Here is a 57,671-nt window from a genome sequence, read left to right as displayed (position 1 = left end):
CGCAGCGCGTCCCGACCGCGGACCACGACCACGCCGCTGGCGTTGCCCACCGCGGCGACCGTGCCGGACGTGGAGAGCGAGAACGACTCCGGGTCGAGGGAGGCGATCGTCGTGCTCGCGTCGCCGCCGAGGGCCGCGATCCGACCGCTGCCCGTCGCGTACCCGACCTCGTCGTCGCGGTCGACGAGCGGTCGCGGGTCGACGTCGGGGTTGAGACGCGCCGTCGCGTCCTGCTGCTCCGGCTCGGCGAAGGTCGCCCCCTCGATGGTGATCGAGACGGACGACACCGAGGCGACCGACGCGAGCGAGCGGGTCAGCTGCTCGCGCATGCGCGCCTTGTCCTCGCCGCTCGAACCGAGGGCGTCGCGCGACAGGTCGACGAGCGCGGAGCCGTTCTCGATCGTGACCGCGTTGAGCGAGAGCTGCGTCCCCTCCGGGAAGGCCGACACGACGGCGCCCTTGAGCCAGTCGGACGGCCCGGCCAGCAGCGCACTGGCGATGCGGGTGCTCGTGGACGACCGGGCGAGGAACCACCGTTCGTCGGGCACCAGGTAGCGGTACGTCGGGTCGAAGAAGTAGAGCGCGTGCTGCTGGAACTGCGACTCGAAGCTCACCGGCGTGAGGATGATCCCGTCCGGGGCGTAGGCGATCCGCCACTCCCCGTCCTCGCGGACGAACTGGAACGTCAGGGTCGACGTCGTCGGCCGGACCGCCTGGGTGTACTCGCCGTCGGCGTCGACGGTCGCACTGGCGGTCAGCGTGTAGGTGAGCTCACGGTCGGCGACCCGCTCGACCGCGCCGCTGCCCTGCAGGACGGTGACGCCGCGGCGCGGGTTCCACTTCTCGGCGAACCCCGTGGCGAGGAACTCGCGGGCGGTGCCGTAGTCGTCCTGCGCGCCGGTGCCGGCGGCGACGAAGCCGCGCAGGATCGCGGTCTGGTCCATGCCGGCGACCGGTCGGTCCGGGCGGAGCTCGAAGCCGGAGATCGCCTCGTCCTTCACCGACTGCCCGGTGCGCACGCCGCCACCCGTCGGGATCGCCGCGCACGCCGAGAGGGCGACCACGGAGAGCGCCGCGAGCGTCACCACCACCAGGGTCCGGAGTCGTGCGCGCATCAGTCCTCCCCCCGGACGGCGCGGGGGCCGTCGTAGGTCTCGTCGAGTTCGGGCAGCGGGATGGCGGAGGTCGCGGTGCCGAGCGACTCGCCACGCGGCAGGGTCAGCACGAACGTCGAGCCCTCGGCGGGGCGCGACCACACGTCGATCCGACCGCCGTGCAGGTTCGCGTCCCCGAGGGAGATCGCGAGACCGAGGCCGGTGCCGCCGATGGTGCGCTTGCGGCTCGGGTCGGCGCGCCAGAAGCGGTCGAACACCCGCGCTGCGTCCTCCGGTGGCATCCCGACGCCCTGGTCACGGACCGCGATCGCCACGGACCGGGAGTCGCTGTCGACGACGACCTGGACGGGCTTCGCGTCACCGTGCTCGACCGCGTTGCCGACCAGGTTCCGCAGGATCCGCCGGATGCGCTTCGCGTCGAGCTGCATCGTGGTGTGGCCGCCGGGGGTGACGAGCTGCAGGTCGACGCCGGCGCGGTCGGCGAGCGGGCGGAACTCCTCGACGATGTCGGCGGCGAGCGCGGCGGGCACGACGGGTTCGGTGTCGAGCTGCACCGCCTGGGCGTCGTACCGGGAGATCTCGAGCAGGTCGGCCAGCAGCAGTTCGAAGCGCTCGACCTGTGCGTGCAGGAGCTCGGCGGACCGGCTCACCGACGGCTCGAAGGCGTGCCGCGAGTCGTAGAGCATGTCGCCCGCGAGCCGGATCGTGGTCAACGGCGTGCGGAGCTCGTGGGACACGTCGGACACGAAGCGCTGCTGCACGCGGGAGAGCTCGGCGAGCTGGGTGATCTGCCGGCTGACCGCGTCGGCCATGTCGTTGAAGCTGCGCGCGAGGATCGCGATGTCGTCGTGGCCCCGGACCGGGATGCGCTCGTCGAGCCGGCCGGCGGCGATCTTGCGACTCGTCTCGGCGGCACCGCGGATCGGCACGACGACGAGCCGCACCACGAGCGAGGTGACGAGCGCGATGAGGACGATCAGTGCGACGCCGCCGACCGACAGCGTCTGTGACACGAAGTCGAGGGTCTGCTGCGCGTCGGACAGGTCGTACACGATGTAGAGCTCGTACTGTCCGGCGCTCGGGACCTGCAGGACGGACCCGACGGCCAAGCCCGGCTCGCGCCGTCCGTCGTCGTCGAGCTGCACGGGCTGCAGGCTCAGTCGCCCGGTGTCCTTCCCGACCTCGCGCCGGAGCTCGTCGGTGATGACGGCGTCCGGGAAGCCCGGGCTCGCCAAGGTCTGCAACGTCTGCGGCGTCGACTGCCCCGGCGTCCGCTCGATGGCGATGCTCGTGCCGCCCGGGCTCGTCGTGTTCGACAGGATCGCCTGCTGCGCCTCGCTCTGCAGGGTCTCCAGCTCGGTCTGGTTGTTGTCCTCGGCCGCGGTCGCCGCGTCGAAGATGCCCTGCGCGACGATCGTCGCCCGGGCCGACTCGGACTCGATCTGGTCGCGGCGCTGCGCGTAGACGTTGTTCGAGATGCTGATCATGACCGCGGTGCCGATGACGGCGACCGCGAGGCCGGTCGTCGCGACGGTGATCGCGACGCTGCGCACCATGAGCGACCGGCGCCACAGCCAGGCGACCGCGTACCACCCGCGACGGAGCCAGCGGCGGAGCCGACGCCGCACACGGGCGGCGCGACCGGGGAACCCGCGGCCGGCCCGCGGTGCGCCCCCGCCCGCCGCGGTCCCGGACGACGCCGACGGCACGGTGCTCAGGCTCCTCCGGCCCGGTAGCCGACACCGCGGACGGTGGTGACGATCTTCGGGTTGTCCGGGTCGTGCTCGATCTTCGCGCGGAGCCGCTGCACGTGGACGTTCACGAGCCGGGTGTCCGCCTTGTAGTGGTAGCCCCAGACCTGGTCGAGGAGCATCTCGCGGGTGAAGACCTGGTTCGGCTTCTCGGCGAGCGCGCGGAGCAGGTCGAACTCGAGCGGGGTGAGCGCGATCACCGTGTCGCCGCGACGGACCTCGTGCGCGGCGACGTCGACGGTCAGGTCGCCCGCGTGCAGCACCGACGCGTCCCCCGCCGTCGGCCGCAGCCGCGTCTTGATGCGCGCGACGAGCTCCTTCGGGTTGAACGGCTTGACGACGTAGTCGTCGGCACCGTTCTCGAGGCCGGCGACGACGTCGGCGGTGTCGCCCTTCGCCGTCAGCATGATGATCGGGGTGCCGCTGTCCGCGCGGATCCGCTTGCAGACCTCGATGCCGTCGATCCCCGGCAGCATGACGTCGAGCAGCACGAGGTCGGGCTTCGTGCTGTGGAACGTCTCGACGGCGTCGTTGCCGTCGGCGCTGAACTCCGGGTCGTACCCCTCGGAACGGAGGACGATGCCGATCATCTCGGCGAGGGCCTGGTCGTCGTCGACGACGAGGATGCGCGGTGTCATGTGCATGGACTCCGTGGGACGGGCGGCGGTGCCGAGAGCCGGCACCCACAGTCACGATAGCCGAGCACCCGTCGCACCGGGATCTTGCGACAGTATGGGTGCACGGTCGTGCGTTCCGCTGCGCGACACGAGCACGACGAGGGGGCGGCGATGGCCGACTGGCAGGTTCCGGGATCCGGTGGGGGCGAGGACCGGACGGGAGGCCCGTCCCACCCCGCAGGGCAGCCGTCGTCCGCCGGGTGGTCGGGGCAGCAGCCGTGGCCGGCCCAGCAGGGCTGGCAGCAGCACGCCGGCCCCGGGCGTCCCGGTCCCGGTCCGCAGCGACCGCCGGCGCAGCGCCCGGTCGTCCCGCTCCGTCCGCTCGGCCTGGGCGACGTGCTCGCGGGGGCGTTCACGGTGTTCCGGCGGAACGCGCGCGTCCTGCTCCTCTGGAGCCTGCTGCTCAGCGGTGTGCTCGGGCTCCTCGCGACGCTGGCGAGCACCTTCGGGCAGCAGTCGCTGCAGGCGCGCATGTCGTCGGCGGTCGAGGCCGGCGGGAGCGGCGCGGGGGACGTCGTCGCCGGGTCCGTGACCCTCTTCCTCGTGCTCTCGGTCGGGCTGCCCTTCCTGGCCTACCTGGGCCGGGCCTTCCTCGTCGCGCCGGTCGCGGCGGACACCGGGCAGCGCGTGCTCGGGCGCCGCGCGAGCTTCCGCGGCCTCTGGGCGCTCCTCGCCGGTCGGCGGTGGCCGGTCCTCGCGTGGATCCTGCTGCAGCTCGCCGCGGGCCTGGTCCTCGGCGCGGTGTTCGGCGGACTCGTGGTCGGCATCGCGGCCGGTCTGGTCGCGGGTCGCTCCGGCATCGGCGGCTTCATCGGCGCGTTCTTCCTGCTCGCCCTCGGCGCACTCGTCGTGGTCGCCTGGCTGGCGACGAGGTTCGCGTTCACCGTCCCCACGATCGCCCTCGAGGGCCGGGGCGTCTTCTCGGCAGCGGCGCAGTCGTGGCGACTCACCCGCGGGGCGTTCTGGCGCACCTTCGGCATCGTCCTGCTCGTCCAGGTCGCATTCGGGATCGCGGGGTCGATCGCGTCGATCCCGCTCACGTTCGGCACGGTCTTGGCCATCGGCGCCTTCGACCCGCTCGGGCAGACGGGCGCGGCCGCCGGTGTGGGCGTCGGGGCCGTCGTGGCCATCGTGCTCGGTGCGCTGCTGTCCATCGCCGTGCAGTGCGTCACCGACGTGCTCAGCGCCTCGGTCCTGACCTTCCTCGCCCTCGACCGCCGCATCCGCACCGAGGCGCTCGACCAGCGGATCGCCGCGCACCTGGACACCGGGGAGCCGTCGGACCCGTTCGCACCGGCGCCCGCCGTCGCCCGCCCGCCGTGGCCCGGTCAGCAGGGGCCCGGACAGCAGGGCCCCGGACAGCCCTGGCCCGGACAGCAGGGCCCCGGACAGCCCTGGCCGGGTCAGCCGTCGACGCAGCAGTGGCCCGGCCCGCAGCAGCCCACGCAGCAGTGGCCCGGCCCACAGCAGCCGTCGCAGCAGTGGCCGGGGCAACCGTGGCCGGGCGGCTCGTGACGCTCGGTCCGGACGAGGCACGTCGACTGCTCGAACGCGAGCTCGAGCGAGCCGACTACGACGGTGCACGCGCGACCTGGTGGGACCGGGCCTCGCGCCACGTGCTCGAGTGGCTCGGGTCCTTCCGCCCGGGCGGCGGGCTGGACTCCCCCGTCCTCGGGCAGTCCGTGCTCTGGATCGCGGTCGTCGTGCTCGTGGCGGTCGTCGTGCTCGTGGTCGTCGCCCGCGGTCTCCCCCGTCGCCGGGCCCGCACCGCGCGGTCCGACGACGGGAGCGTCTTCGACGCCGACGACGTCCGGTCCGCCCGCGAGCTCGGCGACGCCGCCCGCTCCGCCCTGCGCGCGGGCGACTGGTCCGCCGCGGTCCTCGACGGGTACCGCGCCGTCGCGCGCGGACTCGCCGAACGCGACCTCGTGCGCGAGGTCCCCGGCGCCACGGCACGGGCCGTCGCCGGCCGCGCGGCACCGTGGTTCCCCGACCACGCGGACCGGATCGACCGGGCAGCGCGCGCGTTCGACGACGTCCGGTACCTCGGCACCGAGGCCGACGAGGCCACGGCACGCTCGGTCATCGACACCGAGGCGACGGTCCGCGGTGCCCGACCCGCGGTCGCACCGGCGGTGTCGACGTGAGCGCCGCCGCGACCGCGATTCGCGTCTCCCGCGCCCCGGGCAGGCTCGGTCGTGTCGCCTTCTGGGTCGTCATCGTGCTCGTCGGCCTGCTGCTCGCCGGGCTCACCGCGGCGGTGCAGTCCTCCACCGACCCGTCCCGCGAGCCGCTCGACCCGACCTCGACGACGGCGAGCGGTGCGCGGGCGCTCGTCCGGGTGCTCGAACAGCAGGGCACCCGGGTCGACGTGGTCGACCGCGTGGACGGCCTCGACGGCGACGCACTCCGCGGTGCGACGATCCTGGTCGACGACTCCGCCGGCGCCCTCGACGCCGGGGTCGCCCGCCGACTCGGTCGCTCGGCCGAGCACGTCGTCCTGGTCACCACGGACCAGGCCGCACTCGACGCCCTGGGCCTCGACGTGGTCGCCGCCGGCCCCGTGCTCGGGGACGACACCGTCGCGACCACCGGGTGCGCCGTCCCGGCCGTCGCCGCCGCCGAGCGCATCACCACGAGCGGCCAGGGCTACCGCCCGCCGTCGGACGGCCCCGTCCCGTCCGGCACCGACCTCTGCGCCACGACCGGCAGCGGGGACGACCGCGTCGCCGGCATCGTCCGGACCGCCACGCCCGGCGGCGACGTCACCCTGGTCGGCACGACGGGGGCGCTGCGGAACGACACGATCACGACCGCGGGCAACGCCGCCTTCGCACTCGACCTGCTCGGTTCCGGTGACCGGCTCGTCTGGTACACGCCGACCCGGACGTCGGCCGACGCCGCGCCGACGATCGGCTCGCTCGCACCGTCGTGGGTGCCCGGCGCCCTGCTGCTGCTCGGCCTCGTCGCGGTCGCGGCCGGTGTCTGGCGCGGTCGCCGGCTCGGGCCGCTCGTCGTGGAACGGATGCCCGTGGTCGTCCGCGCCTCCGAGACCACCGAGGGGCGCGCACGCCTCTACGCCAGGACCCGGGACCGCACGCACGCGCTGGACACCCTGCGGCTCGCAGCGCTCCGACGGGTCGGGCACCGCCTCGGGCTCCCCCGCGGTGCGCACGTCGACGAGGTCGTCCGTGCCGCGGCCCGCGCGACCGGTCGTCCCGACCCCGCCGTCGGCGCCGTCCTGGTGGGCGGCCCGACGACCGACGACCGTGCGCTCCGCGACGGCGCAGCGGCCCTCGACGAGCTCGAGCGTGCCGTCCGCGCGGCGACCGGCGCCCCCGTCCCGCAGACCTCCACCCCCCGAACGCCCCACCGCAACCGACGAGGAGCACGACCGTGACCGATCCGTCACCCGCCCAGGAACCGAACGGCACGACCCGGAACGACGCTGCGTCCACCACCAGGACGCGGCCCGCCACGGAACCGGACGCCACGGCACGCCCGACCGGCGGCACCGACGCGCTCCGGGACGCCTTCGGCCGGCTCCGCGCCGAGGTGGGCAAGGCCGTCGTCGGCCAGGAGGGCGCCGTGTCCGGGATGATCGTCGGCATCCTCGCGCAGGGCCACGTCCTGCTCGAGGGCGTCCCCGGCGTCGCGAAGACGCTGCTGGTGCGCAGCCTCGCAGCGGCCATGTCGCTCGACACGAAGCGCATCCAGTTCACCCCGGACCTGATGCCCGGGGACGTCACGGGCTCGCTCGTGTTCGACGCGTCGACCGGCACCTTCCCGTTCCGCGAGGGCCCGGTCTTCACGAACGTGCTGCTCGCCGACGAGGTGAACCGCACGCCGCCGAAGACGCAGTCCGCACTGCTCGAGGCGATGGAGGAACGCCAGGTCAGCGTGGACGGCGCCGCGCGGCCGCTGCCCGACCCGTTCTTCGTCGCCGCGACGATGAACCCCATCGAGTTCGAGGGGACCTACACGCTGCCGGAGGCGCAGCTCGACCGCTTCCTGATGAAGCTCACGCTCGACGTGCCGCCCCGGGACGTCGAGTGGCAGGTGCTCCGTCGGCACGCGGACGGCTTCGTCCCGCGGGACGTCCGGTCCGCCGGGGTCCGGCCGGTGCTCGGCGTCGACGAGGTCCTCGCGGCGCAGCGGGCCGTCCGCGCGGTGGGGGCGCGCGACGACGTCCTGGCGTACGTGGTCGACCTCGCCCGCGCCACCCGGCAGGCGCCGTCCGTCCGCATCGGCGTGAGCCCCCGCGGTGCGACGGCGCTCCTCGCCGCCGCGAAGGCGTGGGCGTGGCTCACCGGCTACGACGCGATCACGCCGGACCACGTGCAGGCGATGCTCCTGCCGGTCTGGCGGCACCGTCTGCGCGTGGCCGCGGACGCCGAGCTCGAGGGCGTCGGGGCGGACGGGGTGCTGCAGCAGGTCGTCGAGCAGGTCCGGGTGCCCTTCTAGTGGCCGTCTCCGGTCGCTTCGTCGCGCTCCTGGCGGTCGCGATCGTCCCCACGGTGCTGCTCGGCAGCGCCTGGGGCGGCGTGGCGTGGGCGGCCGTCGTGGTGCTCGCCGCCGGGCTCGACGTCCTGCTCGCCGCCGATCCGGGCTCGGTCCGCGTCGAGCGACGGATGCCGCAGCTGGTCCGACGCGGCAGCACCGCCGACGGCACGCTCGTCCTGGCGAACGACGGACGTCGGCCGCTGCGCGCGGTCGTCCGGGACATGTGGGAGCCCTCCGCCGGCCACGGGCCGCACCGGATCCGCTCGACGGTGCCCGCCGGGGAACGCCGGACCGCCCGGGTGCGCTTCACGCCCTTCCGTCGCGGCCGTCGCACCAGCGCCGGGGTCGCCGTCCGGTCCTTCGGCCCGCTCGGCCTCGCCGCCCGGCAGGCCGTCCTGGACGCGCCCGGTTCGCTGGTGGTCACGCCGCCCTTCCGATCGCGTCGGCACCTGCCCTCCCGGCTCGCCCGGCTCCGCGAACTCGACGGTGAGACCACCCTGCAACTGCGGGGTCACGGGACGGAGTTCGACTCCCTGCGCGACTACGTGCGCGGCGACGACGTGCGGTCGATCGACTGGCGCGCGACCGCCCGGCGGCAGGACCTGGTCGTCCGGACGTGGCGACCGGAGCGTGACCGCCGCGTCGTCATCGTCGTCGATGCCGGTCGTGCCGGCGCCGGACGCGTCGACGACGAGCCGCGGCTCGACACGTTCATCGAGTCCGCGCTGCTGCTCGGCGCGCTCGCGACGGCTGCCGGCGACCGGGTCGAGCTGGTCGTGCTCGACGACACCGTCCGCGACCGGGTCCACGGTGCGACGCGGACCGACGTGGTGAGACGCTTCGGCGAACGGCTCGCACTCGCCGAGCCGGGCCTCGCGGCGACGGCCTGGTCGGCGGTCCCGGCAGCCGTCGACGCCGTGACGACCTCACGTTCGTTCGTCGTGCTCCTGTCGAGCCTGGACTCCGTCGGCGCCTCGGCCGACCTGCTCGCGGTGCTCCCCCGGCTCGCGCGACGGCACGCCGTCGTCGTCACGAGCATCGCGGACCCGGCCGTCGAGCGGATGGCGAGCGGGGTCGCCGAAGCCGGTCACGGGACACCGGAGCAGCGGGACGGACGGATGTCGCGCCTCCTGGCCGGGTCCGGTGCCGAGCGCGACGTCTACCGACGAGCGGCCGCGGAACGGACCCTGCTCGACGCGGACGGCGTCGGGGACGTCGCACGCCGGGCCGGCGCCGAGGTCGTGCGCGGTGGGCCCGGGGCCGTGCCACCGGCCGTCGCCGACGCGTACATCCGCGCGAAGGCGGCCGGCCGGCTCTGAGCCGCGGGCGGCGGGCGCACGACCCACGGCGCAGCCCTCGGCTCAGCCCGCGGTGAGCGCCGTCGCGCCGCGCTCGAACTCCTCGACGTCACCGCGCTCACCCGCGCGGAACGCACGGCCGCCGACCACCCACTGGTACCAGAGCACCGCGGCCAGTGCGACCGTGCCGATCCCGATCTTCACCGGCCACGGCCAGTCCTGGCGGGTCACCACGCCCTCGACCAGCCCGGAGAGGAGCAGGGTGAGCGCGAGACCGACCGCGACCGTGAGGAGGGCTCGACCGTCCTCCGCCAGGGCCTGCGCCCGCGTGCGCGCACCGGGGGCGATCCACGACCAGCAGATCATCAGGCCGGCGGCACCGGCGAGGAAGACCGAGTACAGCTCGAGCTGACCGTGCGGAGCGATCCAGAGGAAGAAGTCGCCGAGCCGCCCCTGCGAGTGCATGATCGCCGCGGAGACGCCGAGGCTCACCGCGTTCTGCACGATCGACACCGGGACGTAGAGCCCCGTGATGCCGAAGGCCACCATGCGTGCCGCGATGAAGGCGTTGTTCGACCACACCTGCGCGGTGAACGCCCCCAGGCCGTGGTCGGAGTAGTACGCCTGGAAGTCCTCCGTCGCGTACTGCCGCAGGGCCTCCGGCGTGCCGAACGTCGTGACCGCTCCCGGGGTCGACGCGATCCACACGGCCACGATCGCCGTGATCGCGACCGTTGCCGCCGCGACCCAGACCGTGACCCAGCGGATGCGGTACAGCGCCGCCGGGAGGTGCCGCGCGAAGAACGTCGTGACGGCGGTCAGGGGGTCGACCGGCGTGCCCGTGAAGCGCAGCCGTGCGCGGAACACGGTGCGGGACAGGCGGTCCCCCACCGCGGAGCCGGGCGCGACGCCGCGGACCCGCGCGAGGTCGGTCGCGACCTCCTGGTAGCCGCTGACCAGCCGGTCCGCGTCCGCGCCCGACCCGTGTCGGGCGCGGGCGAGCCGGTCGACCTCGTCCCAGCGGTCGCCGTGCACCGCGCTGTAGGCCTCCAGGTCCACGTGCCTCCCCCGATCGCGCACACCGGGCCCCCGAGGGGACCCGCTCACGACAGAATGATCCCATGGGGAAGACGCGCGTGCCACGCGACCTGTCCGACGCCCGCTTCGGCGGGACGCTCGACGAGACCGCCGACGAGCTCGTCGTCGGCGAGGCCGTCGCGCTCGACGTGCAGCCGGCCGGCATCGTGCTGCGACTCGCGGCGGCGCTGCTCGACGGGGTCTGCCTCGTGGCGCTGCTCGCCATGCTGCTGTTCGGGCTCGCGAGGGTGTGGCCGCCCGGCGCCGACACCGTGTGGCTGTTCCCCCTCGGCATCGGGGCCGCGGTGACGGTGCTCGTGCTCGTCCCGGCCGGGGTCGAGACCGTCACGCGGGGCAAGAGCGTCGGACGGTACGCCGCCGGGACCCGGGTGGTGCGGGTCGACGGAGGCGCGATCGGGTTCCGGCACGCCTTCACCCGCGCACTGGTCGGGCTGCTCGAGCTCTGGTCCACCCTGGGCTCCGTCGCGTTCGTCGTGGCGCTGTTCGGCTCGCGCCCCAGACGCCTCGGCGACCTGCTCGCCGGCACCTTCGTGCAGCACGAACGCGGCGCACGTCGGCGTGACGTGGAGGTCCTGCTGCCGGTCGAACTCGTGCCGTGGGCAGCGGTGGCGGACGTGTCGGCGCTGCCGCAGCGGCTCGAGGACCGCCTCGGGGCCTTCTTCCGGTCGGCCGGCGACCTGCGGCCGGAAGCGCGCGAGACCGCCGCGCGGATGCTCGCGGCGGCGGTCGCGGAGCACGCCTCCCCGGTGCCGGACGTCCACCCCGAGGTGTTCCTCGCGGGCGTGGTCGCGGTGCGGCGGGAGCGCGACGTGCGGGCGCTGCGGGCGCGGGCGGCACTGCTCGACGGTGCGGCGGCCGTCGCCGGGGCGCGGCCGCCGGGCTTCCCGCGCTGAGGCGCTGGCGCCGCCCCGCGCGGCGACGGGAGCCGCGCAGCAGCGCGGTGCCGGCGCGGTCAGTACCGGTAGTGGTCCGGCTTGTAGGGGCCCTCGACGGGCACACCGATGTAGGCGGCCTGCTCCGGCCGGAGCTCGGTGAGCCGGACCCCGAGGGCGTCCAGGTGCAGGCGCGCGACCTTCTCGTCCAGGTGCTTCGGCAGCACGGAGACCCCCGTCGGGTACTCCTCGCGCCTCGTGTGCAGTTCGATCTGCGCCAGGACCTGGTTCGTGAACGAGTTGCTCATCACGAACGAGGGGTGCCCCGTCGCGTTGCCGAGGTTCATCAGCCGTCCCTCGCTCAGCACCAGGACCGAGCGGCCGTTCGGCAGCCGCCACTCGTGCACCTGCGGCTTGATCTGGACCTTCTCGACCCCCGGCAGCGCCTCGAGCCCCGCCATGTCGATCTCGTTGTCGAAGTGTCCGACGTTCGCGACGACCGCCAGGTGCTTCAGCGCGAGCACCTCGTCGACCCCGACGACGCCGAGGTTGCCGGTGCAGGTCACCACGATGTCGACCTCGCCGGCGACGTCCGCCAGCCGGGCGACCTGGTAGCCGTCCATCGCCGCCTGCAGTGCGCAGATCGGGTCGACCTCGGACACGACGACCCGGGCGCCCTGGCCGCGGAGCGCCTCGGCGGCGCCCTTGCCGACGTCCCCGTAGCCCACGACGAAGGCGACCTTGCCGCCGATGAGCACGTCGGTGGCTCGGTTGAGCCCGTCGGGCAGCGAGTGCCGGATGCCGTACTTGTTGTCGAACTTGGACTTCGTCACCGAGTCGTTGACGTTGATCGCCGGGAAGCGCAGCTCGCCCTTCCGAGCGAGCTCGTACAACCGGTGCACGCCCGTGGTGGTCTCCTCGGTGACGCCCTGCACCTCGGCCGCGATGCGGGTCCAGCGGTCGGTGGAGCGCTCGAGCGACGCGGCGACGGTCGCGAGCACGATCCGCCACTCGGCGCTCGCGTCGGCCCCCGGCTCCGGAGCACGTCCGGCGGCCTCGGCGTCCGCACCGGTGTGCAGGAGCATCGTCGCGTCCCCGCCGTCGTCGAGGATGAGGTTCGGCCCCGTCCACGACTCCCCCGCGGCAGCGGCCTCGACGCTCCAGTCGAAGATGCGGTCGGTGCACCACTAGTACTCGTCGAGCGTCTCGCCCTTCCACGCGAACCCCGGGACGCCCGCGGGTGACGCCGGGGTCCCCGTCGGCCCCACAGCGACCGCCGCGGCGGCCTCGTCCTGCGTGGAGAAGATGTTGCAGCTCGCCCAACGGACCTGCGCGCCGAGGGCCACGAGGGTCTCGATGAGGACCGCGGTCTGCACGGTCATGTGCAGGGACCCGGCGATCCGCGCACCGGCGAGCGGCTGCGACGGCCCGAACTCCTGACGCAGGGCCATCAGGCCCGGCATCTCGTTCTCGGCCAGGCGGATCTGGTGGCGACCCGCCTCGGCGAGGGCGAGGTCGGCGACGCGGAACGGGGCGGCGGTGCGGGTCTCGGTCGACATGGCGTCAGTCTGGCACGCCGGGAGGCGCGGACCGTCAGACGACGTCACGGACGTCGGGCGGGCCTCCAGGCCGCACCGGGAGACGCTGGACGGACCGACTCACCTCCGGCGGGCGGGCCACCGGAACCGACGCACGCGGCGGCCGTCGGTCGGCGGCGTGGGCCACCGGGACCGCGGTGCGCGGCCTCAGTCGGCGGGCGCTGCGTCCCGCCGGATCGGTTCGCGCCGCACGACGTCCCAGCCGCGGGGGACGCGCAGGCGGGCCGCGTGGCGGGCGCAGAGGTCGTACCCGTGCGGCTCGACACGGGTGGAGAGGGGCCCGACGACGACCATGGAGTCGCCGTAGTCGTACGTCAGGGTCGCCGAGGCGCTCGCGCCACAGGCGACCTTGCTGCAGATCCGTACGTCCATACCGGCACCGACCCTACCGGGCGGACCACCGCGACGGCCTGCCGAGGGCCGTCGCCGGGGTCGGCCACGCCCTCGCCGCGTACGATGGCGGGATGCGTCGGAAGCACCCCACCGTCACCCCCGTCGACCGCGCCCGTGGTCGGTCACGGCACGGACGCGGTGGCCGGTCGAGTGTCACCGGACCGGAGCTCGCGCCCGTCATCACGCGCGCCGAGACGTTCGACCGCATCGTCGGCGACACCGCCCACTACCTGGTGGGGCTCTGGCCGGACGAGCTCGCCGGGGTGGTGTTCCAGGTGGCCGACATGCCGACCGACCAGACGCTGCCGGACCGCCTCCCCCGCTGGCGGGTCGACCGCGGCGACCGGCGCGTGACGCTGTTCCGGATCCCCGTCGAGCGGGTCACCCGGAGTCCGGAGAAGGACGACACGGACCGCCGCGTGATCATCGAGACCGCGGTGTTCCGTGCGGTCGGCGAGCTCATCGACAAGGACCCGTGGGACCTGGCGCCCGACCGGTACCGCCACTGGTGACCGACAGGGACCAGCGCCCACGGCCGGACCCGGCGCCCGACCGGTACCGCCACCGGTGACCGACAGGGAACAGCACCCACGGCCGGACCCGGCACCCGACCGCTACCGCCACTGGTGACCGACACGGACGACGCGCCGGACGGGCACCGCCACCGGTGACCGACGGGCCTCGGCGTCAGGGGTAGACGGCGTCAGGGGTAGACGCGCACCGGGGTCGAGACCTCCGTCGCCGGCCGAACCGGGAAGCCGGCGATGCCGTCGTCCGCGTCGTAGCTGACGCCCGCGACGAGCCCCTCGGCGCCGGTGAGCTCGAGCTGCGTCGACACGGGGACCTGCACGGTGGCCGTGCTGCCCGAGGCGACGTCCACCTCCTGCTCACGGTCCCCCGAGGTGATCGTCACCGTCGCGTCCGACCGCGTCGGGTTGACGAGGTTCATCCGCGACCCGCCGCCGGCCGCGACCGCGGTCACGACACGGTCGCCGAGGGGCTCCGCGGACGCGAACCAGCCGAGGTCGGTCCGACCGTCGTCGGTCGGCTTCGTGGTGCGGGCCCCCGCGACGAGCGGCTCCGTCGACGTCACCGTGAGCGAGTACCGCCCGTCCGGGAAGTCGTCGAGGGCGACGTCGGTGACGACCCCCGGCTCTGCGGTCGCGTTCACCGTCGAACCGCCGCCGTCCGCCGTCGTGATGCCGACGGTCACGCGTGCAGCGCGGTCGCCGGGGACGAACAGGCGGAGCACCGGGGTGGCGTCCTCGGTGTCGTCCCCGCGCTGCGCCTCCTCGGCGCCGCTCAGCACGACCGCGGGGATCACCTGCGTCCGCGCCGGTGCGGCGCCGCCGGAGACGACATCGTAGCCGCCCGGGGTCAGCGTCCGCACGATGCTCTCCTGCATGTGCGCGACGATCTGCCCGCCGGACGAGGTCACGTGCACGACCGTCGACCCCTGGTCGGCGACGAAACCGGACAGCGGCACGACCTTCTGCGTGTTCGGTGCGACCACGATGCCGGTGGTCCCGGGCGCCTGCACGGTACCGGAGGCGTCGAACACGTCGAGGTCCACGGTGGCGTTGACGTCCGTCGGGTTCGACAGCGTGATGAGGCTGGTCCGGCCGGTCTCGGTGGAGCCGCCGACCAGCCAGGTCGACTGGCCGGGGTCGTCGCAGGACGCCGCGCCGAAGCCGACGAGGTCCCCCGACGACACGCTCTGCGAGGTGCTGCCGGCGACCTGCGGCGTGCTGTCACCGGCGGGCGCGGTGAGGAGCTGGGGGTCGCTGCCGCCGGTGGTCGACGAGCCGAGGGTCGACCGGTCGACGGTGCTGCCGGTGGTGCCGGTCGCGACCTCCGACGACCCGACGGTGCTGGCCGTCGTCGCGTCGTTCCCGGACTCGTCCGAGAGCCGCAGCGCGCTGCCGGCGCACACACGCTCGGCGTCGGCGGGCACCGGTGTGACGAGTCGACCGGCCGGGCGGAGCGCGGTGCTCTCGGTGCCGATCGCGTGCGCGGCCGTCACGGCGCCGGCGGCGACGACCACGGCGACCGCGGTCGCGGTGCCGCGGACGACCCACCGTCGGACGGACCGGTGCTCGGTGCTCATTCGTCGCGCTCCTCGTCGAAGGTGGTGGCTGGTTCCTCGGCCTCGATGACGTTCGAGGTGGCACGGCGGCGACGCGGTGCGGTCGGGACGGCGAGCAGGGCCGCTGCGCCGAAGACCACGCCGAGCACGATCAGGTACAGCACGTGCGTCGCCTGGGTCGCGGCCGAACCGGTGGACACCCGGTCGACGTCGCCCTCGTAGTGGAAGAGCCGGCCGGAGGTGGTCTCGCCGATGCTCGTGAACCGGGCGTCCTGGCCGATCGCTCCGGCCGCACGGTCGTGCACCTGCTGCGCCGCGTCGGCGTCCGGTGCGTCGTCGAGCAGCACGAACGAGATGCCGAGCTCGCGGAGCGCGGGTTCGGGGTCGTACCCGCTGCGGCTGGCGAGGTTCCCGGCGAGTGTGGCCAGCTGCGCGCCCGACCTGCTGAGGCGGAGCGCGGTGGAGTCGAGCGTCGTCTGGTCGTCGAGCGTCGAGCCCTGGCCGCGTTCGAGCGACACCGCGAGGGAGCCGTCGGTCTGCGGGTCGACCACGAGCGTGCCGACGTCCGGGTTGGCCTGGGCCTCGGCGTTCACGTAGGCGCTCAGGACCCGTCCGGTGGTCGGCTGCAGGAGCGTGTCACCGAGGGTGGACGCGGCGAAGGCGGGGGTGACCGCGACCCCGGCGAACACCGCCGCGACGAGTGCGGTGACCGGAGCGGTCCGCGGCAGCACGTCGATGCCGATCGACGCCGCGAGCACGATGCCGAGCGCCGTCACGGACAGGGCGCTGCCGGGCCACACGATCGTCGTGGTCGAACCGACCCCGGTGACGGTGAGGTGGGTCGCACCGAAGGCCGTCGCGTAGCCGAGGAGCGCCAGGACGAGCGCTGCGCCGGCGACGGCCCAGCGGTGTCCGAGGAGCGCCCCGACCGCGAGCATGACGACCGGCAGCGCGAGGACGGCCATCGCGACGGGCAGGACCGCCGCCGCGAGCCCGAGGGGCGTCGTCGCGGGGAGCCACCCGCTCCAGTCCGGCAGCGGCTGCCCGACCGCGAGCTGGAGCGCCGAGGGGGCGCGCGTGGCGGAGGGGACGCCCGGGTCCGCGAACACGGCGAGCGGGTTGCCGCGGGCGACCTGCGCCAGGACGAGCGGCAGGAAGAGCACGGCGGCGGGGACCGGGATGAAGACCCGACGGTGCGCACGCCGCCAGCCGACGACGAGGGACACGACCCACCCGACCAGCAGGACCGGCAGCAGCGACGGCGCCGAGGCCGCGACGACCGCGAAGAGCAGCGACGCCCCGGACGCCCATGCCCACGAGCGGTGCGCCTCGAGCACCGCCAGCAGCAGCCACGGGAGCAGCACGTGCGCGATGACGGCCCCGAGGTGTCCGGTCGTGACGGCGCCGACGAGCGTCGGGGTGATCGTGTAGAGCGCGGCACCGACGACGGGAACCCAGGTGCGGGTGGTGACCTTGCGGACCACGAACCAGGCGCCGAGCGCGGCGAGCGGGAACGAGAGCAGGAGCACGACCACGACCGAGGTCGACGGCGACCAGGCGGTGATCGAGCCGAGGACGGCGAGCACGGCGGCGAACGGGTCGCTCGGTCCGGTGGAGCCGGTCCCGACCGAGTGCCAGCCGTAGCCGACGTTCTGCCACAGCCGCCCGACCGAGGTGCTGAGCGGCAGGAGTCCGCCGCCCGTGACCGCGGGGGTGCCGAGCAGCGGGTACAGCGTCACCACGCTGAGCGCGGCCGCCGCGAGCACGACCCAAACGCCGCCGTCGCTGAGGAACGATGCCCGCGCGATCGGGGCGTCCTCGACCCGGGCGAGTTCGACGTCGCGCGAGGTGGTCCGTCGCTCGTGCACCCGGCGCCAGCTGACACGGAGGGGCTCGATGGCAGCCCACCCGACCCGACGGGTCCGCGCGGCGTTCGCCCGCGCCCGTCGGACGCCGCCACCGAAGGCCACGGCGAGGGCGGCGGCGAGTTCGCCGGAGACCGCGGCGGGGTGCTTCGCGACGAGGTGGCCGACGGCCCGGACGAGCGCGGTCGGCACGAGCAGCAGCCAGTGCAACCAGAGCAGCCCGGCGGGGGCGTACGTCAGTCGGCGGTGCAGTTGCGCCTGGCGGTGCAGGCGCACGCGCCGCCCCTCGGAGACGCGCTTGCGGCCGAACTCCTCGATCGGTCCGGCACTCGTCACGCGGGCCTCGGGCACCACGGCGACGCGGTGTCCGGCGAGGCGCGCACGGATGCAGAGGTCGAGCGCGGCGTCGACGTCCGGCAGCGCCGGGTCGAAGCCGCGGAGTTCGCGCCAGACCGAGCGGCGCACGAGCATGCCGGCGGCGGACACGCCCATCACGTCGGTGTGCCGGTCGTGCTGGCCCTGGTCGAGCTCGTCCTGCACGAGGGCCAGCGATCGGCCGGCGCGCGTCGTGCTCTCCCCGAACGCACGGATCCGTGCGGGGTCGTCCGTGTCGACGAGCTTCGGCCCGGCGACCACGACGGACGGCGCGATCTCGACCGCGGAGAGCATCTCGGCGAGTGCGGTCGGTGCCGGAGCGTTGTCGTGTCCGAGCAGCCACAGCCACTCGTCGGGCGCTGCGTCGGTCCCGACGTCGCCGTCCGCGGTCGGCGCTTCGCGCTCCCCCGCCGCGACGGCCTCGCCGAAGGGGCGACCGGCGGGCAGGCGCACGAGCCCGGCGGACCCGCCCAGGGCGAGCTCGGCCGTCGACCCGTCGGTGGAACCGACGTCGACGACGACCAGGTTGTCGGGGTGCCGGGTCTGGGCGACGAGGGCGTCCAGGGTCCGGTCGAGGTGCTCGCCGCCGTTCGCGGTCACGAGGACCGCGGTGACGCGGGGCTGGGCGGACCGGGGCTGCGCGGGACTGGGCTGCATGACGCGCGTCACTCTACGGTCTGGAGGCGCGGGACCGGTCTGCGGGAACGGCGCGCCGTCAACCTGTGCGCACCATCAACGGACGGTGGGTGGCGGAGGCGGGAGGCGCCTCCAGGCCGACCGACGCCCGTCGCGCTGCGCGCGGTGGGTGCGTCAGGCGCGGCGGCGGAGCTTCCGGCGCTCGCGTTCGGAGAGGCCGCCCCAGATGCCGAAGCGCTCGTCGTTCTCGAGCGCGTACTCGAGGCACTGCGACCGGACCTCGCACGACCCGCAGATCTTCTTCGCCTCGCGGGTGGAGCCGCCCTTCTCGGGGAAGAACGCCTCGGGGTCGGTCTGGGCGCAGAGCGAGTCGACCTGCCACGACAGCGGGTTCTCCTCGTCGCCCTCGGCACGGCGGACACCGGGGACACCGAGCGACACCGGGTCGACGTGCCAGTCCTCCGGCACGCCGGCGTGGAAGTCGGAACCGTTCACCCTGATCACCCCTGACATGTCGACGACGGCCTGCAACGACCGAAGCCGCTGCCTGTAATTACAGCGGTGTGATTCCGTTCCGTCAAGTCGCGGATCATAGAAGGTGCTGACCGCTGCGGCGTGTCATGTCCCCCGTACGGGCGTGTCGCAGGCCGTCTGTCCGGCGATCGGGGGACACACTGCGCACTCCGACCGCCGTGCCCGGACCTCAGCCGACGCGGCGACGGGCCTCCCAGGCGCTGGACACCATCTCGTCGAGCGAGTGCCGCATCGCCCAGTCGAGGTCGCGCGCGGCGGCCTCGCCGGTCGCGACGATCCGGGCGGGGTCACCCGGACGCCGGGGCGCGACCTCGGGCTCGAACGCGATCCCGGTGCCCGACGCCATGGCGTCCATGATCTGCCGGACGCTCACGCCGTCCCCGCTGCCGAGGTTGTAGGCGCGCTCGAGCTGCTCGCCCGCCTCGAGCTTCTGCGCCGCGACGGCGTGCGAGTGCGCGAGGTCGGCGACGTGGATGTAGTCGCGGACGCAGGTGCCGTCCGGGGTGTCGTAGTCGTCGCCGTTGATGCGCGGCACCCGGCCGGCGAGCAGCGCCTCGAACACGAGCGGGAACAGGTTGTGGGGGCTGGCGTCGTACAGGTCCGGCTCCCCCGACCCGACGACGTTGAAGTAGCGGAGCGAGGTGGTGGCGAACCCGGCGGCGACCTCCATGTCCCGGAGCAGCCACTCGCCGATGAGCTTGGACTCGCCGTACGGCGACTCCGGTGCCTTCGGGGTGTCCTCGACGACGACGTCGACGTCGGGTGTGCCGTAGACCGCGGCGCTCGACGAGAACACGGCCTTGGTGACGCCGTTCTCCGCCATCGCCCGGAGCAGGGTCGCGGTACCGGTGACGTTCTGCTCGTAGGTGTGCAGCGGCCGCTCGACCGAGACGCCGGCGTACTTGAAGCCGGCGACGTGCACGACGCCGGTCACCGCGTGCGCACGGAGGGTGCTGGCCAGCAGGTCGCCGTCGAGGATCGTCCCCTCGACGAACGGCACGTCCTCCGGCACGAAGGCACGGAACCCGCTCGACAGGTCGTCGAACGCGACGGTGTCGATCCCTGCGGCGCGCAGCGCGCGGACGACGTGGGACCCGATGTACCCGGCACCGCCGGTGACCAGCCAACTCATGCTCGTCACGCTAGCGGACGACTCCGTCCCCCCGGGTCGCAGGCCGCTGCGTGTTCACGCACCGGTCGCGATGAAGTGTTCACGCACCGGTCGCGATGAAGACCGTGGACGTCAGACCGGTCGCGGCGTCCGCCTCGACCGTCACGTCGCCCTCGTCCGGCGTGACGTAGCAGGACTCCCCCTGGCGGAGCAGGGTCGCGGACCGCGCGCCGACGAGGGTCACGGCACCCGTGGTGCAGACCGCGATGCTCGGGCCGGAGAGCGGTGCCACACCGCCGGTGCCGAGGCCGACCGGACGACCGTCGCCGGTGACGCGGACCAGCGCGAAGCCGACCCCGTCCGGAGCGAACCGGTCGACGCCCTGGTCGAGGCGTTCCGGGGTCAGCACCGGTGCCGGGTACGCGGTGAAGTCGAGCACCCGCAGGAGTTCCGGGACGTCGACGTGCTTCGCCGTCAGGCCACCACGGAGCACGTTGTCCGACGGCGCCATGAGCTCGATGCCGAGCCCGTCGAGGTAGGCGTGCACGTTGCCCGCGGGCAGGTACATCGCCTCGCCGGTCCGGAGCGTGACGCGGTGCATGAGCATCGACACGACCACGCCGGGATCGCCCGGGTACGCGGCGGCCAGGTCGACCACCGTCTGCACGTTCGGGGTGCGGTCGTCCTCCGGCAGGGCGGTGGCGAGGTCGGACGCCGCCTGCACCACGGCGAGCGCCGACGCATCGGCGGTCTCGAGCCAGCGCACGGTGTCCTCGAGCCCCTGCGCGAGGTGCGCGAGCAGCGGTCCGAGCCGTCCGCTCCCGCCGTCGAGCGACTCGACCTCGGCCACGGTGTCACCGACCGGGCGGAAGCCGCTGAGCGCCTCGAACCGGTCACTGAGGGCGACGACGAGCTCGGGCTTGGGGAACGGGTCCTTGTAGTTGCGCGCCGGGTCGTCCAGCGGGATCCCCGCGGCCTCCTCGCGCGCGAAGCCCTCGCGGGCCTGCTCGGGCGTGGGGTGCGCCTGGAGCGACAGGGGTGCCGCCGCCGCGAGGAGCTTCAGCAGGAACGGCAGGCCGCTGCGGTCCGGGCCGAGCGCGGCCTCGGGCTCGGCGTCGATCCAGTCGCGCAGGGTGTCGGCACCGCCCACCATCGCCGGGTTCACGACGACGCTGGGGCTCCCCGCGTGCGCGCCGAGCCAGAGCTCCGCCTGCGGTGCACCGGTGACGGTGCGGCCGAGGAGTTCGGGGATCGCGCTGGTGGAACCCCAGGCGTAGTCGCGTGGCGTGTTGGTGATGCCGAGGAACATGCCGCGAGCGTACCGGGCGGGGACCGGCGTCCGCTCGGCGCCGCCCGTGGTGCCGGAGCCGACCGGGGCATCGACGATCCGCTCTCGCATAGACTCCCCGCGATGTCCGAGCCGCGCCGCCCCGAGTCGACCCGATGGGACGTGCAGGCCCTGCGCGCCTTCGCCGTGCTGGCCGTCGTGCTGTACCACCTGTGGCCGAACCGGCTGCCCGGCGGCTTCGTCGGGGTCGACGTCTTCTTCGTCGTCTCCGGCTTCCTCATCACCGGCCACCTCGTGCGCGAACAGGCCGCGACGGGGCGCATCCGCCTCGGCGCCTTCTGGGCGCGACGTGCCGGGCGGTTGCTGCCCGGCGCGTTCCTGACGCTCCTGGCCACGGGCGCCGCGGTGCTGCTGCTCGTCCCGAGCTCGCTGTGGGGGCAGTACGGGCGCGAGCTGATCGCGTCGACGGTGTACCTGCAGAACTGGCAGCTCGCCTCCGACGCGGTCGACTACCTGGCGAGCGACAACCGGCCGTCGCCGTTCCAGCACTTCTGGTCGCTCTCGGTCGAGGAGCAGTTCTACATCGCACTCCCGGTGCTCCTCGTGCTGCTCGGCGCCGTGCTCGCCCGCGCGCGGCGTCGGGACCCCGTCCTCACGGCACGCCTCCTGCTCGGCACGGTCGCGGTCCTCTCCCTCGCGTGGTCGATAGTGCAGACGCAGACCGCGCCCGGCATCGCCTACTTCTCGACCGCCACGCGCGCGTGGGAGTTCGCGCTCGGCGGGTTGGTCGCGACGGTCCCGCTCGCCGTCGCCCGTTCGCGTCGGTCGCGTGCGGTCCGGACGGGAGGCACGTGGCTGGGCGTCGCGGGCCTGGTCGCGTCGGTCCTCGTGATCACGCCGACGACCCCCTACCCCGGCACCGCGGCGCTCCTGCCCGTCGTGTCGGCCGCGCTCGTGGTCGCCCTCGGTGCCCGCAGCGGCCTCGACGTCGTCGGCCGGACCCCGCCGGTCGCGTTCGTCGGCCGGACGTCGTACGCGGTCTACCTGTGGCACTGGCCCGCCGTCGTCCTGCTGCCGATCGTGCTCGGCCACCCGCTCGGCACCACGAGCAAGGTGGCGGTCCTGGTCGGGGCACTGGTCCTCGCCGCGGCGTCCACGCTGCTCGTCGAGGAGCCGCTGCGCGCTCGGGTCCGTTCCGCACGTGTCCGTCCGCGACGCGTCGCCGTGCTCGGCGTGGTCGCGTCGGTGGCGGTCGTCGCGCTCGGCGTCGGCACGCTGGCCGCGGTGCAGGTCCAGCAGGTGCAGGCGGCCGCGTTCGCCGAGCGCCTGACGCGCGGGGACGTCGACTGCTTCGGCGCGGCCGCGCGCATCGGCTCGGACGACCCGTGCGTCAACCCGCGCCTCGCCGACGTCCGGGTGCCCGCCCCGGCCGCCACCCAGCACGACGACGCGAACTCGGGCGACTGCTGGTCGAACACGACGGCCGACTTCAACGTCTGCGCGCTGGGACCGAGGACCGGGTACCGGAAGCACCTGCTCGCCGTCGGTGACTCGCACAACAACGCCCTGATGACGGCCTACCGCGCGATCGCCGAGCGGGAACACTGGCGCATCGACGTCGCCGGGCACATCGGCTGCTACTTCACGACGGCCGTGCAGCAGGCCCCCACGCAGGGCTACACCGACAGCTGCCAGGGCTGGAAGCAGAACGCCGTGGACTGGGTCCGGCAGCACGACGACGAGCTCGACGCCGTCGTGGTGACGCACGCGGCGACCAAGAGCCCGGTCATCGTCCCCGACGGCAGCAGCAACGACGCGACCGTGGTCGACGGTCTCGTCGGCGCGTGGCGGGCGGCGACGGACGCGGGCGTCCCGGTGATCGCGATCCGCGACAACCCGACCGCGCGCGACGACGTCATCGCGTGCCTCGCGCAGATGCAGGGCCCGACCACCGGGGCCTGCGACCTCCCGCGCGACCAGGCCCTGGCGGCCTTCGACGGCAGCGAGCAGGCCGTTGCGGCGATCGGGGACCGTGCCCGGTACGTCGACATGACGGACTGGTACTGCGACCGGACCACGTGCCCCGCGGTGATCGGCGGGGTCGTGACGCACCGCGACCCGACGCACCTGACGGCGACGTTCGCGACGACGCTCGCCCCGGCACTCGGCGACCGGCTCAGCTCGACGCTCGCGTCGCTCGAGCGCTGAACCGGGGGCGCTAGCCTGTCTCCCGTGACGAACACCTGGCCGATCGCCCGCGGGACCGTGTCCGAGCGTGAGGCGTTCGCCCTCGCCGTGACCGTCCTGTTGACGATGTTCGCCGGTGACGCGGTCCCGAACACGACGACGTGGTACGGCGCCGCGACGATCTGGGCGATCGAGGCCGCCTGGGGCATCAGCGTCGTGGTGCGTGCGCGACCGCCGCTGACCCGGACGCCCCGCGCGCTCTGGTTCTTCCTCGCCTGGTGCCTGGTGTCGGTCGCGTGGTCGCACTGGCGACCGGCGACGCTCGCGAGCATCGTGGCGCAGGTGGTCTGCGCGCTGGTCGCCTTCGCGATCGCGTCGACGCTCTCCTGGCGCCGGATCCTCGACGCCGCGAGCACCGCGTTCCGCTGGGTCGTCGGCCTCTCCCTGGTCTTCGAGGCCGTGGTGGCCGTCGTCGTGCGGCACCCCATCGCGCCGATCTGGACCGACTACGGCGACCGGGACATCCCGGACGCCTTCTACTTCTCGCGCGCCGAGCTGTTCACCGGCGGACGCATCCAGGGTCTGCCGGGCAACGCCAACCTGCTGGCGATGGTCGCCCTGCTCGCGGCGATCGCCGTCGCGGTGCAGCTCGTCGACGGCCGGATGCGCCGGGGCCGGGCGGTCGCGTGGCTGGTCGTGGCGGCCGCCACCCTGCTGCTCACCCGGTCCTCGACGGTGTTCCTGGCCGTGGTCGCGGTGGTCGTTGCCCTCCTGGTCGCCCTGTGGATCCGACGCGTCCCGAGCGGGCGCCGGGGACCGCGTGTGCTCGCGGTGGTCGCCGGCCTGGTCGTCCTGGTTGTCGCCGCCGTCGCCGCGCGCGTTCCGTTGCTGGCGCTGCTCGGCCGTTCGTCCGACCTGACGGGCCGGGGCACGATCTGGACCGCGGTCGTGGGTCTGGCGGAGCAGCACCCGGTGCTCGGCTGGGGGTGGATCGGCTACTGGTGGCCGAACATCCCGATGCTCGCCGAACTCGCGCCGCGGAACGGCGTCCAGTACCTCCAGGCGCACGATGCGGCGCTCGACGTGTGGATGCAGACCGGCCTGGTCGGTCTGGCGCTCTTCCTCGTGTACGTCCTGACCACCTTCGGCAGGTCGTGGTCGGGGGCCGTGCGGGAGTCCTACGGTCCCGGGCTCGTGCAGCGGCCGTTCGATCCGGTCTCGCTCTTCCCGCTGCTCGTCGTGGTCGCACTGCTCGTGCAGGCGCTCGCGGAGTCGCGCCTGCTCTACCAGGGGAACTGGGTGCTGTTCGCCCTCGTCGCGATCAAGACGCGGATCGTGCTCGTGAACGAGGAACCGCCGTCGACCGGGGACGGGCCGCGCACTCCCCTCGCGCAACGCGCCTTCCGCGCCACGTCGGGCTGAGGGGCGGCGTCACCGCCCGGTGGCACCGGTGCCGAGCACCAGCACGCAGGGCACCCGTGCCTCCCACGGCAGCGCCCCGATCATCACCGTCCCGGCAGGGTCCTGTCGGCACCGTGCCTCGGCGGCGACCACCTGCGGGTACCACTCCGGCCCCGTCGCGCGCTGCGCCGTACCGGGGAAGGCGGCGACCCAGGTGGCCACGAGGACCGCGACGACCGTCCACCCGAGGACGCGGCGGACCACCCGGACCGACCGGTGCCCACCGACGACCGTCGCGTCCGTGCCCGTGCTCGCGTCCGTGCCCGCGTCCGTGCCCGTGGTGTGCACGGCGCCCGACCGCAGCACGTGTCCGACGAGCACCGACGCCGACACCACCAGCGCTGCGCTCAGCAGCATGCCGGCCGCGGCCGCGTAGCGCGAGGGTGTCGCGTCGAGCAGCGCGCCGGGGTCGGACCGGGACCACCGTCCGTTCGCCGAGGCGTTGGCCAGCAGTGCCGCCGACCACACCACGACCGACCCCACGGCGAGGGCAGACGCCAGCAGCACCGCACGACGGCGTCGCTCCCGCAGTCCGACGACGACCGCCGTGACGACGATCGCGACGAGCACCGCAGCGGGGACCCCGACCACCCACCAGCCCGAGGCCACGACCGCGCGGCCGACCGCTGCCAGGTCCGCTCGCCACAGGCCGCCGACGGTCTGCAGCAGGTACCCCGAGGCGACGTCGCGGCCCGAGGGGTCGCCCCGCGGCGAGTCCCGGTCGGTGGTGAGGGCCGTCACGACCTGCGCGGCCCCAGCGCCGAGGGCCGCGACGGTGACGGGCAGCGCGCGGAGGACGCGCGCACGGCGGGAGGGCACCGCGGACGATGCGGGGGGCACCGCAGCGGACGCCGCGTCGGCGCGTCCGGCGGACGCTCCGGTCGCCCGGGCTCGGTCGCGTCCCGGCACCCAGGCGAGCAGGAGCAGCGGCAGGAAGAGCAGCGCCTGGACCTCGGTGGTGAGGACGAGCACGGCGACCAGGGCGAGCGTCACCGCCCCGGTCCGGGTCCGGGCACGGTGGGCGAACACCCACGGCGCGAGCAGGAGGGCGGTGGTGTGCAGGTTCGCAGCGTTCCCCAGCACCTCCCACGGCGCCGTGGGCAGCAGGACCGGCACCGCGGCCAGCACGACGCGGAGCACCGGCGACGGCACGGCGTCCGCGGCGAGGACGAAGACGCCGGCGCACGCAGCTCCGGTCAGGACGCAGCAGAGCGTCGTCACCGTGAGGGCGTACCAGGCGATCGGCAGCGCGAACCCGACGTCGACGACGAGTCGCGGGACGACGTGCAGGTACCCCGCGTACGGCTCGACGACGCTCGCGGCCGACCCGAGGGCGAGGTGCTCGCGGAAGAACAGCCCTGCGTCCTCGGCCCAGGCAGTACCGCGCGCGACGGGTCCGAGTCGGACCCACGCCGCGAGCGCCGCCAGCAGCCCCACCCCGACGGCCGCGCCCGAGCGTCGGAGCCGGTCCCTCGTCGATGTCATCGGGGTCCGACGCTAGCGAGCGATCGACGATCCGCGATATCGACGCTCCGGTACGGCGCAGGTCCCGTGCGGCCGAGTACGTCAGACTGGACGGATGACGGACGGCAGGACGACGCGACGCATCCGCGCGCGCCGCTACCTGTCCGCCTGGATCGGATTCTCCGCCGGCGGTCGGTTCAGCCAGGCACTCGCGACGACCATCGTGCTCTTCGCGTTCGGCGAGCCGACCGTCCGCGTCCTGGTGGGTCCTGCCGGCACCTGGTCGGTGCTCGTGACCCTCGCCGTGCTCGCCGGGCTCAGCCTGCTCGGGCAGCGCTACCGGATCGAGTGGCACGGCGTCCTGCCGCTGTCACTGCTCGTCTTCGTCGGGTACTGCGCGCTGAGCGTGCTGTGGAGTGAGTACTCCTGGGTCGCCCTGCGCGGGCTCACCGCCACCGTCGGGTTCGTCGGACTCGGACTGTACCTCGCGCTCGGTCGCGACCTCGTCCAGGTCATCCGGGCGTGCGGCGACGCCTTCCGCATCCTGCTGGTCGTGTCGCTCGGGCTCGAGGTGCTGTCGGGGCTCGTGCTCGACCTGCCGATCCCGGCGTTGGGCATCCGCGGTGACATCGCCTTCGGGGGTCCGATCCAGGGCATCGGCGGGACGCGCAACTTCATGGGCTTCATCGCGGTGACCGCCCTGGTGACGTTCGTGGTCGAGTTCCTCACCCGCTCGGTGGCCCGGTGGCGTGCCGTCGCGTCCATGGGCGGCGCGGTCGTGACGCTCATGCTCGTGCAGTCGCCGATCACCGGGCTCGCGACGATCGCCCTCGCCGGGACCGCGCTCGCCCTCTGGACCCTGCGGCACGCACGGCCCTCGGTCCGGCCGCTGCTCGACGGCGTCCTCGCCACCCTGGTCGTGGCGGCGGGAGTGGTGCTCGTCGTGACCCGCGCACGGGTGCTCCCCCGCATCGGAGCTGCCGGTGGGACGACGACCCGGCTCGAGCTCTGGGAGCAGATCCGCACGTTCATCGAGCAGAAGCCGATCCAGGGCTGGGGCTGGGTGGGCACGTGGCCGAGCGAGCCCGTCGTCCCGTTCGTCACCTTCATCGATCCGTCCGGCGCCCGGTTCACGTCCGGGTTGGACGCCGCCGTCGACGCCTGGCTGCAGGTCGGCCTCGCCGGCATGCTGCTGCTCCTCGGAGCGGGACTCCTCGCCTTCGCCCGGTCGTGGGTGACGGCGACGACCTTCCCCGGCGTGGCCTACGTCTGGCCCGCGGCGGTCCTCGTGCTCCTGGGCGTGACGAGCCTGGCCGAGAGCTACCTGCTGCACGGCGCGGGCCTGATGCTCTTCGTCACGGTGCTCGTGGTCGCCGCGCGCCGACGCTCGTGGCGCGTGCGGCTCCCCCGGCTCGAGGAACGCCCGCACCCCTGAGCGTGCGCGGCTGCCGACCGCGTTGCCGTCGCAGCCGACCGCGTTGCCCTCGCAGGCGAGCCCGCGGCCGCTGGCCGGTGGCCGTGGCCGTGGCCGTGGTCCCTAGCGTCGGGAACGCGGTCGGAACCGGCGCTGGAGCCCCCACTGCGTCGTCCGCACCATCGCCTCGACGATGATGTCCTTGCTCATCTTGGAGACGCCGTGGATGCGGTCACGGAACCGGATCGGCACCTCGACGATCCGCCCGCCGAGGTCGTGGGTCCGGATGGTCATGTCGATCTGGAAGCAGTAGCCCTTCGAGTCGATCGACCCGAGGTCCATGCGCGCGATCGCGTCCGCCCGGTAGACGCGGAACCCGGCGGTGATGTCGTGCACGTCGATGCCGAGCATGATGCGCGCGTAGGTGTTGGCCCCACGGCTCAGGAACTCGCGGCGCTTGGGCCAGTCCACGACCGAGCCACCGCGCATCCAGCGCGAACCGATGGCGAGCAGGACGTCGTCCGACGGGTCCGCGTCGGCGACCGCGGCGATGAGCGCCGGCAGGCGGTCGGCCGGGTGCGAGCCGTCGGCGTCCATCTCGACGAGCAGGTCGTAGCCGTGCTCGAGACCCCAGCGGAACCCGGCGACGTAGGCCGTCCCGAGGCCGAGCTTGCCGGAGCGACGGAGCAGGTGGACCCGCTCGTCGGTCCGGGCCATCTCCTCGACGAGGTCGCCGGTGCCGTCCGGGCTGCCGTCGTCCACCACGAGGAGCCCTGCCGAGGGCACAGTCTCGAGGATCCGTGCCGCGATGTCCTTGATGTTCTCGGCCTCGTTGTAGGTCGGCACGATCACGAGGGGCTTGGCTTCGGTGTTGCGGGTCATGTCCTGCTCACGGTCGGGGTGGTCCGGCGCGGTCAGCGCTCGGCGTCCTGGTCGATGACGGCGCACGGCACCGTCACGGCCCACTGCGGGCCGGGGGCGATCTGCAGTGCGGCGTCGCGGTCCGGGTCGAGCTCGCACTCGGTCTCCGAGGTCTGGACCTGCTGGTCCCAGAACGGGCCGCCCTGCCGGCTCGACGCGTGCATCTCGAAGTTCGCGACGAAGGAGCTGACGACGGCCAGCACGAGGAGCGCACCAGCGGTCGTCGCGACCCACGCGAGGGCGCGCCGGGGCGCATCCTGCGGGTGCGGGTGCACGACGCCGGGCACGCGGACGCCACGGCTCAGCGCCACGTCCGCGATGACGGCGAACGCAGCGATGACGTACATGGATCCGGCCGCCGAGTACCGGAAGGTCCAGTTGCCCAGCCACTGCGCCGTGTCGAAGTGCGCGAAGGCGAGCATCGCGTTCGGGTTCAGCGCGACGGCACCGAACCAGACGGCGGCCGAGCCCCAGAGCATCGAACCGAGCGCCCAGCGCTGCGCGGATCCCCCGGCCCAGAACGCGAGCGCGGCGAGGAGCGCGGCGAACACGAGCGGGGCGACGACGATCCAGGTGCCGTGGTGCGCGATGACCTCACCGACACGCGACATGCTCCACGTGGCAGAGCCCGCGAAGGGCTGCACCGCGTACCCGAGCAGCATGTCCCCGACGGAGTTGTGCTCGACGTTCGGGGCTGCGCGCGGGTGGGCGAGGGTGGTCGCGACCTGCGCGAGACCGCCGACGAGCGTGCCCGCGATCACCGGCCAACGACGGCGGTTGCGGATGCCCAGGAAGAAGAGCGGGAAGAAGACGACGACCTGGATCTCGGTGAGCCCGGCGAGCAGCGTCGCCACGCCGAGGACGATGCCCCGCGTCCACGAGCGCACCGGGGCGAGCAGGGCGAAGGGCACGAGGTACATGAGGAACCAGTGCAGGTTCGCGGCGTTCGCCTGGATCTCGACCGGCCCGAGCGGCACGAGCACCGGGACGAGGGCGAGCAGGAGCCGGGCGACGACGGACCGGAGCACGCCCGCGGTCAGGACCCAGACCGCGGCACCGACCGCTGCCGTGACGGCGACGCAGAGCGCGGAGACGGTCACCGCGAACCGGTCGATCGGGGCGATCTCGCTGGCGATCGCGATCACGATCCGCGGGACGACGTGGAGGTAGCCCGCGTAGTCGTGGAAGAGCGCTCCCGCGAAGCCGAGTCGGTACTGCTCCTGGAGGAAGACCTTGCCGTCCTCGGCCCACAGCGTGTTCCGGACCTCGGGTGTCAGGCGCAGCCAGCCGAGGGCTGCGATGACCAGGAAGAGGACGACCGGCACCACCGCGGCACCCACGGACCGGCGGCGGGTGGCCGGCACTGCTGGCGCATCGTTCGAGGTGCGTCCTCCGACTGAGCTGGTTCCGACCACCGGACGATCCTCTCACAGCGGTCGCGCCGCGCTGACACGGCGCGACGACCGATCGTCCGACGTGCTGCGTCCGGGTGGGTCAGGGCACGGTCACGGTCCGGCAGCCGTACTCGGTGTTGCCCTGGCCCGCCGTGTCGAGGCCGTAGGCGCAGATCGTGTGCCGTCCGGCAGCGGCGGTCAACGTCACCGACCACCCGTGCGCCGCGCCCGCCTCCGGGTAGGCCCTGGCGACGTCCGGCCGGCTGTTCGAGGCCGTCGTGCGGACGCCCTTCGACCCGTCGTAGACGTCGACGGAGATCGTCGCGGCGGCGTCGTCGGGGTCGAACGCCCATCCGCCGACCCGGATGCCGCCCTTCACCGCGGTGACCTCGTCGAGGCTGCCGACGGGTGCCTGGCTGGTGACCGTGACCGTCCTGCACCCGAGGACCGGGTCCTTCTTGCCCGACTTCACGTGCAGCGCCCGGACGCACACCTCGTGGGTGCCCTTCGTCGCTGCGACGGTGGCCGAGAACCCGTGGGCGGAACCGTAGGAGGGGTACACCCGCTCCACGTCGGTCCGTGTGCGGTCCGCGACGAACTCCTGACGGTCACCGTCGACGTAGACGCGGACCTTGATCGAGTCCTTCGTGTCGCCGTCGAGCGCCCATCCCCCGACGGAGACCGACGACGCACCGACGGTGACGGAGTCGAGGGAGCCGATCGGGACGGACCCCGGCACGTTCACGGTCGTGCACGACCCCACCGTCGCGTTCGACCCCGCGCCGACGTTGAGTCCCGTCGCGCAGATGCGGTGGTTGCCGGCACCGACGGGCACCGTCGCGGCGAAGCCGTGCGCGGATCCGTACCCCGGGTACGCGCGACCGACGTCGGTCCGCTCCTTCGCGCCGGACAGCTGCTTCACGGTCTTGCCGTCGGCCTGGATCGTGACGCCGATGGACGACTTCGTCTCCGGGTCGATCGCCCACCCCGCCACGGAGACCCCGCCGGGCGCCGCCGACGCCCGGTCGAGCGAGCCGAACGGGGAACCGTCGGCGACGGTCACCGTCTTGCACCCGAGCGAGGCACGAGCCCGGGTGTCGGCGTTGACCGCCCAGACGCAGACCTGCTGCGAGCCCGGGGGCGCCGCGGTCGTGTGCTTGAACCCGTGGTTCGGCCCCTGCTTCGGGTACGCGGCACCGACGTCGTTGCGGACGCGGTTCGCGGTGGTCGACGTCTCGGTGCCGCCCACGGTGACGTCGACCCGGGTGCTCGCGCTGGTGTTCCGGTCGAGCGCCCAGCCCTCGACGGTCACCGAGTTGTAGCCGGCCGTGAGGACGTCGAAGCTGCCGAGCGCGGTGACCGGGGGCGCCGCGTTGCCGGTCGGGCTGCCGAACCAGTCGCTGTACATGCGCCAGAAGTTGCGGTTGCCGTAGGCCGAGCAGCCGTCGCCGGTGCCGTACAGGTTGTTCAGCGCGGCCGTGTTCGGGGTGTACGGCGTGTAGTAGTACAGCGCGGCCGTGGCCTTGTTCTGCACGTTCACGGGCTTGGTGCCGCAGGAGACCGGCACGTTGTACTGGATGTTGCGGGTGGCGCCCGGGTTGAACCAGGTGAAGTAGTTGCTCGTCCCCGGCGGGTTGCTGTACCGCTTCCACTGCCAGGCGGACCAGTACATCTGGTTGCCGACACCGGCGTACGCGGGATCGCATCGGCCGCCGACGTTGTCGGGGCAGGCGTAGCCCATGGCCCGCTCGAGGACCGCGGCGGAGGGACCGCGGTTCGTGACCAGGCTCTGCTCCTTCTGCAGCGTGACGAGGAGCACCTTCGGGCTGATCCCGCACGCCGCGCTGACGCGGGTGACGATCTGCGCGGTGGAGAGGGACGAACCGCCGGTGACGGCCGAGCACATGGCGTCCCCACCGCGGCTGTTCATCGAGAACCGGCCGTTGCGCAGGCAGTTGCTGTTCGTGCAGGACGACACCTGGCTGTTCAGGAAGGCCTGCACCTGGTCGGCGGTCATCGCCGTGCCGTCGTAGAAGTTGGCGTCGGAGATGATGTTGCCGGCCTGGAACGACGACCCGCTGAGCGCCGAGGCGGGCTCCTGCGATGCGGTCGGACCGGAGACCTGCAGACCGACGAGCACGCTGGCGACCGCCAGCACGCTCGCAGCCATGGCGAGGAGCTTCTTCACGTCGGGGGCCTTCCTGAGGGGCGGACGACGGGTGCGAGCGAGCACGTGCTCCGGGAGCGGTCCGGAACGACCCTGTCCACGGTCCAGACCACACGTGTCACGAAACTGTACCTCCGTCACAGTGATCACACAGCCCCCGCGTCGGCCCCCGTCCGGGAGGCGCGCCACACCGCCGCCGGTCGCCCGCCGCTCCGGCGGGTGACCGGCTCCACCCCGGCCGGTCCCGTTCCTGGGACGACCCTCAGGTGCCGGTGTCGAGCAGCGACTCGACGGCACGACGTGCCGCAGCGCCCGTGCCGTCCGCGCGGCGGGCGCGACGGGCGTGCGCGACGAGACCCGGCGCCTCCCGGCCGAGTCGCGCCCACTGCGCCGGCGTGAGCTGCCCACCCGCGGGGCGGAGGAGGTCCCGGGCGGCGCGCGCGAGCGTCCGCAGCACGACCCGGCGCACCATCGGCGGCGAGCCGTTCCGCAGGACGACCGCCAGGCGGTTCCGCATGCTCTGGTACCGGACCAGGGGCGAGTCGCTGCCGGAGCTCGCCGCGTGCCGGTGCGTGACGACCGCGTCCGGAGCGTGGCGGACCTCGTACCCGGCGAGCCGGAGCCGCCACGACACGTCGAGGTCCTCGTAGTACATGAAGAGGGACTCGTCGAAGCCCCCGACGTCGGCGAGGGCGTCCCTGCGGAGGAACACCGCCCCGCCGGAGAAGCCGAAGAGCGGTGCGGTCTCCGGTGCGTCCTGCAGCGGCCGCAGCCAGTCACGGTCGCGGCCGTTGCCCGAGCGGTCGAGCACGACCCCCGTCCCGTTGACGAGCGTGCGGCCGTCGGCGTCGCGACGCCACCGTCGGCCGTCCACACCCACCAGGTCGTCCGGCCCCGGGGCGGCGCCGACGGGGACGGGGACGAACCCACCCTCGAGCACGACCGTCGCGGCGACCGCGGCCACGCGGTCCCCACCGGCGGTCAGGGCCGCGAGACCGCGGGCGAGGAAGCCGTGGTCCGCGACGGCGTCGTTGTTGAGGAGCGCGACGACGGGCGCCGAGGCGGCCGCGATCCCCCGCGCGACCCCGCCGGCGAAGCCCGCGTTCGTCGGCTCGGCGACGAGGACGACCGCGGGCAGGTCGGCGCGGTAGTCGGCGACGGTGCGGTCGTCGGCCTCGTTGACGACGAGCACCACCTCGACCTCGGCGTCGACCCGCTGCGACCGCACGGAGTCGATCGCGCGCCGGGTGAGCTCGGGCTGGTGCCAGTCGACGATGACCACGGAGACGTCCACGTGTCCAGTCTCGCAGCCCGTGCGGCCCCGGTCCGCCGACGGTGCCCGGGTATAGTGGTGCCGCTTTCCGGGCACCGCCCGCGAGCCACCACTGCAAGCCGACGTACGGAGCCCTCCCATGTCCACCTTCGCGCCCCGCGTGTCCGTCGTCGTCATCAACTTCCGCGGGACGGACGACACGCTCGAGTGCATCGCGCGGCTCAGCGAGGTGGACTGGCCGGCCGACCGACTCGAGATCGTCGTGGTCGAGAACGGCTCCGGCGACGACAGCGAGGCCCGCCTCCGCGCCGAGCTCGGGGACCGGGCGAACGTCCGCATCATCGTCTCCCCCGAGAACCTCGGCTTCACCGGCGGCAGCAACCTCGGCGCGCGCGAGGCGACCGGCGACGTGGTCGCGTTCCTCAACAACGACGCGAAGCCGCACCCGGCGTGGGTGAAGGAGGGCATCGCCGGCTTCGCCCCGAGCCCGCGCGTCGCCGCCGTCGCGAGCAAGGTCCTCGACTGGGAGGGCCGCACCATCGACTTCGTCGAGTCCGGCCTGAGCTGGTTCGGGATGGGCTACAAGGCGCACATCGCCGAGCTCGACGACGGCCGCTTCGACGAGCCGCGTGACCTGCTCTTCGGCACCGGGTCGGCGCTGTTCGTCCGTCGCGACGTCTTCCTCGAGGTCGGCGGCTTCGACGACGGCCTCTTCATGTTCTACGACGACGTGGACCTGGGGTGGCGGCTCAACCTGCTCGGCTACCGGGTCCGGTTCGCGCCGCGGTCGGTCGTCTACCACAAGCACCACGGCTCGATGAAGTCGTTCGGCGACCACCGCGAGATGTACCTGCTCGAGCGGAACGCCCTGCACCTGCTCTACAAGAACCTGTCCGAGGAGAACCTCGGTGTGTTCCTGCCCGCGGCCCTGGCGCTGCTGGCGCGCCGTGCCGTCGCCAAGAGCGGTCGCGACTCGCAGGAGTTCGACATCCGCCGGTTCGTGGGCGCCCCGGACGAGTTCGACCCCCTGACGCCGATCTCGAAGGAGACCGTCGCCGGGTTCTTCGCACTCGACCAGTTCGTCGCCGACCTGCCGCGCCTGTCCGAGGAGCGTCGACGCATCCAGTCGCAGCGCGTGCGGAGCGACAAGGACGTGTTCCGGCTGTTCGGCGATGCGTTCAAGCCGCTGTTCGAGGACGGCTACTTCCTCGAGGGCTACCGCGCGATCCTCGAGTCCTTCGACGTCGAGGCACCGATGCACCGCACGAAGGTCCTCGTCATCACGGGTGACGCCCTGGGCGAGAAGATGGCCGGTCCGGGGATGCGCGCGTGGAAGATCGCCGAGGCCCTCGCCCCGGACAACGACGTGCGCCTGGTCACCTGGAACGTCGCGAACCGCAAGTCCGACACCTTCGAGGTCGCCCGCGTCCCGCTCCAGCACGAGCGCTCCATGCGCGAGCACGAGGAGTGGGCGGACGTCATCTTCTTCCAGGGCTACGCCCTGCACCACTTCACCACCCTGCAGCAGTCGAACAAGATCATGGTCGTCGACCTGTACGACCCGATGCACCTCGAGCAGCTCGAGCAGGCCCGCGACAACGGCGACGTCGGGTGGCGCAACCAGGTCACGAGCACGACCGAGGTCATCAACGCGCAGCTCGAGCGCGGGGACTTCTTCCTCTGTGCCTCCGAGCGTCAGCGCCTGTTCTGGCTCGGCCAGCTCGCGGCGGTCGGCCGCGTCAACCCGGACAACTACCTGGCGGACGACAACCTGCAGAAGCTGATCGCCATCGCGCCGTTCGGCATGGACTCGAAGCCCCCGCAGCACGAGCGCAAGGCCATCCGTGGTGTCACCCCCGGCATCGGCGAGGACGACAAGGTCGTCATCTGGGGCGGCGGCATCTACAACTGGTTCGACACCCCGTCGCTCGTCCGCGCGATCGCGCAGGTCGCCGAACGCCACGACGACATCCGCCTGTTCTTCCTCGGTGTCGCGCACCCGAACCCGGACGTGCCCGAGATGGCCATCGTCTCGGAGACCCGCCGGATCAGCGACGAGCTCGGCCTGACGGGCAAGCACGTGTTCTTCAACGAGCAGTGGGTCGCGCTCGACGACCGACAGAACTACCTGCTCGAGGCCGACGCCGGCGTGAGCACGCACTTCGCGCACATCGAGACGACCTTCTCGTTCCGCACCCGCATCCTCGACTACATGTGGGCGAACCTGCCGATCGTCACGACCGACGGCGACAGCTTCGGCGACCTCGTCGCAGCCGAGGGCATGGGCGTCGCGGTCCAGGAGCGCGACGTGGACGCACTCGCCGCGGCCCTCGAGTCGATGCTGTACGACCCGGAGGCCGCCCAGGCCGCTCGGGACGCGGTCCGTCGCGTCCGCGACGACTTCACGTGGGAGCGCGCGCTCGCCCCGCTCGTCGAGTTCTGCAAGGACCCGCAGCCGGCGGCGGACCGCGCCCACGACGCCGCGGTGCCGGCCGGCTCCGTCACTGCCGGCAGCCGTCCGCGCGTCGCGCTGAGCCCGGCACGTCAGCGGGAGATGGAGTTCCACGAGATCGCCAACAGCCGCCACGGCGTCGTCCGCGACGTCCGGCTGGCCACCTGGTACCTGCGGCAGAACGGCGTCTCCGGCCTGCGGGCGAAGGTCCAGGACCGCGTGCGGCTGATGCGCGAGAGCAAGAACGGGCGTTGACGTCCACACCGAGGGCGCGGACGGCTGCGAGGTACAGTTGTCCGTCGCCACAGTGCACGCCCACCCCCAGTGCACGAACACAGAGGAACGCATGAGCAACATCGTCACCGACCGGTTCGAACGCCTCCGGCACGAACGGATGGTCCCCGCCGGCCGCCCGGCGTCCGCCGTCGTGGGTTCGGTGCGCGAGGTCCTCGCGCACCGGCAGCTGCTCGACCTGCTGATCCGCCGTGACCTGAAGTCCCGCTACAAGGACAGCGTCCTCGGGTTCGCCTGGACCCTCATCCGGCCGCTGGTCCAGCTCGCGATCTACTACTTCGTGCTCGGTCAGATCCTCGGTGCGTCTCGGAACATCCCGGAGTTCGCGATCTACGTCTTCTCCGGGCTGACGCTGTACGGCCTGTTCAGCGAGATCGTGGCGTCCGGCACGGCGTCGATCGTCAGCAACGCGGGGCTGATCAAGAAGGTCTACCTGCCCCGCGAGATCTACCCGCTCGCCAGCGTCGGCTCGGCGCTGTTCAACTTCGGCGTGCAGATGATCGTCCTGCTCGTCGCCGCGGTGCTGCAGAGCGGGTTCGCCTGGTGGCGCCCGGACCTGCTGTTCTTCTTCCCCGCGACGCTCGTCATCCTGATCTGGGCCACCGCGCTGGCCCTGCTGCTCGCCGCGCTCAACGTGTACCTGCGCGACATGCAGTACCTGGTCGAGGTGCTCGTGCTCCTGCTCATGTGGGGCTCCCCCATCGTCTACAGCTGGCAGATGGTGGCGACGCGCGCTCCGGAGTGGCTGCTCACGCTGTACACGTCCAACCCGATCACGCTCGCCGTGCTCGGCATCCACCGGGCATTCTGGTCCGCCGGTGCCGACTCGGAGTACCCGGAGCACCTGCTGCTCCGCCTCGGCATCGCCGCGCTCGTGGGACTCGTCGCACTCCTCGCGTGCCAGCGCGTGTTCGCCAAGCTGCAGGGCAACTTCGCCCAGGAGATCTGATCGATGAGCATCGACAACGACACGACCACCGACGCCGGTTCGCCCGCGTCGCCCTTCGCCGGCGCCCCCGACGTCGTCACGGTCCGGAACGTCTCGAAGAAGTTCACGATCCGCAAGGACAACTCGCTCAAGGAACGTGTCGTCACGCTCGGCCGCGCCGGTCGGCGGCACAGCGAGGACTTCTGGGCGCTCCGCGACGTCAGCCTCGACATCCCCGCGGGCACGACCATCGGGCTGCTCGGACCGAACGGGTCCGGCAAGTCGACCCTGCTCAAGACGATCGGCGGCATCCTCGAGCCGAGCTCCGGCACGGTCGAGCGCCGCGGTCGACTGGCCGCGCTCATCGAGCTCGGCGCCGGCTTCCACCCGGACCTGACCGGTCGCGAGAACGTGTACCTCAACGCCGCGATCCTCGGCCAGACGCAGGAGGAGACCGAGGCCCGCTTCGACGACATCCTGCAGTTCTCCGGCATCGGTGACTTCATCGACACCCAGGTGAAGTTCTACTCGTCGGGCATGTACGTCCGACTCGCCTTCGCCGTCGCGATCAACACCGACCCCGACGTCCTGCTCGTGGACGAGGTGCTGGCCGTCGGCGACGAGCAGTTCCAGAAGAAGTGCCTCGACAAGATCCGCGAGTTCCAGGAGCAGGGCCGCACGATCATCCTCGTGTCGCACTCCCTCGGGCAGGTCCAGGAGCTCTGCGACTCCGCGGTCGTCCTGCACCACGGCGAGGTCAAGTTCCAGGGGTCCGCCCGACTCGCGGTGAAGAACTTCCGCGAGATCCTCGAGGACCGCCGCGTGGCCGAGGTCGAGGCGAACCACCCGGAGGAGGAGGCCAACCCGGGCAAGGTCGAGCACGTCGAGCTCGAGATCCCCGGCCGTGAGCCGGGCGCCGAGCACCGGCACGGCGACGACCTGGTCGTCCGGGCGACCTTCTCGCACGCCACCGTGCTGCCGGAGTGGCGCGCCGGCATCAAGATCGAGACGCACCTCGGTCACCCCGCGTTCGGCGTCGACAGCCGGCAGCTGCAGACGCACCACGCCCCGCTGGACGGCACCGCGACGGTCGAGTGGCGTCTCGAGGACCTCCGGCTCGGCGGTGGGCAGTACTTCGTCCACGTGTTCCTCGCCAAGCCGAACGGCGAGCACATCGTGATCCAGCGCGAGGCGGCCCGCTTCGTCGTCACCGACGAGGACACGCAGTCCGGCATCGCCTGGACGAAGACCACCGAGCGCCAGGTCCGCTGACGTGCGGGCACTCCCCGTGCTCGTCGACGCGACCTCGGTCCCCCCGAACCGCGGCGGCGTCGCTCGCTACATCGCCGGTCTGCTGCAGGGCCTCGGCGACCTGGACGTCCGCGTCGACGTCGTCGCGAAGCCCACTGACCTCGCGTGGCTGCGCGGACTCGCACCGGCGCACCGGTACCACGCCGCCCCCGGCTGGACCGCGTCGCGGCCCCTCCGGCTGCTGTGGGAGCAGGTCGGCCTGCCGGGGCTGCTCCGACGGAGCGGGGCGACCGTCCTGCACAGTCCGCACTACACGTTCCCGGTGACCCGCGCCTCCCGGACGGTCGTCACCCTGCACGACGCGACGTTCTTCTCGGACCCGGCCGCGCACTCACGCCTGAAGGTGGCGTTCTTCCGCGGGTGGACCCGGGTGGCGCGCCGGTGGGCCCGCGCGACGGTGGCGCCGAGCGCCGCGACGGTCGCGGAGCTCGACCGTCTGGCGGGCCGGGCCCGCCGAGCCACGGTCGTCGCACACCTCGGCGTCGACGCGACCGTCTTCCGCGTGCCGTCGGCGACCGAGACCGCCGCCTTCCGCGACGCCCACGACCTCGACCCGGACACCGACTGGATCGCGTTCCTCGGGACCGTCGAACCCCGCAAGCAGGTGCCGGCGCTCCTCGCCGCGCACCGAGCCCTGCGCACCCGCGGCACCACCGTCCCACCGCTGCTCGTCGCGGGCGGACTCGGCTGGGACGAGCCTGCCCGTGCCGAGCTCACCACCGCCGGCGACGTGCCCGGCGCGCCCGTCCGGTACCTCGGGTACCTGCCGGTGGAGGAGCTCCACGTCCTGCTCGGAGCCGCGCGCGTCACGGCCTACCCGAGCACCGGCGAGGGCTTCGGGCTGCCGGTGCTCGAGGCGATGGCGTCTGGCGGCGACGTCCTGACGACCCGCCGGCTCGCGATCCCCGAGGTCGGTGGTGACGCGGTCACCTACACCGAACCGGACACCGACGCCATCCGCGACGCGCTCGCGGCGATGCTCGACGAGCCCGCCGACGCCCGCGCCGACCGCGTGCGTCGGGCCCGCGCGCGAGCTGCCGGGTTCACCTGGGCCGCCTGCGCCGAGCGCCACGTGGAGGTCTACGCGTGAGCGACCGGACGCCGCACGGTGGTGCGCCCGCCGGCAGGGCGGCGATCGTCACGGTGTCGTACGAGTCCGGCGACGTGCTGCCCGCGTTCCTGGCGTCCACCGCCGCAGCGAGCACCCGGGACGTCGAGGTCGTGGTCGCCGACAACGACTCGTCGACCGCCGACGCGCTCCGCCGCGTGACCGAGTCGGCCGGGGCGCGCTTCGTCGCGGTCGGCGCGAACCTCGGGTACGGGGCGGCCGTCAACCGTGCCGTGGCCTCGCTCGACCCCGACGTGCGGTGGGTCCTCGTGTCCAACCCCGACGTCGTGCTGGCCCCCGGAGCGCTCGACCGCCTGGTCGCCACCGCCGAGACGGACCGGACGATCGGGGCCGTCGGTCCGCGCCTGCTCGAGCCCGACGGCGTGGTCTACCCGTCGGCGCGGCTCGTCCCCTCGCTCCGCACCGGGCTCGGTCACGCGGTCTTCGCGAACGTCTGGCAGGGCAACCCGTGGACGAAGCGCTACCGGCAGGACGGTGACCACACGGTGCGTCGCGACGCCGGCTGGCTGTCCGGCGCGTGCGTGCTGGTGCGCCGCGACGTGTTCGACCGCCTGGGCGGCTTCGACGAGGCCTACTTCATGTACTTCGAGGACGTCGACCTCGGCTGGCGCATCGGCCGCCTCGGACTGCGGAACGTGTACGAGCCGGAGGCGATCGCCACCCACGTCGGCGGCACCGCGACGCGCGGGTCCTCGGACCGGATGCGCCGTGCCCACCACGAGAGCGCCTACCGCTTCCTGGCCGGCAAGTACGCCGCGTGGTGGCTCTGGCCGTTGCGAGCGGTGCTCCGCCTGGCGCTGGCCGTGCGTGCGCGAGCCACGCGGACCCGCTGAACCCCGGTAACCTCTCAGGGAAGCACGCCCACCCGCCCTCCCCCGACCCGGATTGCAGCACATGATCCTCGCCGTCACCCTGATGGTCCGCGACGAAGCGGACGTCATCCCCGCCTGGCTCGACCACCACGTCGCCCAGGGCTTCGACGTCTTCGTCATCACCGACAACGGTTCGACGGACGGGACGACCGCCCTGCTCGAAGCGTTCGCCGAACGTGACGACGTCACCGTCGACCTGCGCCACGACCCCGTCCACCGCAAGCAGCAGGGCACCGTCGTGACCGGCATGGCCCGCGACGCCGCGGCGGTGCACGGGGCCGACTGGGTGGTGAACGCGGACGCCGACGAGTTCGTCCTGCCCGTCGACCGGTCGCTCACCGTCCGCCGGGTCCTCGAACGCCTCGACCCGGTCGTCGGCGCCTTCACCGTCCCCGTCGTGAACCTCGTCGGCGCACTCGCCGAGTCGGGTGCCGGAGTCGAACGCCTGCACTGGCGCGACGAGCGCTCCGTCGACGAGCTCACCGCCATCGGCCTGCTCGCCCCGCCCACCGCGAACGCCGTCCACGTCGGTGACCCGGACGTCACGGTCGTGCAGGGCAACCACCAGGTCAGCGTGGCGAACGGCGCCCCGGTGCCCGAGGAGCTCGCACTCGAGGTCCTGCACCTGCCGTGGCGGTCCTGGGCGCAGTACGCCCACCGGGTCGAGGTCACCGGCCGCGCCTACGACGCCAACCCCGACCTGACGCCGAGCCCGCGCCACCACGGGATGCGCGACTGGCGCCGCCTGCAGGAGGGGGTCCTCCAGCCCGTCTTCGCCCTGCGCTTCGTCACCGAGGACGAGGCCGAGGCGGGTCCGTTCACGCGCGACGACGGCGTCGCCGACGTCCTGCGACGCGCGGGATCGGCCGCCCTCGGCGACGCCGAGCCGGTCGTCCCGACCGACCGCCTCGAGGAGCTCCGCGCACTCGGCCGCGCGGTCGTCGACCGTGACCACCGGATCGCCGACCTCGAGGACGAGGCCCGCCAGGCGACGGAGCTCGCGGACTCGCTGCGCCGGACGGTGCAGTTCGAACGCGATGCCCATCGTGCGACGGAGGCCGAGCTCGCCGCGGTGCGCGCACGACGGGTGGTCCGGCTCGCCGACCGCGCCGGCGCCGTCGCACGGCGGATCCGCGCGCGCTGACGAGCACCCGGCCGGTGCGCCGCCGCGCGCCGGCCGGGTGGGACGCGCTGACGAGCACCGGCCGGTGCGCCACCATGCGCCGGCCGGGTGGGCCGCGCTGACCGTCGCGTCCGCGCCGATCCCGTCGACCGCGTCAGCCGCATCGGCCCTGCGGGCCGGGGCACCGCGCGGGCGCGCTGCCCGTCAGCCCTGCGCGCGGACGCGACGCACGGCGTCGAGCAGCGTCTCGGCCCGGTTCCGGAACGAGTGCTCGGCGCCGATCCGCTCCCCCCGCGCCACACGGTCCTCGAGCGTCGCCGACTCCCCCGCGCGGACGGTCTCGCGGAGCTGCTCGACCGAGGTGTACGTCCGCACCGCGCCGTGGAAGAGGTCGTCGACCCCCGGCACCGGATCGGTCACGACCAGCGCCCCCGAGGCAGCGGCGTCGAACAGCCGGTTCGACAGGAAGCCGTCCCGCGCCATGTCGTCCCAGTGGTCGTTGAGCACCACCCGGGCGGTCCGGTAGAGCGCCGGCAGGTCGTCGTTCGCCACGAAGACACCACGGTGCACGCCCTCGGGCAGGAGCCCCTCCCAGCCCTCGCCCCACACCGCGAGGTCCACCCCGGCCTCGACCGCGTCGCGGACCACGGGCCGGAACACCCGTCGGGTCTTCCCGACGAACGCGGTGTCGAGCGCGCCGAACGCGGCGTCCGGAGCACCCGGGTGGAAGCGGGCAGGGTCGGTCGCCTGCAGCAGCGGCGCGACCGGCAGCCCCGTCTCCCCGGCGACCCGGGTGGCCCACACCGGCCCGGCGGCGAACCGCAGGTCGTAGCGTGCCAGCTCCGCCGGCGTCACGAGGTCCGGGTGCGAGATCACCCAGAGCACGTTCGTCGCCGAGGGGTGCACCGGGGTGTCGTCGAGTCCCCGCAGGGTCAGCGCGACGTCGTCGAGGTGCTCGGAGAAGGGCCGGACGTGCGACTCGCGGTGGTCGACGACGACCTCCTGCCCGAGACCCCGCAGCGCCCGCGCGAGGTCGCGCGCGAAGAACGTGTCCCCCCAGTCGTCCCCCCGTGCCCCCGGGTGCGCCGCGATCCGCAGCGACCAGCGCAGCCGTTCCCCGCGGTCGCGCAGGGACAGCCGCTCGGTGCCCCGCTCGGCCCGGACGACGGGTTCGCGGAGCGCCACGGGCGCACCGACCGGGTCCGCGGTACCCCGCATCGGGAGGAATCCCAGGCGCTCCAGTGCCGGCGCGGTGTACTCGTCGCGACGTCCTCGCCAGACCGCGAGCGCATCCGCCGCGTCCGCGTCGTAGCGCCGTTCGCGGACGGCCGGGTCGCCGTAGGCCCGCCCGAGCGGCACGAGGACGCAGTCGCCGTGCAGGTCGTCGGCGGTGTCGCGGGTCAGCCGGGCGACCGCGGTGCGGGTGTCGACGGTGCGGACGGGGTCCGCGAGCGCGGCGACGGGCGCGGCGAAGCAGGGCAGGTCCGCCGCGAAGACGGCCGTGCCGTCGAGTCCGTCGGCGTCCTCGGCGGGGTGGCCGCGCAGCAGCGACGCGACCGGGGCGGTCGGCTGGGGCAGGGCCGCGCCGGCGCTCAGCACCACGTCGTCGGCCGACCGGACGACGGCCACGGCGACCCGTGCCTCCCGGCCGACCGTCGCGACGAGCCGGGCGTGGGCGCCCTCGGGGAGGGTGATCGCGGCGTCCTGGACCACGACCGTGGCGGACCGGAGCTGCGCGCGTGCCGCGGCGACCGCGCCGCCCCAGGTCGCGGCGACCGTGCGCCGCGCGACCACGTGGTCGGCCGCTGGCTCGACCGGCGCGTAGGTGCTCGTCGGGGCGGCGTGCACGTCGTACGCACTGACGACGACCGTACGTGCACCGGCGGCGACCGCGGCGGCGACCGCCGGTCGGTGCGCTCCGTCCCGGAACGACCGCTCCTGCACGGTCACGACGACGTCGAACCCGTCCGGTGCGGCCGTCGGCCGGTCCGTCACGAGGGACGTGTCGACCGGGAGGCGCGGCTCGGCCGCTCCGTCGACCGCACCACCGCGGGTGGTGGCGTCGGGACCCGTCCGCTCGGCTCCCGCCGCAGCGGTCCGCCCGAACAGCCGGCCGAGCCGGGACGCCATCAGCCCTGCAGCAGGGCGTTCAGGTAGACGCCGTAGCCGCCCTTGACGAGGGGTGCCGCGAGGTCGGCGAGCTGTGCGTCGTCGATCCACCCGTTGCGCCAGGCGATCTCCTCGATGCAGCCGATCTTGAAGCCCTGGCGGTCCTCGATGACCTTGACGTACTCGGACGCCTGCATCATCGACTCGAACGTGCCGGTGTCGAGCCAGGCGGTCCCGCGGTCGAGGACCTGCACACCGAGCTTGCCCGCCTCGAGGTACCGCTCGTTGACGGTGGAGATCTCGAGCTCACCGCGTGCGCTGGGCTCGATGGTCTTCGCGATCTCGATGACCGAGTTGTCGTAGAAGTACAGCCCCGGGACGGCGTAGTTCGACTTCGGCTGCGCGGGCTTCTCCTCGATGGAGACCGCGGTGAACGCATCGTCGAACTCGACGACGCCGTACGCCGTGGGGTCGGCCACGTGGTAGGCGAAGATGGTCGCACCGTCGACGCCGGTGTTCTTCCGCAGGTTCGTGCCGAGGCCGGTGCCGTGGAAGATGTTGTCGCCGAGGACCAGCGCGACGCTGTCGTCGCCGATGAACTCCTCGCCGATGACGAACGCCTGCGCCAGGCCGTCCGGGCTCGGCTGCACGGCGTACTGGATGTCCATGCCGAGCGACGAACCGTCGCCGAGCAGGGCCTTGAACTGCTCGTTGTACTCCGGCGTCGTGATGACCAGGACCTCGCGGATGCCGGCCATCATGAGCGTCGACAGCGGGTAGTAGACCATCGGCTTGTCGTAGATCGGCATGAGCTGCTTGCTGATGCCCTTGGTGATGGGCCAGAGGCGCGTGCCGGAACCACCGGCGAGGATGATGCCCTTCATCGGACCGTCCTTACTTCTTCGTGCGGAGGGACTCGGTGTAGGCCACCGCTTCCTCGTAGGTCGGCAGCAGGCCCTGCTCGGCGGCCTGCTCGAGCGTCGGGGCCGAGGTGTCCTTCTCGGAGAGCACCGGCTCGCCGATCCCCTCGGGCAGCTCCAGGCCGACCGTCGGGTCGAGGATGCTGATGCCCTTCTCGCGCTGCGGGTCGTAGTGGGCGCTCACCAGGTAGTTCACCGTCGAGCGGTCCTCGAGCGCGACGATGGCGTGGCCGAGTCCCTCGGACAGGTAGACGGCCCTGCGGTCGACGTCGTCGATGCGGACCGCGTCCCACTGGCCGAACGTCGGCGACCCGACGCGGATGTCGACGATGTAGTCGATGAAGGCCCCGCGGACGGCGGTGACGTACTTGGCCTGGCTGGGGGCGACGAGGGCGTAGTGGATCCCGCGGGCGACACCGGCGGACGAGATCGACATGTTCACCTGGCGGAGGTCGAGCGGGTGACCGACCGTGTCCTCGAGGACGTCGGCACGGTACGCCTCGAGGAACGCTCCTCGTGCGTCGCCGTGCTGGACGGGCGTGAACTCCCACGCGCCGGGGATCTTCAGTTCGCGGATCTGCACCGGGGCAGCCTAGCAAGGAGCGCGTCAGGACAGCCCGAGGGCCAGGCGCCATGCCGTCTCGCCGGGTCGGTCGTCCCCGACGGTGCGCTCCGCCAGGACGTACCGGCGCGCCCGTCGGACACGGACGTCGGACTCGCGCAGGGCGGCACGGACCGCTCGCTGCCACGCCTCCGGCTGGTCACCGACGAGGAGACCACCGTGCTCGTCGGCGCCCCGGTACGACGGCCGGTCCGACCCGACGAAGGGCAGGCCGAGCATCGTGTACTCGAGGAACTTGAGGTCGCTCTTCGCGTCGTTGAACCGGTCACCGGTCAACGGTGCGACCCCGGCGGACCACCGGTCGGCCTGCGCCCGGAGGAACGCGACGAAGGCCGGGTAGTGCTGCGCCCCCTCGGGGAGCGCGAGTCGGTCGTACCAGGTGTCGTCGTCGCCGGTGACCCCGACGACCTCCAGCCGGACCGGCCGGCCGTCGTCGTCGGTCAGGTCGGTGAAGACCGGACGGAGCAGGTCGAGGTCGCCGCCGTGCGTCGCGCTGCCCATGTAGAGGACGCGTCGCGGGCTGCGGTCGTCCGGGTCGGCGGCGGCAGGGCCGCCGGGGTCCGCGTCCCACAGCCCGGGTTGGACGCCGTTCGGCACCACGACGGCGTCGACGCCCTGCGCCGCGAGCACGTCCCGGAGCGTCGGGGTGGACACCACCACCGCGTCGGCGCCCCGGACGAGCCGATCGACGGAGGCGAGCCGGTCGGGGTCGTACTCCGCCTGCGCGAGGCGTGTGCGCGCCTCCGGGGTGAAGAAGTCGTCGTCGACCTCGGCGACGATCCGCGTGCCCTCGCGGGCGGCCCTGGCGAACGCGGCGTCGAGCGCGGCGACCGGGAAGGCGTCCCGCTGCACCAGGATCGCGTCGAGGTGCGCGGTGTCCGAACCGTCCGCCCAGCGCACCGGGTCCACCTGCGCGACCCGTGCCCTCCCGGATGCGGCGAGCGCCGTCATCCGTCCCGTCACCCGGACGTGTGCCGACGCGGGGTGCACGCCACCGGCACCGTGCACGACGAAGCCGACCAGGGGCGGAGCCGAGGTCGACGGGGCCGTGCCCCGACGACCGAGGAGACGGGCGACGGTCGACCGGAGGGCTGCCATGGGGCCATCGTCGCACGACGACCGCTGGACCTGAGCATTCGTACGGGCACGTAGGATGGTCGCCGACTTCCCGCACGGGGAGGAGCGCCGACGACCTCAGGGACCCACTCGTGAAACTGTTCGTCCAGATCCCCTGCCTCAACGAGGAGCAGACCCTCGCCTCGGTCCTCGAGACGATCCCGACCTCGATCCCCGGCGTCGACGAGATCGAGGTCCTGGTCATCGACGACGGCTCGACCGACCGGACCGTCGAGGTGGCCCGGGCGCACGGGGTCCGGCACGTCGTCCGGCACACGCGGAACATGGGGCTGGCGCGGTCCTTCCGTGACGGCGTCGACTACGCCCTGCTCCACGGGGCCGACGTCGTCGTGAACACCGACGGGGACAACCAGTACCCGCAGGCGCAGATCGCCGACCTCGTGCAGCCGATCGTGCGCGGCGAGGCCGACATCGTGATCGGTGACCGCCAGACCCGGACCATCGAGCACTTCTCCGGGTTCAAGAAGGCGATGCAGACCTTCGGGTCGTGGGTCGCGAGCCGTGCCGCCGGGCTCGACCTGCCCGACGCGGCGAGCGGGTTCCGCGCCTACTCGAAGTACGCGCTCATCCGGCTCAACATCGTCACGCGCTTCAGCTACTGCATGGAGACCATCGTGCAGGCGGGCTACAAGCGGCTCGCCATCGCCAGCATCCCGATCACGACGAACGCCAAGACCCGCGAGTCACGACTGTTCAAGAACATCTGGCAGCACATGTTCCAGTCCGGGTCCGCGATCGCACGGGTCTACCTCATGTACCGGCCGCTGGCGCTCTTCGCCTGGGTGAGCGCCGTCCTGGGCGCCGCGGGACTCATCCCCTTCGTCCGCTACCTCGTGCTGCTCTGGACGGACAGCGGCGGCAACCACCTGCAGTCGCTCATCCTCGGCATGGTCCTGATGATCAGTGCCCTGCTGTCGATCACGATCGGCGTCGTCGCAGACCTGACGAGGCTGAACCGCACGCTCGCCGAGGAGCAGCTCGACCTGCAGAAGCTCGCCCGGTACGGGGACTGACCCCGGACCGCCCCCGCTACACTCGACCCGACCGCCGTCGGCCCCGTGACCGGCACACATCGGCCTTGCAAAGGAAACCAAGCGTGAAGATCCTCGTCACCGGAGGGGCCGGCTTCATCGGCTCGAACTTCGTCCGTCGGACCCTGGAGGACGCGTACCCCGGGCTGGAGGGCTCGGAGGTCGTCGTGTACGACGCCCTGACGTACTCGGGGAACCTCGAGAACCTCGCTCCCGTCGCGGACTCGCCGCGCTACACGTTCGTGCAGGGAGACATCCGCGACGCCGCGAAGCTCGACGAGGTCGTCCCCTCGGTCGACGCGATCGTGCACTTCGCCGCCGAGTCGCACGTCGACCGCTCCGTCCGTGACTCCGGGATCTTCGTCGAGACCAACGTCGTCGGCACGCAGCGTCTGCTCGACGCAGCACTGCGCCACGGCACCGAGCGGTTCGTCCACGTCTCCACGGACGAGGTGTACGGCTCGATCAGCGAGGGCTCGTGGGACGAGGACCGTCCGCTCGAGCCGAACTCGCCGTACTCGGCGTCGAAGGCGGGCAGCGACCTGCTCGCCCGCAGCTACCACCGCACCCACGGGCTGAACCTCTCGATCACGCGGTGCTCGAACAACTACGGGCCGTACCACTTCCCCGAGAAGGTCATCCCGCTCTTCGTGACGAACCTCATCGACGGCAAGAGCGTCCCGCTGTACGGCGAGGGCAACAACGTCCGCGACTGGCTGCACGTCGACGACCACACCCGCGGCATCGCGATGGTCCTCGTCGGGGGACGCGCGGGCGAGATCTACAACATCGGCGGCGGCACCGAGCTGACGAACAAGGAGCTCACCCAGCTCCTCCTCGACGCGACCGGCAAGAACTGGTCGTCCGTCGAGCACGTGCAGGACCGCCTCGGTCACGACCTGCGCTACTCGGTCGACATCTCGAAGATCCAGGCCGAGCTCGGCTACGAGCCGCAGGTGCCCTTCGAGCAGGGACTCGCCGACGTCGTGCAGTGGTACCGGGACAACCGTGCGTGGTGGGAGCCCCTCAAGGAGCGCGCGGCCCTCGCATGACCCGCTACCTCGTCACCGGCGCCGCCGGCATGCTCGGTCAGGACCTGCAGCTGGCCCTGGCCGGGCGTGACGTGACCGCCCTGTCCCGCGCTGACCTCGACGTCACCGACCAGTCCGCCGTGTCCGCGGCGGTCGCGGGACACGACGTCGTGATCAACGCCGCTGCGTACACGAAGGTCGACGACGCCGAGTCGCACGAGGAGGCGGCCACCGCCGTCAACGCCCGGGGGGCGGAGACACTCGCCACCGCAGCCGCGGCGAGCGGTGCGCGGCTCGTCCAGGTGTCGACCGACTACGTCTTCGACGGTACCGGGACCGCGCCGTACGCCGAGGACGGGCCGACTCGTCCGCTCGGTGTCTACGGACGCACGAAGGCCGCCGGGGAGGACGCCGTCCGCGCGATCCTCCCGGACGCGTCGTACATCGTGCGGACCGCCTGGCTCTACGGCGCCCACGGCCCCAACTTCGCCAAGACCATGGTCCGGCTCGCGGGCTCCCACGACACGGTGAGCGTGGTGACCGACCAGGTGGGGCAGCCGACCTGGACCGGCGACCTCGCACGGCAGGTCGTGGCGCTGCTCGACGCCGACGCCCCCGCGGGCACGTACCACGGCACCAACGCCGGGCAGGCGTCCTGGTTCGACTTCACCCGCGCGATCTTCAGCGCTGTCGGGCTCGACCCGGAGCGGGTCCTCCCGACGGACAGCTCCGCCTTCGTCCGGCCCGCACCGCGCCCCGCGTACAGCGTCCTCGGACACGACGGCTGGGCGGCGGCCGGCATCCCCCCGATGCGGGACTGGCGTCGGGCGCTGGACGCGGCGGTCGCCGCCGGCGTCCTCGACCAGCCCTGAGCGCGGACGAGCGGTCCGCCGGGGCCGCGCGTCCGTGCCCGGGCGTCCGCTGATCGGTGCGGAACCGTCCGGCGGACCTCCCCGCTGCCCCTCGTTCCCGACGACGCGGCAGGGGGGGCGGCGCCGACGACGCGGCAGCGGGGCCGTCACCCGACCGTGCTGGTGGTGCTCCCGCGACCCCGGTCGGCCCACCTGCGAGCCCGGTCGGCGCTCCCGCATCCGCGGCCGGCGGTCGTGTGCGGAGCTCCCGCATCCGCGGTCGGCGGTCGTGTGCCGCCGACCGGTGGACTCACTCGGTGACCGTGAAGGTGATGCTCGTGCGCACCTGCCGCCCGTTGTCCGCGACGAACTCGATTGTGCGCGTGCCGATCGCGCGCTCGGTGGGGGTCCCGACGATCTGCTGTGTGTCGGCGTCCCAGCGCATGCCGGGCGGCAACGACCCCGAGAACGACGTGAAGACCGAGGGGAACGGGCTCTCGGCGCGGAGCTGCACGGATGCCCGTCGACCGACCTGGAGTCGCACCTCGGAGGGGACGGAGACGATCGGCTGACGCTTCACCTCGACGATCCGGCCGTAGGACAACGTGCCGTCGTACTGGGCGTCCGTCGACAGCCGACACTGCACCACGTTCTGCCCCGGGTAGTACAGGCCCTGGAAGTCCTGGCAGCTGTTCTCGGTGATCCCCGGCTGTGTACCCGCCTCGAGCGTGACCCGGACGGGCTCGTCGTCGTCGACCCACCGGGAGTACTGCGACGCCGCGAGGACCGTCCCCTCGACCACCATGCCGGAGATGCCGGCATCCGTGAAGTCCGTACCGTCCAGCGACGCCCCGGTGAGGTCGGCCTGTGTCAGGTCGGACTGCGACAGGTCGGTCCCCCGCAGGTCCGTCCCCGTGAGGTCGGCGCCGTAGAGGATCGTGCTGCTGAGGTCGGCACCGCGGAGGTCCGCTCCGTGCAGGTCTGCCAGCCGCAGGTCGAGCCCGGACAGGTCGGCACCGGCCAGGTCCTGCCCGGCGCACTCGGCGTGCGACGAGACCGACGCCCCGCGCACGATCGTGCACTCACGGATCGTGGTCGGTGCCGGGCCGGTCGAGACGTACTCGTACCCCACCGACACCAGCGCCAGGACGAGCACGGCGGTGCCGACGGACCACCGACGACGGCGGTACCAGGGGGTCGCAGCACCCGCGGCGCCGGTCCCGGCAACGCGCTCCGGGGTCGTCTGGTCGGCGGCCGTCCGGGCCGCGGTCGTCCGGTCGGCGGCCGTCCGGTCGGCGGCCGTCCGGTCGTCGGTCGTGTCGTCGCTCATCGGACCCCCGTCAGGAAGTGCGGCAGGACCCGTTGCGCGAGCGGCGTGTACCAGCCGGGGTCCTGCGCGTAGGCGGCGAAGGCGAACGGTCCGGCGTAGGTCGCCACGACGAGCACCGCGACGACGGCCACCGGGACGACGAGCGCACGGCGCCAGCCCTCGGGCAGCGTCCGCCAGAGGGCCAGGAGCGACACGATCGCGAACACCACGAGCAGCGGGTAGACCGGTAGGACGTACCGTCCGGCGAAGGCGTACTGGTTGTCGAGGCGCAGGAAGGTCCGCAGGTTGAAGAAGAACGTGGCGGCGACGTAGGTGGCTGCGACGACGGTCCCCCAGACGAAGGAACGCGTGCGGACGAGGATGCGCACGGCGAGGAGCGTCGCGACGAGGGCCACGATGAGGACGACCGCGCCCAGGACCTGCACCCAGGTCGTGATCTGCCACTCGGTGGTGCGGCCGCGGTAGAAGAACATGGTCTGGAAGTACGCACTCATCCAGTCACCGATGAACCCGAACAGGTCGAACGCTGCCGGCGGTGCGTCGTGCAGGATCGCGACGTCGTGCGCGCGCTCGGCGACGAAGTTGCGTCGGTAGATGTCGAACGCGAGGCACTCCTGGTGGGTGTGCACCCGGACGCACGACGGGTTGAACTGCCCGTAGCGCAGCAGGTTCCCGCCCGTCCGTTCGACCATCACCGCTGACACGCCCAGCACGGACACCGTCCAGAGCGTCGACGTCACCGGGTGCCCGCGGAACGCGGCCACGGTCCGGCGCACCGGGTGCGCGAAGGCCTGGAAGCCGTCGCGCTGGACCACGAGCACGAGCGCGACGACCAGCGCGACGCCGACGAACGGGACGAACGTGTACTTCACGACGATCGCCGCGAGGCCGCACGCGACGGCGCGCACGAGGTTCCCCCAGTGTCCCGACGACGAACGGATCATGCGGGCGCACCAGTACAGCATCAGGAAGTACAGGGTGTTGGCCGGGGTGTCGTAGGAGACCCCGGCGCTCTGCCACTCGTACCGCCCCGTCAGGGCGACGACGATGACGGCGAACACGGCGATCGACGTCGAGAAGCCCATGACCCGGAACAGGCGTCGGAGCACCACGAGACCGAGCGCCCCGAGGACCACGTTCACCGCTCGGAGCATGACCACGATCACCGTGTAGGGCGCCTCGAGGTTGACGAGCGGCTTCACCGGGAAGCTCATCAGGTAGTAGTAGACGTAGCTCGGGAACCGCTCGATCTCCCCCATCGTCAGCAGCTGCGGGGCGGCGTCCGTGATGATCGGACCGGCGGTCCAGCTGCGCCCTGCGTAGAAGAGGATGTTGGCGATGTGCCGACCTTCGTCCGGCGCGATCGTACCGGCGTACGGGACGTTCCCCATCCCGTCGACCACCGGCATGTGCACCGCCACCGAGAGGAACGCCCCGATCACCAGGAAGACCACGATCGTCGTGGGCATCGTCCATCGGTGCTCGAGCACCGCGACCAGTCGTCGGGGGTCGCCGATCCGCCGGAGGGCGGCGTGCGTCACGGTTGTCAAGGCTCCCCTTCGTCGACGACCGGACAAGCCTAGCCCCCGGCGCCGCCCCCGCGGGCGTGCAGGACGTCCCTGGTAGTGTCTGCCGCGCTGTCCGACCGCGATCCGAAGAGGGGCTCCATGACGACTCTGCGCGTGATCGTCGACCAGGTCGTCGCACCGGTGCCGGGCGGGATCGGCCGGTACGCCGAGGAGCTGACGCGCGGGCTCGTCGAGACGGCACCGGACGGGTGTGACGTCGAGGGGATCGTCTCCGCCACCGCCGCGTCCGAGCTCGACCGACTCCGTGCCCTGCTGCCGGGCGTCGACCTCTCCCGGACCGCACTGCCGCGTCGCGAGCTGTCCGTGGCGTGGCAGCTCGGCCTCGCGCGCACCGCCGCCCACGGCATGGTCCACGCCCCGAGTGTCCTGGCCCCGCTGGTCCGCCACGACCCGCTCCGCGACCCGGGCACCCAGACCGTCGTGACGGTCCACGACACGGTTCCCTGGACCCATCCGGAGACCCTGACCCCGCGCGGTGTCCACTTCCACAAGGCGATGGTGCGTCGCGCCTTCCGGTACGCGGACGCGGTCGTCGTGCCGACCCACGCCGTGGCCGAGGAGCTGAACGGGATCCACCGCTTCGGCGACCGGCTCCGCGTGATCGGCGGCGCGCCGAGCAGCAAGCTCCGCGTCCCCGTCGACGCCGACCTGCGCGCCGAGCGACTCGGCCTCCCCGAGCGGTACGTGCTGGCGGTCGGGACCCTCGAGCCACGGAAGGGCCTGCAGCACCTCATCGCCGCGATGGCACACCCTGAGGCACCGTCGGACGTGCCACTGGTCGTCGCCGGGCCGGACGGCTGGGGCGACGTCGACGTCCACGAGACCGCCGAACGAGCCGGACTCCCTCCCGAGGCCGTCCGGGTGCTCGGGCGCATCGACGACGCCGACCTGGCGACGGTCTACGACCGGGCATCCGTCTTCGTGTTCCCGAGCCTCGCCGAGGGCTTCGGACTGCCGGTCATCGAGGCGATGAGTCTCGGGACCCCGGTCGTCCACTCCGACGACGCAGCGGTCCGCGAGGTCGCGGCGGACGCCGGCGTCACGGTCGCCCGGGAACCGCTCGACTCGTACCCGACCCGGCTCGCGCAGGCCGTGTTCCAGGTCGTCTCCGACGAGAACCTCGCGGCGCAGTTGGCCGTGGCCGGACTCGACCGGGCACGGATGTTCGACTGGCGCGACTCGGCCCTCGAGACCTGGCAGCTGCACGCCGACCTCTGATCCGAGGGTCCCCGACCCGGACGACCGGTCCGCGCACCCGACCTCGATGCGCTGCGGCGCCCGTGTCGCCGCGTCGGCTCCGCGTGTGACCTGCGAGGATCGATCGCATGTCCCGTCGACTCCCCGTCACCGCCGCCTCCGTCGTCCTCGCCGTCACCGCCGCCGTCGTGCTCGCAGGGTGCTCCGGTGGCGACGGGCCCGAGCGGACGGCCTCGGCGTCCCCGAGCCGCTCGGCCACTCCGGCACCGACCGGGAGCGCACCGACGACCGTTCCCCCGTCCTCCGGATCCTCACCGTCGGACGTCCCGTCCCCCGGCCCGTCCGGCGGCGTGGACGACGGCACCGGACCCGGTACGGGCAACGGCAGCGGCGTGGAGCAGCCGGACTCCGTCGACTTCGCCGCGGTCTCGGCCCAGGGCGTCGCCGCAGCCGGCGGAGGAACGGTCGTCTCGCTCGCCGGGTCAGGTGACGAGTGGACCGTCGTGGTCGCGGGCCCCGACGGCTCCCGGACCCAGTCGGTGGTCTCCGCGACCCTGGGCCGTGTGACCTCCGGCCCGTTCCCCCGCGACGTGGACGCGGCGACGGCAGCGGCCGACGCAGCCCGGTCCGCCGCAGCCGAGGTCGACGCAGCTGCGGCGGCGGCGTCGGCGACCGCCGCGGTGCCCGGCAGCACGCTCCGGTCCGTCGTCCTGGAGGGGTCCGACACGGCGCCCGTCTGGAACGCGGTCGTCACCGTCGGAGGCGCCGAACGCTCCGTCACGGTCGACGCGCGGACCGGGACCGCGGCCGCCTGAGTCGGGGCGGCCTCCCCGGCGCTCCCGCGGGCCGACGCGACGTCGACAGCGACGACGAGGCCGTCAGAGCTGGGCGCGGAGCGCCGCGGCCTTCCGTTCCACCATCTCCTCGAGCGCACCGGCGTGCTCGGCGAGCCGCTGCGCGACGTCGGCGTCCGAGCTCCCGAGGATCCGTGCAGCGAAGAGCCCGGCGTTGGCAGCGCCGTTGATCGCCATCGTCGCGACCGGGATGCCGGCCGGCATCTGCACGATGGACAGCAGGGAGTCCAGCCCGTCCAACCGCGCCAGCTGCACGGGGACGCCGATGACGGGCAGGGTGGTCATCGACGCCACCATGCCGGGCAGGTGTGCCGCGCCGCCGGCACCGGCGATCACCACACGCACCCCTCGCTCTGCCGCGCCCCGGGCGAACCGCGCCATCTTGTCCGGCGTCCGGTGTGCGGAGACGACGTCTGCCTCGAACGTGATCCCGAGTTCGGTGAGGACGTCGGCAGCAGCGCGCATCGTCGGCCAGTCCGAATCGGACCCCATGATGATCGAGACGAGCGGTGCAGGAGCGGTGGTGTCGGTCACGCGTCGAGCCTAGCCCGCGGGGCCTTCCGCCCGGGGTCGAGGGCACGGCCGAACGTGCACCCGCTGCGGTCCGTCCAGCGGGTCAGTCGTCGAAGTGCGCGGCTGCTGCGCGTGCGCGGTAGACCACGTCGTCGACGTCCTCGCCGGTCACCGTGACGTGACCGATCTTCCGTCCCGGTCGGGGCGCCTTGCCGTAGAAGTGGTACTTCGCCTCGGGGAACGCGTCCAACGCGGCGGGGTACCGGGCCGCCAGGTCCCCGTCGAGCGGACCGCCGAGCACGTTGACCATGACGGACACCGGGGCGAGGGCGCCGGTGGCACCGAGCGGCAGGTCGAGGACCGCGCGGAGGTGCTGTTCGAACTGGCTCGTCGTGGCGCCGTCGATGGTCCAGTGCCCCGTGTTGTGCGGGCGCATGGCCAGCTCGTTGATGAGGATCCGCTCATCGTCGGTCTGGAACAGCTCCACGGCCAGGACCCCGGTCACGTCGAGCTCCTCGGCGATGCGGACGGCGGTGCTCTCCGCTGCGTCCGCGAGCCGCCCGGCGGACCGCGGAGCGGGAGCGATGACCTCGGCGCACACGCCGTCGCGCTGCACCGTCTCGACGAGCGGCCACGCGACGACCTCCCCGGAGGGGCGTCGCGCCACGGACTGCGCGAGTTCACGCGTGAACGGCACGAGCTCCTCCACCAGCAGTGCCTCGTCGGTGCCCGTCTCGGCCAGCGCCGTGAACCAGTCGTCGGCCTCCCCCGCGTCCCGCACGACCCGGACGCCCTTGCCGTCGTAGCCACCACGCGCCGTCTTCACGACCGCACGTCCGCCGTGGGCGGCCAGGAACCGGGCCAGCTCGGTCTGGTCGCGGACCGCAGCCCAGTCGGGGACGGGCAACCCGAGCTCGGACAGCCGGGTGCGCATCGTGATCTTGTCCTGGGCGACACCGAGCGCAGCAGGTCCGGGGTGGACGGCCACCCCGGCGTCCACGAGGCGACGGAGCACCTCCTGCGGCACGTGCTCGTGGTCGAAGGTGACGACGTCGACGTCCCGCGCGAACGCCAGGACGGTGGCGGCGTCGTGGTAGTCGCCCTCCGCTGACGCCGCGATCGCAGCGGACATGCCCGGTCCCTCAGCGAGGACCCGGATGTCGAGGCCCAGCTCGATCGCCGCGGGCACCATCATGCGCGCAAGTTGTCCGCCACCGACGACCCCGACCCGCAACACCATGCTCAAACCCTCCACGACCCCAGGCTCACGCCAGGGTCCACTCGACTACAATCCTGCGAGGCCGATCGTCGATCCGCCCGGCGCCGGCGTTCCCGCCGGCATCCGCAAGACTACGGAATCCTGGAGGCCACGTGCGGCGCCTCATCGCCCAGCTCGCCCGGTTCGGCATCGTCGGAGCCTTCGGGTTCCTCGTCGACTTCTCGGTGTTCAACCTGCTGCGGGCGACGGTCCTCTCCCCCGACGAGGTCCACTCCGGCCCGTTCTGGGCGAAGGTGGTCTCGACGGTGGTCGCGATCCTCGTCAACTGGGTCGGCAACCGGTACTGGACCTTCCGTCACCAGCGTCGTTCCGTCGCGGCGAAGGAAGGGCTCGAGTTCGTCGTCGTGTCCCTCGGCGGCATGGTCATCTCACTCGGCTGCCTCGCCGTGTCGCACTACGTGCTGCACTTCACGTCCGCCCTCGCGGACAACATCTCCGGCAACGTCATCGGCCTGGCACTCGGGACGGCGTTCCGGTTCTGGCTGTACAAGGTCTGGGTCTACCACCCGGACCGGGTCGAGCGCGAGAGCGCCGACCGTCGCGGAGCCGAGGCGCAGGACCGTGAGGACGCGCCGGTGGTCCCCGGTGCTCCCGAGGTGGGCCGTCCGTACCAGGGCTGACGCACCGCCCCGTAGGATCGACCGGTGTCGACCGGAACGGAACGCCGAGCAGTGACCGACGGGGCCGTCCCGCCCGTGTCCCGCCGCGAGCTGGTCGCGGTGGCGGTCGTCACGACCGCCTTCGCACTCTGGCTCGGCGTCTGGGCGATGGTGGTCCCCGCCTTCCAGGCCCCGGACGAGACAGCACACGTCGACGCCGCCGTGCACCTCGCACTGGGCGAACCGTGGGTCGATCCCGGAGACCTGCGTGTGCTGAACGCCGTGCAGGCCGCGGTGGCACAGCAGGACGGAGTCCCGCACGACGAACGGTCGACCTTCTCCGAGCTGTCGGCGGGAGCGCCCGGGGCCTCGGGGACCGTCAACCAGATGACCCAGCACCCGCCCACGGCCTACGCGGCGTACGCGCTCGTCCTGCGTGCGGTGGACTACGGCGACCTGCGCTGGGACCAGGCCCTCCTCGTGCTGCGCCTGGTCGACGCCGCAGTCGTCGCGCCGCTCGCGGTGCTGGCCTGGGCCACCGTCCGACGGTTGACGCGGTCTCCCCGGGCCGGGCTGGTGGGCGCTCTGGCACTCTTCGCCACGCCACAGCTCGCGTCCATCGCATCCTCCGTGTCCAACGACGCGCCGGTCCTGCTGCTCTCCGGGGTCGTGGTCTGGATCGTGACACGGGTGCTCACCGGGGACGTGCGCTTGCGGACGCTCGTGTCGCTCGGCCTCGTGCTCAGCCTGCTGGTCTGGACGAAGGGCACCGGTCTGCCCGCGGTGCCCTTCGTCGGACTCGCCGCGTTCGTCGGAGGAGCCGGCGCTGCCACGCTCCGGACGCGTGTGGTCCGCGCCGCGGTACCGCTCGTGATCTGCGCGGCGCTCGGGTCCTGGTGGTGGCTGCACAACCTCGTGGCCTACGGTCGGGTCCAGCCGAACGGCTACTCCGCGATCCGGGGCCCGCAGGACTTCCCGCCCGGCGAGGGGCCGTCCGTCCTCCACTTCCTCGACGTCAG

General features: G+C 73.1%; 46 protein-coding genes and 1 pseudogene (2 of these 47 only partly in view). 23 read left to right on the top strand and 24 right to left on the bottom strand.

Annotated features, from left to right (window positions below; genetic code table 11):
* The 3 genes in view from ACH0A8_RS03370 to mtrA are tightly spaced (at most 5 nt apart) and all read right to left on the bottom strand, a layout consistent with a single transcriptional unit that may run on beyond the window.
* On the bottom strand, positions 1 to 1,115 hold the 5' portion of the coding sequence (locus ACH0A8_RS03370; RefSeq protein ID WP_400339189.1) for an LpqB family beta-propeller domain-containing protein. 565 nt of this gene lie to the left of the window's left edge; the window shows 1,115 of its 1,680 coding nt (coding positions 1-1,115); it begins with the start codon at positions 1,113 to 1,115; its stop codon lies beyond the left edge, outside the window.
* A complete protein-coding gene (mtrB, locus tag ACH0A8_RS03365) occupies positions 1,115 to 2,824 on the bottom strand; it encodes an MtrAB system histidine kinase MtrB (RefSeq protein ID WP_406906496.1) in 1,710 nt (569 codons plus the stop codon). Before mtrB ends, ACH0A8_RS03370 begins: the two co-directional genes overlap by 1 nt.
* A 5-nt stretch (positions 2,825 to 2,829) precedes the next feature.
* Positions 2,830 to 3,504 carry an MtrAB system response regulator MtrA gene (gene mtrA, locus ACH0A8_RS03360; RefSeq protein WP_066658387.1) on the bottom strand — a complete coding sequence of 225 codons (675 nt, stop codon included), beginning with the start codon at positions 3,502 to 3,504 and terminating at the stop codon, positions 2,830 to 2,832.
* A 150-nt stretch (positions 3,505 to 3,654) separates the two neighbouring features.
* Here mtrA and ACH0A8_RS03355 point away from each other — a divergent pair, with 150 nt between their 5' ends.
* The 5 genes from ACH0A8_RS03355 to ACH0A8_RS03335 are packed head-to-tail and all read left to right on the top strand — an operon-like array spanning position 3,655 to position 9,365.
* Complete coding sequence (locus ACH0A8_RS03355; RefSeq protein WP_406906493.1) at positions 3,655 to 5,058, top strand: glycerophosphoryl diester phosphodiesterase membrane domain-containing protein; 1,404 nt, start codon at positions 3,655 to 3,657, stop codon at positions 5,056 to 5,058.
* Entirely contained in the window at positions 5,055 to 5,690 is a 636-nt protein-coding gene (locus ACH0A8_RS03350) for a DUF4129 domain-containing protein (RefSeq protein ID WP_144411323.1), read from the top strand. The genes ACH0A8_RS03355 and ACH0A8_RS03350 overlap by 4 nt, the downstream gene beginning before the upstream one ends.
* Complete coding sequence (locus tag ACH0A8_RS03345; RefSeq protein WP_406906491.1) at positions 5,687 to 6,943, top strand: DUF4350 domain-containing protein; 1,257 nt, start codon at positions 5,687 to 5,689, stop codon at positions 6,941 to 6,943. The genes ACH0A8_RS03350 and ACH0A8_RS03345 overlap by 4 nt, the downstream gene beginning before the upstream one ends.
* Positions 6,940 to 8,007 carry an AAA family ATPase gene (locus ACH0A8_RS03340; RefSeq protein ID WP_396137169.1) on the top strand — a complete coding sequence of 356 codons (1,068 nt, stop codon included), beginning with the start codon at positions 6,940 to 6,942 and terminating at the stop codon, positions 8,005 to 8,007. The genes ACH0A8_RS03345 and ACH0A8_RS03340 overlap by 4 nt, the downstream gene beginning before the upstream one ends.
* Complete coding sequence (locus ACH0A8_RS03335; RefSeq protein WP_066654985.1) at positions 8,007 to 9,365, top strand: DUF58 domain-containing protein; 1,359 nt, start codon at positions 8,007 to 8,009, stop codon at positions 9,363 to 9,365. The genes ACH0A8_RS03340 and ACH0A8_RS03335 overlap by 1 nt, the downstream gene beginning before the upstream one ends.
* Before the next feature lie 42 nt (positions 9,366 to 9,407).
* On the opposite strand, the gene ACH0A8_RS03330 is transcribed toward ACH0A8_RS03335, so the two are convergent.
* Positions 9,408 to 10,403, bottom strand: a complete 996-nt coding sequence (locus ACH0A8_RS03330; RefSeq protein WP_311206435.1) for a stage II sporulation protein M — start codon at positions 10,401 to 10,403, stop codon at positions 9,408 to 9,410.
* Positions 10,404 to 10,465: 62 nt separating this feature from the next.
* Between ACH0A8_RS03330 and ACH0A8_RS03325 the strand changes: the two genes are divergently transcribed.
* Positions 10,466 to 11,335: an RDD family protein gene (locus tag ACH0A8_RS03325; protein WP_209685211.1), complete on the top strand. Its 870-nt coding sequence runs from the start codon at positions 10,466 to 10,468 to the stop codon at positions 11,333 to 11,335.
* A 59-nt stretch (positions 11,336 to 11,394) separates the two neighbouring features.
* Here ACH0A8_RS03325 and ahcY read toward each other — a convergent pair.
* Both ahcY and ACH0A8_RS03315 read right to left on the bottom strand, forming a co-directional pair.
* A pseudogene (ahcY, locus tag ACH0A8_RS03320) lies at positions 11,395 to 12,873 on the bottom strand (adenosylhomocysteinase).
* A gap of 186 nt (positions 12,874 to 13,059) precedes the next feature.
* Complete coding sequence (locus ACH0A8_RS03315) at positions 13,060 to 13,284, bottom strand: DUF3499 family protein (protein ID WP_066654995.1); 225 nt, start codon at positions 13,282 to 13,284, stop codon at positions 13,060 to 13,062.
* 92 nt (positions 13,285 to 13,376) lie between these two features.
* On the opposite strand from ACH0A8_RS03315, the gene ACH0A8_RS03310 reads away from it, so the two are divergent.
* On the top strand, positions 13,377 to 13,817 hold the full coding sequence (locus ACH0A8_RS03310; RefSeq protein WP_066654996.1) for a metallopeptidase family protein: 441 nt from the start codon (positions 13,377 to 13,379) through the stop codon (positions 13,815 to 13,817).
* A 191-nt stretch (positions 13,818 to 14,008) separates the two neighbouring features.
* On the opposite strand, the gene ACH0A8_RS03305 is transcribed toward ACH0A8_RS03310, so the two are convergent.
* The 5 genes from ACH0A8_RS03305 to manA form a co-directional block, all read right to left on the bottom strand.
* On the bottom strand, positions 14,009 to 15,412 hold the full coding sequence (locus tag ACH0A8_RS03305) for a DUF5719 family protein (RefSeq protein ID WP_406906488.1): 1,404 nt from the start codon (positions 15,410 to 15,412) through the stop codon (positions 14,009 to 14,011).
* Complete coding sequence (locus ACH0A8_RS03300) at positions 15,409 to 18,288, bottom strand: glycosyltransferase (RefSeq protein ID WP_406906486.1); 2,880 nt, start codon at positions 18,286 to 18,288, stop codon at positions 15,409 to 15,411. The genes ACH0A8_RS03305 and ACH0A8_RS03300 overlap by 4 nt, the downstream gene beginning before the upstream one ends.
* A 153-nt stretch (positions 18,289 to 18,441) precedes the next feature.
* Entirely contained in the window at positions 18,442 to 18,780 is a 339-nt protein-coding gene (locus ACH0A8_RS03295; RefSeq protein WP_081985311.1) for a WhiB family transcriptional regulator, read from the bottom strand.
* Between the two features lie 190 nt (positions 18,781 to 18,970).
* Positions 18,971 to 19,933 carry a UDP-glucose 4-epimerase GalE gene (gene galE / locus ACH0A8_RS03290; RefSeq protein WP_066658396.1) on the bottom strand — a complete coding sequence of 321 codons (963 nt, stop codon included), beginning with the start codon at positions 19,931 to 19,933 and terminating at the stop codon, positions 18,971 to 18,973.
* A gap of 79 nt (positions 19,934 to 20,012) precedes the next feature.
* Positions 20,013 to 21,221 carry a mannose-6-phosphate isomerase, class I gene (gene manA, locus ACH0A8_RS03285; RefSeq protein WP_406906483.1) on the bottom strand — a complete coding sequence of 403 codons (1,209 nt, stop codon included), beginning with the start codon at positions 21,219 to 21,221 and terminating at the stop codon, positions 20,013 to 20,015.
* 102 nt (positions 21,222 to 21,323) lie between these two features.
* On the opposite strand from manA, the gene ACH0A8_RS03280 reads away from it, so the two are divergent.
* On the top strand, positions 21,324 to 23,408 hold the full coding sequence (locus ACH0A8_RS03280) for an acyltransferase family protein (protein ID WP_406906481.1): 2,085 nt from the start codon (positions 21,324 to 21,326) through the stop codon (positions 23,406 to 23,408).
* A gap of 24 nt (positions 23,409 to 23,432) precedes the next feature.
* Positions 23,433 to 24,809 (top strand): O-antigen ligase, encoded by a 1,377-nt coding sequence (locus ACH0A8_RS03275; RefSeq protein WP_081984932.1) that lies wholly within the window; start codon positions 23,433 to 23,435, stop codon positions 24,807 to 24,809.
* Positions 24,810 to 24,818: 9 nt separating this feature from the next.
* On the opposite strand, the gene ACH0A8_RS03270 is transcribed toward ACH0A8_RS03275, so the two are convergent.
* The gene (locus ACH0A8_RS03270) at positions 24,819 to 26,333 is read right to left on the bottom strand and encodes a hypothetical protein (RefSeq protein WP_406906479.1); all 1,515 of its coding nucleotides are present in this window, start codon (positions 26,331 to 26,333) and stop codon (positions 24,819 to 24,821) included.
* A 94-nt stretch (positions 26,334 to 26,427) separates the two neighbouring features.
* Between ACH0A8_RS03270 and ACH0A8_RS03265 the strand changes: the two genes are divergently transcribed.
* Entirely contained in the window at positions 26,428 to 27,747 is a 1,320-nt protein-coding gene (locus ACH0A8_RS03265) for a hypothetical protein (protein ID WP_066655006.1), read from the top strand.
* A 102-nt stretch (positions 27,748 to 27,849) separates the two neighbouring features.
* Here ACH0A8_RS03265 and ACH0A8_RS03260 read toward each other — a convergent pair whose 3' ends face one another.
* The 4 genes from ACH0A8_RS03260 to ACH0A8_RS03245 form a co-directional block, all read right to left on the bottom strand.
* A complete protein-coding gene (locus tag ACH0A8_RS03260) occupies positions 27,850 to 28,608 on the bottom strand; it encodes a polyprenol monophosphomannose synthase (RefSeq protein ID WP_209685199.1) in 759 nt (252 codons plus the stop codon).
* A 32-nt stretch (positions 28,609 to 28,640) separates the two neighbouring features.
* Positions 28,641 to 30,011, bottom strand: a complete 1,371-nt coding sequence (locus tag ACH0A8_RS03255) for a hypothetical protein (protein ID WP_406906476.1) — start codon at positions 30,009 to 30,011, stop codon at positions 28,641 to 28,643.
* 130 nt (positions 30,012 to 30,141) lie between these two features.
* The gene (locus ACH0A8_RS03250; protein WP_251155557.1) at positions 30,142 to 32,229 is read right to left on the bottom strand and encodes a hypothetical protein; all 2,088 of its coding nucleotides are present in this window, start codon (positions 32,227 to 32,229) and stop codon (positions 30,142 to 30,144) included.
* 241 nt (positions 32,230 to 32,470) lie between these two features.
* Positions 32,471 to 33,502 carry a glycosyltransferase family 2 protein gene (locus ACH0A8_RS03245; protein WP_406906474.1) on the bottom strand — a complete coding sequence of 344 codons (1,032 nt, stop codon included), beginning with the start codon at positions 33,500 to 33,502 and terminating at the stop codon, positions 32,471 to 32,473.
* A gap of 118 nt (positions 33,503 to 33,620) precedes the next feature.
* On the opposite strand from ACH0A8_RS03245, the gene ACH0A8_RS03240 reads away from it, so the two are divergent.
* The 6 genes from ACH0A8_RS03240 to ACH0A8_RS03215 all read left to right on the top strand — a co-directional run bounded on the left by ACH0A8_RS03240 (position 33,621) and on the right by ACH0A8_RS03215 (position 41,611).
* A complete protein-coding gene (locus ACH0A8_RS03240; protein ID WP_400430381.1) occupies positions 33,621 to 36,188 on the top strand; it encodes a glycosyltransferase in 2,568 nt (855 codons plus the stop codon).
* A 91-nt stretch (positions 36,189 to 36,279) separates the two neighbouring features.
* The gene (locus ACH0A8_RS03235; RefSeq protein ID WP_400430379.1) at positions 36,280 to 37,176 is read left to right on the top strand and encodes an ABC transporter permease; all 897 of its coding nucleotides are present in this window, start codon (positions 36,280 to 36,282) and stop codon (positions 37,174 to 37,176) included.
* Positions 37,177 to 37,179: 3 nt separating this feature from the next.
* A complete protein-coding gene (locus ACH0A8_RS03230) occupies positions 37,180 to 38,427 on the top strand; it encodes an ABC transporter ATP-binding protein (RefSeq protein ID WP_209685188.1) in 1,248 nt (415 codons plus the stop codon).
* A gap of 1 nt (position 38,428) precedes the next feature.
* Positions 38,429 to 39,556: a glycosyltransferase family 1 protein gene (locus tag ACH0A8_RS03225; protein WP_209685187.1), complete on the top strand. Its 1,128-nt coding sequence runs from the start codon at positions 38,429 to 38,431 to the stop codon at positions 39,554 to 39,556.
* Entirely contained in the window at positions 39,553 to 40,428 is an 876-nt protein-coding gene (locus ACH0A8_RS03220) for a glycosyltransferase family 2 protein (protein ID WP_209685185.1), read from the top strand. Before ACH0A8_RS03225 ends, ACH0A8_RS03220 begins: the two co-directional genes overlap by 4 nt.
* 61 nt (positions 40,429 to 40,489) lie before the next feature.
* Entirely contained in the window at positions 40,490 to 41,611 is a 1,122-nt protein-coding gene (locus ACH0A8_RS03215; protein WP_209685184.1) for a glycosyltransferase family 2 protein, read from the top strand.
* Between the two features lie 183 nt (positions 41,612 to 41,794).
* Here the strand turns inward: ACH0A8_RS03215 and ACH0A8_RS03210 are convergent, their stop codons facing one another.
* From ACH0A8_RS03210 to ACH0A8_RS03195, 4 genes are read right to left on the bottom strand one after another with little or no spacing between them, the layout of a single operon-like run.
* A complete protein-coding gene (locus ACH0A8_RS03210) occupies positions 41,795 to 43,720 on the bottom strand; it encodes a glycosyltransferase (protein ID WP_406906471.1) in 1,926 nt (641 codons plus the stop codon).
* Positions 43,720 to 44,583, bottom strand: a complete 864-nt coding sequence (gene rfbA, locus ACH0A8_RS03205) for a glucose-1-phosphate thymidylyltransferase RfbA (protein ID WP_066655026.1) — start codon at positions 44,581 to 44,583, stop codon at positions 43,720 to 43,722. Before rfbA ends, ACH0A8_RS03210 begins: the two co-directional genes overlap by 1 nt.
* A gap of 10 nt (positions 44,584 to 44,593) precedes the next feature.
* The gene (locus ACH0A8_RS03200; RefSeq protein WP_066655027.1) at positions 44,594 to 45,202 is read right to left on the bottom strand and encodes a dTDP-4-dehydrorhamnose 3,5-epimerase family protein; all 609 of its coding nucleotides are present in this window, start codon (positions 45,200 to 45,202) and stop codon (positions 44,594 to 44,596) included.
* 24 nt (positions 45,203 to 45,226) lie between these two features.
* Positions 45,227 to 46,339, bottom strand: coding sequence for a hypothetical protein (locus tag ACH0A8_RS03195; RefSeq protein WP_271825335.1), 1,113 nt, complete (start codon positions 46,337 to 46,339; stop codon positions 45,227 to 45,229).
* 110 nt (positions 46,340 to 46,449) lie between these two features.
* On the opposite strand from ACH0A8_RS03195, the gene ACH0A8_RS03190 reads away from it, so the two are divergent.
* From ACH0A8_RS03190 to rfbD, 3 genes are all read left to right on the top strand, one after another.
* Positions 46,450 to 47,391, top strand: a complete 942-nt coding sequence (locus ACH0A8_RS03190; RefSeq protein ID WP_209685179.1) for a glycosyltransferase family 2 protein — start codon at positions 46,450 to 46,452, stop codon at positions 47,389 to 47,391.
* An 83-nt stretch (positions 47,392 to 47,474) separates the two neighbouring features.
* Positions 47,475 to 48,461, top strand: coding sequence for a dTDP-glucose 4,6-dehydratase (rfbB, locus tag ACH0A8_RS03185; protein ID WP_406906468.1), 987 nt, complete (start codon positions 47,475 to 47,477; stop codon positions 48,459 to 48,461).
* On the top strand, positions 48,458 to 49,312 hold the full coding sequence (rfbD, locus tag ACH0A8_RS03180) for a dTDP-4-dehydrorhamnose reductase (protein WP_406906466.1): 855 nt from the start codon (positions 48,458 to 48,460) through the stop codon (positions 49,310 to 49,312). Before rfbB ends, rfbD begins: the two co-directional genes overlap by 4 nt.
* A gap of 289 nt (positions 49,313 to 49,601) precedes the next feature.
* On the opposite strand, the gene ACH0A8_RS03175 is transcribed toward rfbD, so the two are convergent.
* Both ACH0A8_RS03175 and ACH0A8_RS03170 read right to left on the bottom strand, forming a co-directional pair.
* Complete coding sequence (locus ACH0A8_RS03175; protein ID WP_406906464.1) at positions 49,602 to 50,621, bottom strand: pentapeptide repeat-containing protein; 1,020 nt, start codon at positions 50,619 to 50,621, stop codon at positions 49,602 to 49,604.
* Positions 50,618 to 52,171 (bottom strand): hypothetical protein, encoded by a 1,554-nt coding sequence (locus ACH0A8_RS03170; protein ID WP_406906462.1) that lies wholly within the window; start codon positions 52,169 to 52,171, stop codon positions 50,618 to 50,620. The genes ACH0A8_RS03175 and ACH0A8_RS03170 overlap by 4 nt, the downstream gene beginning before the upstream one ends.
* Before the next feature lie 117 nt (positions 52,172 to 52,288).
* Here ACH0A8_RS03170 and ACH0A8_RS03165 point away from each other — a divergent pair, with 117 nt between their 5' ends.
* Together ACH0A8_RS03165 and ACH0A8_RS03160 are read left to right on the top strand one after the other, a co-directional pair.
* A complete protein-coding gene (locus ACH0A8_RS03165; RefSeq protein WP_251155548.1) occupies positions 52,289 to 53,428 on the top strand; it encodes a glycosyltransferase family 1 protein in 1,140 nt (379 codons plus the stop codon).
* A gap of 107 nt (positions 53,429 to 53,535) precedes the next feature.
* Positions 53,536 to 54,222 (top strand): hypothetical protein, encoded by a 687-nt coding sequence (locus ACH0A8_RS03160; protein WP_251155547.1) that lies wholly within the window; start codon positions 53,536 to 53,538, stop codon positions 54,220 to 54,222.
* Between the two features lie 63 nt (positions 54,223 to 54,285).
* Here the strand turns inward: ACH0A8_RS03160 and purE are convergent, their stop codons facing one another.
* Both purE and ACH0A8_RS03150 read right to left on the bottom strand, forming a co-directional pair.
* Positions 54,286 to 54,753, bottom strand: coding sequence for a 5-(carboxyamino)imidazole ribonucleotide mutase (gene purE, locus ACH0A8_RS03155; protein WP_209685282.1), 468 nt, complete (start codon positions 54,751 to 54,753; stop codon positions 54,286 to 54,288).
* Between the two features lie 124 nt (positions 54,754 to 54,877).
* Entirely contained in the window at positions 54,878 to 56,014 is a 1,137-nt protein-coding gene (locus ACH0A8_RS03150) for a 5-(carboxyamino)imidazole ribonucleotide synthase (protein WP_251155545.1), read from the bottom strand.
* A 131-nt stretch (positions 56,015 to 56,145) separates the two neighbouring features.
* Between ACH0A8_RS03150 and ACH0A8_RS03145 the strand changes: the two genes are divergently transcribed.
* Positions 56,146 to 56,673 carry a GtrA family protein gene (locus ACH0A8_RS03145; protein WP_209685165.1) on the top strand — a complete coding sequence of 176 codons (528 nt, stop codon included), beginning with the start codon at positions 56,146 to 56,148 and terminating at the stop codon, positions 56,671 to 56,673.
* Positions 56,674 to 56,697: 24 nt separating this feature from the next.
* Positions 56,698 to 57,671, top strand: partial view of a DUF2142 domain-containing protein gene (locus tag ACH0A8_RS03140; protein ID WP_209685163.1) — the 5' portion only. Its footprint extends 601 nt past the window's final position; 974 of the gene's 1,575 nt are visible here — the first part of the coding sequence; it begins with the start codon at positions 56,698 to 56,700; its stop codon lies beyond the right edge, outside the window.

The organism is Curtobacterium sp. 179-B 9B NHS (assembly GCF_045370965.1).
Lineage (GTDB): Bacteria > Actinomycetota > Actinomycetes > Actinomycetales > Microbacteriaceae > Curtobacterium.
The sequence above is the reverse complement of the archived record's forward strand: the minus strand, read 5'-3'. Positions and strand labels throughout refer to the sequence as shown.

Coding starts and splice junctions, on each gene's coding strand:
- mtrA (WP_066658387.1), bottom strand. CDS start 3,504: ATGACACCGCGCATCCTCGTCGTCGACGACGACCAGGCCCTCGCCGAG.
- ACH0A8_RS03355 (WP_406906493.1), top strand. CDS start 3,655: ATGGCCGACTGGCAGGTTCCGGGATCCGGTGGGGGCGAGGACCGGACG.
- ACH0A8_RS03325 (WP_209685211.1), top strand. CDS start 10,466: ATGGGGAAGACGCGCGTGCCACGCGACCTGTCCGACGCCCGCTTCGGC.
- ACH0A8_RS03315 (WP_066654995.1), bottom strand. CDS start 13,284: ATGGACGTACGGATCTGCAGCAAGGTCGCCTGTGGCGCGAGCGCCTCG.
- ACH0A8_RS03310 (WP_066654996.1), top strand. CDS start 13,377: ATGCGTCGGAAGCACCCCACCGTCACCCCCGTCGACCGCGCCCGTGGT.
- ACH0A8_RS03305 (WP_406906488.1), bottom strand. CDS start 15,412: ATGAGCACCGAGCACCGGTCCGTCCGACGGTGGGTCGTCCGCGGCACC.
- ACH0A8_RS03300 (WP_406906486.1), bottom strand. CDS start 18,288: ATGCAGCCCAGTCCCGCGCAGCCCCGGTCCGCCCAGCCCCGCGTCACC.
- ACH0A8_RS03295 (WP_081985311.1), bottom strand. CDS start 18,780: ATGTCAGGGGTGATCAGGGTGAACGGTTCCGACTTCCACGCCGGCGTG.
- galE (WP_066658396.1), bottom strand. CDS start 19,933: ATGAGTTGGCTGGTCACCGGCGGTGCCGGGTACATCGGGTCCCACGTC.
- manA (WP_406906483.1), bottom strand. CDS start 21,221: ATGTTCCTCGGCATCACCAACACGCCACGCGACTACGCCTGGGGTTCC.
- ACH0A8_RS03280 (WP_406906481.1), top strand. CDS start 21,324: ATGTCCGAGCCGCGCCGCCCCGAGTCGACCCGATGGGACGTGCAGGCC.
- ACH0A8_RS03270 (WP_406906479.1), bottom strand. CDS start 26,333: ATGACATCGACGAGGGACCGGCTCCGACGCTCGGGCGCGGCCGTCGGG.
- ACH0A8_RS03265 (WP_066655006.1), top strand. CDS start 26,428: ATGACGGACGGCAGGACGACGCGACGCATCCGCGCGCGCCGCTACCTG.
- ACH0A8_RS03260 (WP_209685199.1), bottom strand. CDS start 28,608: ATGACCCGCAACACCGAAGCCAAGCCCCTCGTGATCGTGCCGACCTAC.
- ACH0A8_RS03240 (WP_400430381.1), top strand. CDS start 33,621: ATGTCCACCTTCGCGCCCCGCGTGTCCGTCGTCGTCATCAACTTCCGC.
- ACH0A8_RS03235 (WP_400430379.1), top strand. CDS start 36,280: ATGAGCAACATCGTCACCGACCGGTTCGAACGCCTCCGGCACGAACGG.
- ACH0A8_RS03230 (WP_209685188.1), top strand. CDS start 37,180: ATGAGCATCGACAACGACACGACCACCGACGCCGGTTCGCCCGCGTCG.
- ACH0A8_RS03215 (WP_209685184.1), top strand. CDS start 40,490: ATGATCCTCGCCGTCACCCTGATGGTCCGCGACGAAGCGGACGTCATC.
- ACH0A8_RS03210 (WP_406906471.1), bottom strand. CDS start 43,720: ATGGCGTCCCGGCTCGGCCGGCTGTTCGGGCGGACCGCTGCGGCGGGA.
- rfbA (WP_066655026.1), bottom strand. CDS start 44,583: ATGAAGGGCATCATCCTCGCCGGTGGTTCCGGCACGCGCCTCTGGCCC.
- ACH0A8_RS03195 (WP_271825335.1), bottom strand. CDS start 46,339: ATGGCAGCCCTCCGGTCGACCGTCGCCCGTCTCCTCGGTCGTCGGGGC.
- rfbD (WP_406906466.1), top strand. CDS start 48,458: ATGACCCGCTACCTCGTCACCGGCGCCGCCGGCATGCTCGGTCAGGAC.
- ACH0A8_RS03175 (WP_406906464.1), bottom strand. CDS start 50,621: ATGAGCGACGACACGACCGACGACCGGACGGCCGCCGACCGGACGGCC.
- ACH0A8_RS03165 (WP_251155548.1), top strand. CDS start 52,289: ATGACGACTCTGCGCGTGATCGTCGACCAGGTCGTCGCACCGGTGCCG.
- ACH0A8_RS03160 (WP_251155547.1), top strand. CDS start 53,536: ATGTCCCGTCGACTCCCCGTCACCGCCGCCTCCGTCGTCCTCGCCGTC.
- purE (WP_209685282.1), bottom strand. CDS start 54,753: ATGGGGTCCGATTCGGACTGGCCGACGATGCGCGCTGCTGCCGACGTC.
- ACH0A8_RS03150 (WP_251155545.1), bottom strand. CDS start 56,014: ATGGTGTTGCGGGTCGGGGTCGTCGGTGGCGGACAACTTGCGCGCATG.